General features: G+C 42.2%; 50 protein-coding genes (2 of these 50 only partly in view). 37 read left to right on the forward strand and 13 right to left on the reverse strand.

Going from position 1 to position 57671, the window contains the following annotated elements:
- From CXF81_RS13930 to prsR, 10 genes are all read left to right on the forward strand, one after another.
- Positions 1-164 carry the 3' portion of an ABC transporter permease subunit gene (locus tag CXF81_RS13930; protein ID WP_101181946.1) on the forward strand. The gene continues 2077 nt to the left of window position 1, outside the view, so the window shows 164 of its 2241 coding nt (coding positions 2078-2241); the start codon falls outside the window, past its left edge; its stop codon occupies positions 162-164.
- A complete protein-coding gene (pstA, locus tag CXF81_RS13935; protein WP_101181947.1) occupies positions 157-1692 on the forward strand; it encodes a phosphate ABC transporter permease PstA in 1536 nt (511 codons plus the stop codon). Before CXF81_RS13930 ends, pstA begins: the two co-directional genes overlap by 8 nt.
- A 65-nt stretch (positions 1693-1757) precedes the next feature.
- Complete coding sequence (pstB, locus tag CXF81_RS13940) at positions 1758-2564, forward strand: phosphate ABC transporter ATP-binding protein PstB (protein ID WP_101181948.1); 807 nt, start codon at positions 1758-1760, stop codon at positions 2562-2564.
- Positions 2565-2584: 20 nt separating this feature from the next.
- Positions 2585-3298 (forward strand): phosphate signaling complex protein PhoU, encoded by a 714-nt coding sequence (gene phoU / locus CXF81_RS13945; protein ID WP_101181949.1) that lies wholly within the window; start codon positions 2585-2587, stop codon positions 3296-3298.
- Positions 3299-3506: 208 nt separating this feature from the next.
- A complete protein-coding gene (locus CXF81_RS13950) occupies positions 3507-4775 on the forward strand; it encodes an inorganic phosphate transporter (RefSeq protein WP_101181950.1) in 1269 nt (422 codons plus the stop codon).
- A 25-nt stretch (positions 4776-4800) separates the two neighbouring features.
- Positions 4801-5712, forward strand: coding sequence for a hydrogen peroxide-inducible genes activator (locus tag CXF81_RS13955; protein ID WP_101181951.1), 912 nt, complete (start codon positions 4801-4803; stop codon positions 5710-5712).
- 233 nt (positions 5713-5945) lie between these two features.
- Positions 5946-7763, forward strand: a complete 1818-nt coding sequence (locus CXF81_RS13960; protein WP_101181952.1) for a choice-of-anchor I family protein — start codon at positions 5946-5948, stop codon at positions 7761-7763.
- A 482-nt stretch (positions 7764-8245) separates the two neighbouring features.
- The gene (locus CXF81_RS13970) at positions 8246-9370 is read left to right on the forward strand and encodes a beta-ketoacyl-ACP synthase III (RefSeq protein ID WP_101181954.1); all 1125 of its coding nucleotides are present in this window, start codon (positions 8246-8248) and stop codon (positions 9368-9370) included.
- Complete coding sequence (prsK, locus tag CXF81_RS13975) at positions 9370-11406, forward strand: XrtA/PEP-CTERM system histidine kinase PrsK (protein ID WP_101181955.1); 2037 nt, start codon at positions 9370-9372, stop codon at positions 11404-11406. Before CXF81_RS13970 ends, prsK begins: the two co-directional genes overlap by 1 nt.
- Before the next feature lie 11 nt (positions 11407-11417).
- Positions 11418-12782, forward strand: coding sequence for a PEP-CTERM-box response regulator transcription factor (prsR, locus tag CXF81_RS13980; RefSeq protein ID WP_198556406.1), 1365 nt, complete (start codon positions 11418-11420; stop codon positions 12780-12782).
- A 31-nt stretch (positions 12783-12813) separates the two neighbouring features.
- Here prsR and CXF81_RS13985 read toward each other — a convergent pair whose 3' ends face one another.
- Positions 12814-13494, reverse strand: a complete 681-nt coding sequence (locus CXF81_RS13985; RefSeq protein WP_101181957.1) for an AAA family ATPase — start codon at positions 13492-13494, stop codon at positions 12814-12816.
- A 173-nt stretch (positions 13495-13667) separates the two neighbouring features.
- Between CXF81_RS13985 and CXF81_RS13990 the strand changes: the two genes are divergently transcribed.
- The 4 genes from CXF81_RS13990 to CXF81_RS14005 all read left to right on the forward strand — a co-directional run bounded on the left by CXF81_RS13990 (position 13668) and on the right by CXF81_RS14005 (position 17674).
- Positions 13668-14417, forward strand: a complete 750-nt coding sequence (locus CXF81_RS13990; RefSeq protein WP_101181958.1) for a glutathione peroxidase — start codon at positions 13668-13670, stop codon at positions 14415-14417.
- Between the two features lie 169 nt (positions 14418-14586).
- A complete protein-coding gene (locus CXF81_RS13995) occupies positions 14587-15705 on the forward strand; it encodes a carboxylesterase (protein WP_101181959.1) in 1119 nt (372 codons plus the stop codon).
- Positions 15706-15707: 2 nt separating this feature from the next.
- Complete coding sequence (locus CXF81_RS14000; protein WP_101181960.1) at positions 15708-16559, forward strand: HEAT repeat domain-containing protein; 852 nt, start codon at positions 15708-15710, stop codon at positions 16557-16559.
- 26 nt (positions 16560-16585) lie between these two features.
- Positions 16586-17674, forward strand: coding sequence for a TonB family protein (locus CXF81_RS14005; RefSeq protein WP_101181961.1), 1089 nt, complete (start codon positions 16586-16588; stop codon positions 17672-17674).
- A 37-nt stretch (positions 17675-17711) separates the two neighbouring features.
- Here the strand turns inward: CXF81_RS14005 and CXF81_RS14010 are convergent, their stop codons facing one another.
- Positions 17712-17987, reverse strand: coding sequence for an RNA-binding protein (locus CXF81_RS14010; RefSeq protein WP_101181962.1), 276 nt, complete (start codon positions 17985-17987; stop codon positions 17712-17714).
- 85 nt (positions 17988-18072) lie between these two features.
- Complete coding sequence (locus CXF81_RS14015) at positions 18073-19287, reverse strand: dipeptidase (protein ID WP_101181963.1); 1215 nt, start codon at positions 19285-19287, stop codon at positions 18073-18075.
- A gap of 388 nt (positions 19288-19675) precedes the next feature.
- Between CXF81_RS14015 and CXF81_RS14020 the strand changes: the two genes are divergently transcribed.
- The 20 genes from CXF81_RS14020 (at position 19676) to mutT (ending at position 43561) form a co-directional block, all read left to right on the forward strand.
- A complete protein-coding gene (locus tag CXF81_RS14020) occupies positions 19676-20440 on the forward strand; it encodes a SapC family protein (RefSeq protein WP_101181964.1) in 765 nt (254 codons plus the stop codon).
- A 275-nt stretch (positions 20441-20715) separates the two neighbouring features.
- Entirely contained in the window at positions 20716-21174 is a 459-nt protein-coding gene (mraZ, locus tag CXF81_RS14025) for a division/cell wall cluster transcriptional repressor MraZ (RefSeq protein ID WP_101181965.1), read from the forward strand.
- Entirely contained in the window at positions 21171-22109 is a 939-nt protein-coding gene (gene rsmH / locus CXF81_RS14030) for a 16S rRNA (cytosine(1402)-N(4))-methyltransferase RsmH (RefSeq protein ID WP_101181966.1), read from the forward strand. Before mraZ ends, rsmH begins: the two co-directional genes overlap by 4 nt.
- A complete protein-coding gene (ftsL, locus tag CXF81_RS14035) occupies positions 22106-22438 on the forward strand; it encodes a cell division protein FtsL (protein WP_006015595.1) in 333 nt (110 codons plus the stop codon). The genes rsmH and ftsL overlap by 4 nt, the downstream gene beginning before the upstream one ends.
- Positions 22428-24233 (forward strand): penicillin-binding protein 2, encoded by a 1806-nt coding sequence (locus CXF81_RS14040; protein ID WP_101181967.1) that lies wholly within the window; start codon positions 22428-22430, stop codon positions 24231-24233. The genes ftsL and CXF81_RS14040 overlap by 11 nt, the downstream gene beginning before the upstream one ends.
- On the forward strand, positions 24220-25785 hold the full coding sequence (locus tag CXF81_RS14045) for a UDP-N-acetylmuramoyl-L-alanyl-D-glutamate--2,6-diaminopimelate ligase (RefSeq protein ID WP_101181968.1): 1566 nt from the start codon (positions 24220-24222) through the stop codon (positions 25783-25785). The genes CXF81_RS14040 and CXF81_RS14045 overlap by 14 nt, the downstream gene beginning before the upstream one ends.
- On the forward strand, positions 25782-27191 hold the full coding sequence (gene murF, locus CXF81_RS14050; protein ID WP_101181969.1) for a UDP-N-acetylmuramoyl-tripeptide--D-alanyl-D-alanine ligase: 1410 nt from the start codon (positions 25782-25784) through the stop codon (positions 27189-27191). The genes CXF81_RS14045 and murF overlap by 4 nt, the downstream gene beginning before the upstream one ends.
- Positions 27185-28273, forward strand: a complete 1089-nt coding sequence (gene mraY / locus CXF81_RS14055; RefSeq protein WP_101181970.1) for a phospho-N-acetylmuramoyl-pentapeptide-transferase — start codon at positions 27185-27187, stop codon at positions 28271-28273. Before murF ends, mraY begins: the two co-directional genes overlap by 7 nt.
- A gap of 12 nt (positions 28274-28285) precedes the next feature.
- Positions 28286-29743 (forward strand): UDP-N-acetylmuramoyl-L-alanine--D-glutamate ligase, encoded by a 1458-nt coding sequence (murD, locus tag CXF81_RS14060; protein WP_232771934.1) that lies wholly within the window; start codon positions 28286-28288, stop codon positions 29741-29743.
- Complete coding sequence (gene ftsW / locus CXF81_RS14065) at positions 29743-31041, forward strand: cell division protein FtsW (protein ID WP_101181972.1); 1299 nt, start codon at positions 29743-29745, stop codon at positions 31039-31041. The genes murD and ftsW overlap by 1 nt, the downstream gene beginning before the upstream one ends.
- Entirely contained in the window at positions 31034-32236 is a 1203-nt protein-coding gene (murG, locus tag CXF81_RS14070) for an undecaprenyldiphospho-muramoylpentapeptide beta-N-acetylglucosaminyltransferase (RefSeq protein WP_101181973.1), read from the forward strand. The genes ftsW and murG overlap by 8 nt, the downstream gene beginning before the upstream one ends.
- Positions 32237-32298: 62 nt before the next feature.
- Entirely contained in the window at positions 32299-33729 is a 1431-nt protein-coding gene (gene murC, locus CXF81_RS14075) for a UDP-N-acetylmuramate--L-alanine ligase (RefSeq protein ID WP_101182046.1), read from the forward strand.
- Complete coding sequence (locus CXF81_RS14080) at positions 33726-34685, forward strand: D-alanine--D-alanine ligase (RefSeq protein WP_101181974.1); 960 nt, start codon at positions 33726-33728, stop codon at positions 34683-34685. The genes murC and CXF81_RS14080 overlap by 4 nt, the downstream gene beginning before the upstream one ends.
- A gap of 4 nt (positions 34686-34689) precedes the next feature.
- Entirely contained in the window at positions 34690-35586 is an 897-nt protein-coding gene (locus tag CXF81_RS14085; protein ID WP_101181975.1) for a cell division protein FtsQ/DivIB, read from the forward strand.
- 17 nt (positions 35587-35603) lie between these two features.
- Positions 35604-36833, forward strand: a complete 1230-nt coding sequence (gene ftsA, locus CXF81_RS14090) for a cell division protein FtsA (protein WP_101181976.1) — start codon at positions 35604-35606, stop codon at positions 36831-36833.
- A 75-nt stretch (positions 36834-36908) separates the two neighbouring features.
- Positions 36909-38066, forward strand: coding sequence for a cell division protein FtsZ (gene ftsZ, locus CXF81_RS14095; protein WP_101181977.1), 1158 nt, complete (start codon positions 36909-36911; stop codon positions 38064-38066).
- Between the two features lie 151 nt (positions 38067-38217).
- Positions 38218-39132: a UDP-3-O-acyl-N-acetylglucosamine deacetylase gene (gene lpxC / locus CXF81_RS14100; protein WP_101181978.1), complete on the forward strand. Its 915-nt coding sequence runs from the start codon at positions 38218-38220 to the stop codon at positions 39130-39132.
- A gap of 193 nt (positions 39133-39325) precedes the next feature.
- Positions 39326-40198, forward strand: a complete 873-nt coding sequence (locus tag CXF81_RS14105) for a M23 family metallopeptidase (RefSeq protein ID WP_101181979.1) — start codon at positions 39326-39328, stop codon at positions 40196-40198.
- 159 nt (positions 40199-40357) lie between these two features.
- The gene (gene secA / locus CXF81_RS14110; protein ID WP_101181980.1) at positions 40358-43054 is read left to right on the forward strand and encodes a preprotein translocase subunit SecA; all 2697 of its coding nucleotides are present in this window, start codon (positions 40358-40360) and stop codon (positions 43052-43054) included.
- Between the two features lie 117 nt (positions 43055-43171).
- Positions 43172-43561 carry an 8-oxo-dGTP diphosphatase MutT gene (gene mutT, locus CXF81_RS14115; protein WP_101181981.1) on the forward strand — a complete coding sequence of 130 codons (390 nt, stop codon included), beginning with the start codon at positions 43172-43174 and terminating at the stop codon, positions 43559-43561.
- On the opposite strand, the gene CXF81_RS14120 is transcribed toward mutT, so the two are convergent.
- Both CXF81_RS14120 and CXF81_RS14125 read right to left on the reverse strand, forming a co-directional pair.
- Positions 43542-46631 carry an efflux RND transporter permease subunit gene (locus CXF81_RS14120; RefSeq protein WP_232771935.1) on the reverse strand — a complete coding sequence of 1030 codons (3090 nt, stop codon included), beginning with the start codon at positions 46629-46631 and terminating at the stop codon, positions 43542-43544. The two genes, mutT and CXF81_RS14120, sit on opposite strands and share 20 nt — an antisense overlap.
- An 11-nt stretch (positions 46632-46642) precedes the next feature.
- Positions 46643-47917 carry an efflux RND transporter periplasmic adaptor subunit gene (locus CXF81_RS14125; protein ID WP_101181983.1) on the reverse strand — a complete coding sequence of 425 codons (1275 nt, stop codon included), beginning with the start codon at positions 47915-47917 and terminating at the stop codon, positions 46643-46645.
- A 326-nt stretch (positions 47918-48243) separates the two neighbouring features.
- Here CXF81_RS14125 and CXF81_RS14130 point away from each other — a divergent pair, with 326 nt between their 5' ends.
- Positions 48244-48858 carry a TetR/AcrR family transcriptional regulator gene (locus tag CXF81_RS14130; protein WP_101181984.1) on the forward strand — a complete coding sequence of 205 codons (615 nt, stop codon included), beginning with the start codon at positions 48244-48246 and terminating at the stop codon, positions 48856-48858.
- Positions 48859-48868: 10 nt separating this feature from the next.
- Here CXF81_RS14130 and CXF81_RS14135 read toward each other — a convergent pair whose 3' ends face one another.
- The 8 genes from CXF81_RS14135 to nadC form a co-directional block, all read right to left on the reverse strand.
- Positions 48869-49768: an aspartoacylase gene (locus CXF81_RS14135; RefSeq protein ID WP_101181985.1), complete on the reverse strand. Its 900-nt coding sequence runs from the start codon at positions 49766-49768 to the stop codon at positions 48869-48871.
- Positions 49769-49863: 95 nt separating this feature from the next.
- Entirely contained in the window at positions 49864-50103 is a 240-nt protein-coding gene (gene yacG, locus CXF81_RS14140; RefSeq protein WP_006015650.1) for a DNA gyrase inhibitor YacG, read from the reverse strand.
- Between the two features lie 39 nt (positions 50104-50142).
- Complete coding sequence (gene zapD, locus CXF81_RS14145; RefSeq protein WP_101181986.1) at positions 50143-50895, reverse strand: cell division protein ZapD; 753 nt, start codon at positions 50893-50895, stop codon at positions 50143-50145.
- A 40-nt stretch (positions 50896-50935) separates the two neighbouring features.
- Positions 50936-51544, reverse strand: coding sequence for a dephospho-CoA kinase (coaE, locus tag CXF81_RS14150; protein WP_101181987.1), 609 nt, complete (start codon positions 51542-51544; stop codon positions 50936-50938).
- Between the two features lie 203 nt (positions 51545-51747).
- Positions 51748-52623, reverse strand: coding sequence for an A24 family peptidase (locus tag CXF81_RS14155; protein ID WP_101181988.1), 876 nt, complete (start codon positions 52621-52623; stop codon positions 51748-51750).
- 288 nt (positions 52624-52911) lie between these two features.
- Positions 52912-54120 carry a type II secretion system F family protein gene (locus CXF81_RS14160; RefSeq protein WP_101181989.1) on the reverse strand — a complete coding sequence of 403 codons (1209 nt, stop codon included), beginning with the start codon at positions 54118-54120 and terminating at the stop codon, positions 52912-52914.
- An 83-nt stretch (positions 54121-54203) separates the two neighbouring features.
- A complete protein-coding gene (locus CXF81_RS14165; protein WP_101181990.1) occupies positions 54204-54653 on the reverse strand; it encodes a prepilin-type N-terminal cleavage/methylation domain-containing protein in 450 nt (149 codons plus the stop codon).
- A 212-nt stretch (positions 54654-54865) separates the two neighbouring features.
- Positions 54866-55723 carry a carboxylating nicotinate-nucleotide diphosphorylase gene (gene nadC / locus CXF81_RS14170; RefSeq protein WP_101181991.1) on the reverse strand — a complete coding sequence of 286 codons (858 nt, stop codon included), beginning with the start codon at positions 55721-55723 and terminating at the stop codon, positions 54866-54868.
- A gap of 192 nt (positions 55724-55915) precedes the next feature.
- On the opposite strand from nadC, the gene ampE reads away from it, so the two are divergent.
- Positions 55916-56797 carry a beta-lactamase regulator AmpE gene (gene ampE / locus CXF81_RS14175; protein WP_101181992.1) on the forward strand — a complete coding sequence of 294 codons (882 nt, stop codon included), beginning with the start codon at positions 55916-55918 and terminating at the stop codon, positions 56795-56797.
- Between the two features lie 378 nt (positions 56798-57175).
- Positions 57176-57671, forward strand: partial view of a GntR family transcriptional regulator gene (locus tag CXF81_RS14180; RefSeq protein WP_232771942.1) — the 5' portion only. Its footprint extends 281 nt past the window's final position; the window shows 496 of its 777 coding nt (coding positions 1-496); the start codon lies at positions 57176-57178; its stop codon lies beyond the right edge, outside the window.

Raw genomic sequence — 57671 nt, forward strand, 5'->3', positions numbered from 1 at the left:
TGACAGCTAACTTAGCAATAGAACTGCAAGAATCAAATGTCAACAGCAGCCATTTTAATACCTTATTTTTAACCGCAAGTATTTTGTTTATCTTTACTTTTATTGTTAATACCGCGGCTGAAATTTTGCGCAACCGTTTGCGCAAGGTATATACAGATGCGTAAATTTAGCGGCGCTGAAAAACAAACGATTTCTAGCTTTGCGAGCGGCCTAAGTGCGGCAATTTTGCTAATTGTGTTAATTAGCTTAGTGTTATTTATTATGCTAAAAGGCTCAGTTTATTTTTGGCCATCACAGGTTTTTAAAGTCATTACCTATGATACACCAAATAGCGAAGTTAGCGCGTTTGTGCCCAGTTCCGTTAATATTGACGAGTTTAATCAGGCATTAAGCAATAAACTCAATGCGCAGTTTTCTAATTCAACCTTACCTATGCCGCTCATGGTTGTTGAACAAGTCGATGCTGTTTATCAGATAAGTTTGTATTCGGGCGCTATTCAGTACGGCACGTTTCAACAGATTAATACGCCTAATAGCGAACGTTATCAACTTGCAGAGTTGAGTGATGTAGTCGCTGATGTGGCCATTTTTCAAAATCAATTGCACGATATTCAAACTAATTATTTGACAGTACTGCATCGTAAAATCGCACTATTGAATCAATCCGGAGTCGGTGAGGAAGCACCAGCGCGGTTGAAAGAATTAGAGCAGTTTACTTACTGGCAGCAAAAAGCCGAAGCCTTACGTCAAAAATTAACTTCTTATCACCTTATTTTTATTGACGCGTCAGGCCAACCTTTTGATGTTCTGGTGAAAGATATTCACCATCTTTTCCAACCGAATGTGATGAGTCTGTTTGATAAGTTTTCATATAGTGGTAATAAAATAATAGAATTTGTTTCAGAATCTCCCAAACAAGCATCCACCAGTGGTGGTGTTTTTCCAGCGTTGTTTGGTACTGTGCTAATGGTTTTATTAATGGCTGTTATTGTCGCGCCGTTTGGCGCCATGGCAGCTATTTATTTGCACGAATATGCGCCCAATAATATGACAACATCGGTGATCCGGATTTGCGTCAGTAATATGGCCGGTGTACCGAGCGTTGTGTATGGCGTATTTGGCCTCGGTTTTTTCGTGTATACCTTAGGCGGCTCTATCGACTCACTGTTATTTAGTGATGCCTTGCCATCGCCTACATTTGGCACTCCTGGTTTGTTTTGGGCTGCATTGACCATGGCATTATTAACCCTGCCGGTGGTCATTGTTTCTACCGAGGAGGGCCTGCGACGGGTCCCAGAAGGGTTGCGAGCAGGTAGTTATGCGTTGGGCGCAACAAAAGCCGAAACTATTTGGAAAACAGTACTCCCGGTTGCTAGCCCCGGTATAATGACCGGTGTTATTTTAGCTATAGCTCGCGCGGCTGGTGAGGTTGCTCCCTTAATACTTGTGGGTGCGGTAAAGTTTGCGCCTAGTCTGCCAGTGGATGGTGAATTTCCGTTTTTACATTTAGAGCGTCAGTTTATGCATTTAGGCGTGTTCATTTATGACGGCGCATTTCATAATCAAACAAACACGCAAGGCTCTTCAATGATGTTTGCGAGTTGCATGCTGTTACTGATAATCGTTTTCATCTTAAATTTATTTGCTATTATCGTGCGCAACAAATTGCGCGACCGATATGTACGCATTTAGTCCTCAAGTTATTGCTAAAGCAGTGCTTGCAGTATAAATAGTTATAGGAATAGTAAACAACGCTTATGTTAAAGCTTTTTGAAACTGAAACTCTTTCGTTAGACAAACTCACCGATGAGCAGACGGCCATCAAGGTGAACGACTTCAGTGTGTGGTTGAATAACAGTCTTGTATTGAACAATATAAATATGCGCATTCCAAAAAATAAAATAACCGCAATGATTGGTCAAAGTGGTTGTGGGAAATCGACCTTGTTAAGCAGCTTCAACAGAATGAATGAACTTAACCAAAAGTATGCATTTAGTGGCGAAGTAGAGCTGGATGGTCGCGATATCTACAATAAGAAAGAAAACGTTGCCAAATTACGCACCAAAGTAGGTATGGTTTTCCAGCGCCCCAATCCATTCCCGATGAGTATTTATGAAAACGTGTGTTTTGGATTGCGTATTCAAGGTAAAACAGAGCGCAGAATGCTGGATGATATTGTTGAAACGTCATTGCGCAATGCGGCACTGTGGGACGAAGTTAAAGGCCGATTATTTGATTCAGCATTATTATTATCGGGTGGTCAGCAACAGCGCTTAGTTATCGCGCGAGCGCTCGCATTAAAACCTGAAATATTGTTACTCGATGAGCCAACGTCTGCGCTTGACCCATTAACAACCTTGCATATAGAAGAGCTTATTAATCAGCTCAAGAAGACCACTACAGTGGTTATCGTGACGCATAATATGCAACAGGCGGCTAGGGTATCGGATTATTCTGTTTTTCTGCATCAGGGCGAACTTATTGAATATTCAGACAGTGACTCGCTTTTTACTATGCCAGCTAAAAAGCAAACCGAAGACTATATAACCGGTCGTTATGGCTAGTTAAAGGAACGTAACAGTAGATGAAAAGACATTTAGAGTTAAATACGCACATATCAGGCAAGTTCAATCAAGAACTGGAGAACCTGACCAACTCTGTTTTAACCATGGGTGGCGAAGTCGAGCAACAGTTAATAAATACGATTACTGCTATTCGTGAAAACAATGCCAGTCTAGCTGAGCGAGTGTTACTAAACGACTTAAAGATTAATTCGATGGAAGTGCAGATAGATGATGAGTGCATGCGAATTATTGCTAAACGAAACCCAACAGCGAGTGATCTTAGATTAATAATGACGGTGTCTCGAGCAACTACTGACATCGAGCGTATTGGTGATGAGATATGCCGTATTGCCAAATTAGTGACCAAAGACAAATTACCTCCTTCTGACATTGTGTTAGGTGGTATGTTGATGATTGCTGAAAAGGTTGTGTTTATGATGCGTGGCACGTTCGATGCATTTGCGCGCCAGGATGAGAAGTCGGCAGTTGCGGTTTATGAGCAAGACGATGCAATTGATAAAAAACACAAAGAGTTGCTCAAACAAACCGCAAATGAGATGCAAAATGATCATACAGAAATGCAAAAATGGTTTGACGTGCTATGGGCAATACGTTCATTAGAGCGAATTGGTGATCGTTGTAAAAACTTGTGTGAATACATACTCTTCCTTACCTATGGAAAAGACGTTCGACATTCTTCAATGAAAAAAGTGGTTAAAAAATTAATGAAATAAGTTACCTCATCAATTTTTATACTTTTGAATGCTTGCGATCATTCTATCATGTTTGTACCATTGCGCCGTCTCATTAATGGATCGCAGCTATGATGTCAATGTGTCTCAACAGTTTTATCCAAGGACAAATTGCCCACAGGTCAGCCAGTACAGGGTTGATCACTACAAATTCAGCGGAAAAATACCCACCTCTAGGCTTTATTAATTTATGGATATAATCACGAGTTACGGTTTTCTGTTAGTCGTTATGGCTGCAGTCGTAGGTTTTTTCATGGCTTGGGGCATAGGTGCAAATGACGTTGCAAATGCAATGGGCACCTCAGTAGGTTCAAAAGCAATCACCCTCAAACAAGCTATTGTCATTGCAATGATTTTCGAATTTGCAGGAGCTTATCTAGCTGGCGGCGAAGTTACATCGACTATTCGCAAGGGTATTATAGATGTCTCATATTTTACTAATATTCCAGAATACTTAGTTCTGGGAATGATCGCCTCGTTGCTATCGGCTGGTATTTGGTTAGCGGTTGCGTCTTATTTTGGATGGCCGGTGTCGACTACGCATTCGATTATTGGTGCCATTATTGGCTTTACTGCCGTAGGTGTTAGTCCTGATGCTGTAGAATGGGCCAAAGTGGGTGGCATTGTTGCTAGCTGGGTCGTTACTCCTGCGATATCTGGTCTCATTGCGATACTTATTTACATGAGTGCTAAGAAACTTATTTTTGAGCGTTCGACACCCCTTATCTACGCAGTGAAATATGTTCCGATTTACATGGGTCTTGCCGGGTTCATTATGTCGCTAGTGACAATTAAGAAAGGTCTCAAGCACGTTGGCTTAGGCCTACCTGCCGAACAAGGCTATATGTTGGCAATTGCCATTGGCGTTGTTGTTGGTTTAATCGGTATGGTATTAATCCGCCGTCTACACGTTGAAAAAGCATTAACCACAGAAGAACAGACAGCCAGTGTTGAAAAGATATTTGCGATTTTAATGGTACTAACTGCCTGTTGTATGGCGTTCGCACATGGTTCGAACGATGTGGCAAACGCCATTGGGCCTTTGGCAGCGGTTGTTAGTGTGGTTAGTAATGACGGTGCTATATTAGATAACGCGGACCTCGCATGGTGGATACTTCCTCTAGGTGGCTTAGGTATCGTGGCAGGTTTAGCCTTATTCGGCCATCGCGTAATGAAAACGATCGGTCAAGGTATTACGCATTTAACCCCAAGCAAAGGTTTTGCAGCTGAACTAGCGGCTGCTACAACGGTCCTTATCGCATCTGGAACCGGCCTGCCTATTTCTACAACACAAACCTTAGTCGGTGCGGTTTTAGGTGTGGGTATTGTGCAGGGTGTAGCAGCACTTAATGGCAAGGTGATCCGTAGCATCATTATTTCCTGGATAGTAACGCTTCCTGCTGGTGCATCATTATCTATCATTTTCTTCTTTATTTTAACATTCGCATTTGGTGTATAGTTTTTAGTTGGTATAGACTACTCAAATGAAACTACCCAATTTAAAACACCTATATTATCTAACGGTGCTGCACAAAGAGCAGCACTTTCATCGTGCTGCTGAGAAATGTAACGTTAGTCAGTCAACCTTAAGCGCTGCGGTACAAAATCTTGAAGACGGCATTGGTCAGCAATTGCTAGAGCGAGAACACAAAAACTTCATTTTTACCGATTTTGGTGAAGCGCTGGTCGAAAAAAGTAAACTCTTACTCAGCCAAACGCATGAATGGATCGAATTTGCAGAGTCCGCGGGTGATTGGAAGTCAGGCACGCTCAGATTAGGTGTCATCCCCACCATCGCACCCTTTCTATTTGAAGGCCTTATTCGAACAATTCATGCTAATTTACCTGATATCACACTGCAATTGCATGAAGATACTACGGATAACTTACTCGGCAGTCTGAATGATGGCGAACTCGATTTACTGATCCTTGCGCTACCAATGCAAACACCTGGTTGTCGTCAACTCATTTTAGGGCACGACCCATTTCATTTAATAGCGCACAAAAATAGCGCTAAAGACCTCAAAGTAGCGCCGCCGGTTGATTCGTTGCCCAAAGACAGTATCTTCCTATTACAAAAAGAACATTGTTTAACAGAGCATGCGGTGAGTGCTTGCGGTTTGAAACACAAAGAACAAGTCAGTTCATTGACTGCGAATAGTTTACATACCCTCGTAGCACTGGTTAATAGCGAAATGGGTTATACGTTTTTGCCTGAAATGGCATTGCAACAAAATATATTAAATGCCACAAATGTAGTTAGTTTGCCAGCAGAGGACAATGCCTTCCGAGACATTGGCCTAACTTGGCGCAATGGAACCACTCGTATTCAGCTCTTTCGGCATATTGGCAAAATTGTAGCGCCGCTACTTCCTCAACCTGTTGATATTTTTTAAACCAATAAAGCACATTATCGTCATGAAAGTGTCATGATGATTTGTCATGATGACTCGGGAATACAAGTGACAAACATGACTTATTAAGACAATTTGCGAAAAGCGTCTATTAAGCTCGTTTATCAGGCTCAGAGACCAAGATCACGAATGCAATCATGCTACGTTGTGATTGAACAGACAATCTGTTTAGTGGTATCGTCTTTTAATATAATAAAAATTTGAGGGAACAACAGATGTTACAATCAAAATTTAAGATTAGCCTATTAGCTATTGCTATGGGTTTTGTGCTGACCGGATGCGGATTAGACGGTGACGATGGAGACATCGGTGACATCGGTACTCAAGGTCCACAAGGCGATCCTGGTATTGATGGCGGCGATGGTAGCGGCGGTCAAGATGGCCAAGATGGCCAAGATGCGTCAGTCGGCGTTTCCTTGTCTTTGGTTGCTAGAGCATCCCTTGGCGCAGAAGGTGCAGCTGAAATTGTTCAATATCACAAAGCAACTCAAACTATTTATGCGACCAATTCAGCAACTAATAGCATTGCTATAATCTCTGCGGCATCAATAACATCCACAGAACTAAGCAATCCTATTAATTCAATTAATTTGACGACGTCATCTATTAACCTGCCCGCGACTGCAGGAACAGTGCCTTTAGGTGGTGTCACCAGCATTGCGATCTCGGGTAATTTATTGGCAGTAGCAATGTCTGCGGCAACGAAAACAGATAATGGCTTTATTCTTTTTTATAACGGCTTGGATAATAGTGCACCTGCGTTTTTGGACAGTATTGAAGTAGGCGCATTGCCGGACTCTATTGCATTCACACCAGACGGTGGAAAGCTAGTTGTGGCGAATGAAGGCGAACCTAATGGCGACTATTCGATTGACCCTGAAGGTACACTATCAGTTATTGATATTCTTGCGAACGGCGAGCCAGAAGAAACAGCTCAAACAGTCACTTTTACAAGTCTTAATGGGACTCAAGCTGATTTAGAAGCGCAAGGTATGCACTTTCCTAATCCAAATGGCTCAACCATCAATGGTAACGCGATTACCATCACCGTAGCGCAAGACCTTGAGCCAGAATATGTTTCAACAACAAACAGTAAAGCCTACATCACTTTGCAAGAAAACAATGGTTTAGCAATATTAGATCTCGAAGACCTATCTGTACAGGTCATCGGTTTGGGTAGTAAGAACTGGTCTGGCTTAAACTTTGACGGCCAAGAAAACGGTGCGGTTAGTTTTGCGAAATACGAAGGCTTGAATGGCGTTTACATGCCAGACACCATCTCTAATTACGAGTGGAAAGGAGCTACCTTCTTAGTAACTGCGAACGAAGGCGATGCAAGAGAATATTTCTTTGATGTTGCTGACGAAGCTGCATGCACGGCAGCTATGGGACAGTCATACGACGCTGACGATGGTTGTTTGTCTTACTCAGATGAAGTTAAGTTAAAAGACCTAACGGCACAAGCAGGTTCTGCTTTAGAAACCTTGCAAATGGACGGCCGTTTGGACGATTTGCGCGTAACTAGCGTGTTAGGTGATACCGACGGTAATGGTGAATATGAATCAGCTTATACGTATGGTGCGCGCTCATTTACTATTTGGGATCAGAACGGTCTCGTTGTGTTTGATTCTGGTGATGACTTAGAACGTATTTCAGCGTCCATACACGGTGCCAAATTTAATAATGACAATGATGAGAACGCAGGCGACTCTCGTTCCGAAAATAAAGGTCCTGAGCCTGAAGCCTTAACGGTTGGAAAAGTAGGCGAACGTACCTACGCGTTTATCGGTACTGAAAGAATGAGTGGCATATTCGTTTATGATGTAACTAATCCGTTCGATGCGTTTTTTGCTGATTACGTGATCAACCGTGATTTAACAGAAGGCAGCACTGTCGATGACGTGATTGGTGATCTAGCGCCTGAAAGTATCTTATTTGTCGCGGGTGAAGACAGCGCAACAGGTGAAGCTTTGATTATCGTGGGTAATGAAGTTAGCGGCACGGTGAGTGTTTATCAAGTTACACCAAACTAGATAAGACACGCTACAAAAGCAAAAAGAGCTAAAAAGAAGCGCAACCTGTTAACAAGGGTTTGCGCTTTTTTGTCTTTGTAGGGTAAGCATTCCTCCCAAGCGTTCCTCCCAAGTTTTTCTCCCGAGCTTTCTTCCCAAGTTCTTCTCCCGAGCTTTCTTCCCAAGCTTTCCTCCCGGGCATTCCTCCTAAGCATTCCTCCTAAGCATTCCTCCCAAGCTTTCCTCCCGAGCTTTCTGCTAGAAAGTGTCAATCGGCAGGACGCCGATTGCCAAGCGCCACATGGATGTGCTTGAGCGACTTTCTAGTGGAAAGCTCGGGAGGAAAGATTGGGAGGGATCTTCGGGAGAAGAGCTTGCTTTTGTTGATGCCTAAATAGAATGCTGGCGTTGTATTCAATTTAGTTTATGCAATAATGACAAAAATGTAATAAAGCGCTAAGATTACGCAAAAAATAAAAGCGCAAAAATAAAAGGCAGAACACATGACACAGCAAGTCGTTATGAGTGGTACCGGACTGTGGACACCGAAACACAGCATTACCAATGAAGAGCTTATTAATAGTTATAATGATTATTCAGATAAGTTTAATGCGCAAAACGCTGCTAAAATAGCAACGGGTGAGATTGAGGCAAAGCCTCATTCAAGTGCTGAATTTGTTGAAAAAGCGTCGGGTATTAAAAGCCGTTATATTTATGAAAAAGAAGGGGTTCTTGATATCAATCGGATGCGCCCTATTATCGCAGAGCGTAATGACGATCAAATTTCAAATCAAGCTGAAATTGCTGTTGCTGCGGCTAGAAAGGCAATGAAAGCGGCTAACAAGACGGCGGATGATATTGATGCCGTTATTGTGTCTTGTGCATACGTGCAGCGCTCATATCCTGCAATTGCTATTGAAGTGCAAGCGGAGTTGGGAATTAAGGGCTTTGGTTTTGATATGCTAGTAGCTTGTTCTGCGGCAACCTTTGGCATGCACCGCGCTTATGAAATGATAAAAGCGCAGACGGCTAAAACAGTGTTAGTGATTAATCCTGAATTAGTTTCACCTCAAGTCAACTATACCGATCGCGACAGCCATTTTATTTTTGGTGATGTTGCTACAGCCATCGTTATTGAAGGCGAAGATACAGTGACCTGTGATAACGCATTCAATGTACTATCAACCAAGGCTTTTACCCAGTTTTCTAGCAACATCCGCTCCAACCATGGTTATTTAAACCGGGCCAACGACACTGACCCTTATGGTGCAGATAAGTTGTTTCGTCAAGAGGGCCGTAAAGTATTTAAAGATGTCTGTCCATTAGCTGCCGAGCATATTAGAGCGCATCTAGCTAAACACGATTTAGTGCCTAAAGATCTAAAGCGCTGGTGGTTACATCAAGCTAACATCAATATGAATACGCTGATAAGTAAGCGGTTGTTGGGCAGGGTAGCAACGCTTGAAGAAGCACCCATTGTGCTCGACCGTTATGCCAATACTGCTTCTGCGGGCTCAGTTATTGCGTTTAATCTTTACAATAAAGACTTAGTCAAAGGCGACTTCGGTATCCTTTGTTCTTTTGGCGCCGGCTATTCAATTGGTAGCTTGTTGGTACAAAAACGCTAATGTTCTCCGACTTAGGATATGCAATTGCGGCGCTAGGCTACTTTGCACTGTTATTATTACTTTTTACAGGACGTAAATCAGGTATTGCTAAATACCTCTTGGTAGCGGCAGCGTTGACCACTTGTTTGTGGGCTGTGAGTAATATCAGCTTGCTGGGTTGGCAAAGCCACATTAGTGACTTTTTTATTGCTGATGCTATTCGTCAGTGGGTGTGGGTGTTATTTCTCGCCTCTTGTTTACGCTCTGATTTCAGCTCATTTAAAGAAATTATTGTTCGCCCCATTACCCTATCATTATTAGTGTTGCCGTCGGTAGCCATTATTACTGGCGCAACGTCAACAGTGCCCTACCTTTGGCAATATTCACTGCATACCTTAATTGCATTGCAAATGCTCATCGTGTTGGAGTTAGTATATCGACAGGCTGGTGAACAAAAATGGGCTTACAAACCATTAGTGCTGTACTTAGGTGCCTTGAGTTTATTTGATTTTGTGACATATGCAAACGCCACTATGATTAACCAAATTGGCGAAAGTTATGTGTATGTCAGAGGTTATATATACGTAGCACTCCTGCCATTTTTGATCCTTGCTATTCGTCGTATCAGTTATTGGGGTGTTGCGATTTTTGTAAGTCGAGATGTCGTGCTGAATAGCACCTTGCTGTTGGTTGCAGGGGGCTATTTGTTTTTGATGGCTTTGGTTGGTTATTTGGTCAAGTTTTTGGGTGGCTCTTGGAGTTATCCTGTGCAGTTTATACTTGTTGGTGTATCGCTAATTTTGTTAGTCAGCTTATTTTTATCACATAATTTTCGTACTAAAATTAAGGTCTTTATCACTAAGCATTTCTACGCCAATCAGTTTGACTACAGGGTTGAATGGGTGAAGCTAACTGAGGTTTTAAGTGAACAACAAGAGAGCCTGCACAACGTTTATCAAACCTCTCTCAACGGCATGCTGCAAGCGGTTGAATACGAAAGTGGCGTGTTACTTAAATTGAATAAAAATGGTTGGCAACAAGTCGCAAAGATCAACGTCGGAACGGAGCGTGAATATGAGTTAGTGAAAATGGCGCCACTGCAGTCCTTTTTTGATCAAAAAGCGTGGATAATTGATATTGGAGAGTTGCGAGTCAAACCTCACCAATACGAAGAACTTAGCGATAAAAGCTATTTCATGGACACATTTGATTACCAGCTTATTGTTCCCATTTTTAGGCAGGAAAAATTATGGGGAATGGCGCTACTGGATGCAGAAAGGGAACATGTAAAGTCACTGAACTGGGAACTAAGGGATTATATTAATGCAGTAACGGCTCAGGTCTCTAACTATATTTTTCAGTTTGAAGGAGCCCAAGCATTGGCTGAAAATGCACAATTTGCAGCTTTTAGCCGCATGTCAGCTTTCGTATTACATGATCTAAAAAATGTAATGGCGCAAATTGACCTGATCCTCGCCAATGCTAAGCAACATAAATCTAATCCTGAATTTATTGATGATACGTTTGAGACACTTGAGCACACTAAGAGCCGAATGGACAATATGCTTAAGCAATTAACCGAAAAGAAAACCACACAGGGTCAGCGTCATCTGCAAACCGACATTGCTGGCATTTTACACAGTGTGGTTGATCAACGTTGTCAAAGCTTTTTGCCTTTGCCGATAGTAGATAGCGAGTCTTCACTACTAGTGCAAATAGATGCCGAAAAATTTGCTAATGTCATGTATCATCTTATCAGTAATGCGCAGCAGGCAACGAAAGATGATGGTAGTGTTGTTATTAATGCCTCAAAGACGAATATGAACGGTCACCACTATATTGTGGTTAAGATTATTGATACAGGCGAGGGGATGTCTGCGGAGTTTATTGAAACCCGGCTATTTAAACCTTTTGATACCACAAAAGGGAATGCAGGAATGGGCATCGGCGCATATGATGCTAAGAATTATATCGAAGAAATGGACGGTATCATTACTGTTGAAAGTGAAATTGACCAAGGAACGGTATTTACATTAAGTATACCCGTGACGGACTAATACAAGGGGCGATGATGGACAAAGTACTAGTAGTAGATGATGACCTAGGCATTCAAAAACAACTCAAATGGGCATTATCTGAATTTGATACGGTTTTTGCGGCAGACCGCAGCTCAGCAATCGCTCAGCTTAGACGATTTGAACCTGCCGTTGTTACACTTGACTTAGGCTTACCCCCAGATCCCGCTAATGCCTCTGAAGGCTTAAAAACCTTACAGGAAATTATGATATTATCACCACGCACAAAAGTGATTGTGGTGACGGGCAATAATGAAAAAGAAAATGCGCTCAAAGCGATCAGTATGGGTGCCTACGATTTTTATCAAAAACCCATTGATTCCGACACTATCAACATCCTTATTAAGCGTGCGTTAAACTTAGCTGAACTAGAGAATGAAAACCGGCTGTTATCGCTGTCTACCCCTTCTATGGGAAGAATTATGGGCAATAGTGAGGCGATTCAAGCTATTAGCCGCAAAGCTGAGAAAATAGCGCTGACGGATATTACTGCCCTATTATTAGGTGAAAGTGGCACCGGTAAGGAAGTATTTGCAAGAAGTATCCATGAGCATAGCACTCGCAAAACACAACCTTTTGTTGCGATTAACTGTGCCTCAATTCCTGAGAACTTACTTGAAAGTGAGTTGTTTGGATACGAAAAAGGTGCATTTACCGGCGCGAATAAGACAACTCTAGGGAAGATTGAAACAGCGCAAGGAGGCACTTTATTTTTAGATGAAATTGGTGATATGCCTTTAGGCTTGCAAGCCAAAATGCTGCGTTTCTTGCAAGAGCGAGTAATAGAGCGAGTAGGCGGAAGAAATGAGATACCAGTGGATATTCGAGTTGTCTGCGCAACGCATCGTGATCTACAAAATATGGTTAAAGAAGAAACCTTCCGTGAAGATCTGTTTTATCGGGTAGGAGAAATTATTATTTCAATCCCACCGCTGCGTGACCGTGATGACGATGTGGTGTTATTGGCAAAAATCTTCTTGAATCAATATAAAGAAGAATATGGTGCCAAAACCAATGGCTTTAGTAGTGAGGCCATTGAGGCGATGTTAAGGTATTCTTGGCCTGGCAACATTCGTGAGTTACAAAATAAATTAAAATCAGCAGTTGTGTTGGCAGAGGGCACTGTGATTAACGCTGATGATCTGGGTCTGATTGCAAAGGTAAAAGAATCAGAACCCATGGTGCTGAACTTGCGTGAAGTGCGCGAGCAAGCTGAAAGTAAAGCCATCAGACGAGCCTATCATCAGTCAGAACAGAACATTTCTAAAACAGCTGAGTTGCTTGGAGTGACAAGACCGACGCTTTATTCATTGATTGATAAATATCACTTAGAGGACTTAAAAACTAATACGCAGTGAGTGCATAAACACACACTGTGCTTACAAGGCCCTATGCATAGTGCACGCTGAACTCCGGTGATTGTGCACTATGCTGCTGAATAACAGCAGAAAACAGCTTGCGTAGCTCGTTTGCCGCCTTACCCTTCGGCTCACTCTCTATGACAGATAATCCCGATTCCTCGCTATCATCGTAAATATGACGTTCATGCAAAATATCGGCTGCAATAGGAATGTCATATAAACTTGCGGTTTGCTTTGCAACGGCAATACGCGATTGTTGCGCAGGTTGCGATGGACATTGGGTAAATACAATATGGACCTGTAATTGTTGATTCACCATTTTGCAAGTGTTGACCATTTCATCTAAATGAACAAGCGTTTTTAAGTCTCGACGCTTTGGGCGCATGGGTAACAGCGCAACGTCAGCTGTCGAGAGGCTTGAACGCAAAGCCAATAAATCTTGTGCACCACAATCAACAATCACAAACTGATATTGGCTGTTGTAACCCAACAAATGATTCCGAATCTTGCCATTAAGTTGCACGCAATCAATTGGTAGCGCATTCAGATTGTTGTTTCTCAACTTGATCCAATCAGCGGTTGTTCCTTGTTTATCACAGTCAACCAGCAGCACAGTTGCCACTTTGTCTATTGCCAGATAAGTAGCAAGGTTCTGCGCTATGCAGCTTTTACCACTGCCACCCTTCTCACCACCGACTAAAATTATCATAGTTCACCCTTTTAAATTGGTATAAAGATTAATAAGTTACCAACTAGCCTAATTCTACTATGCGAAATTGTATGTGCGATATCACTTAATAAAAGTTACTCTTATACTGACATTATTGCGAATATCTATTAATATTTACGCATGTAACTCAATACCCTAAATAGAGGATTAAAATGGCTCAACCAACAAGTTTACCAAATCATGAAGGCAAGCAAGTCCCCGACGTAACTTGGCCAATGAGGAGTGGAGATGACTGGAGTAAAATGTCGTCAAAAAAACTCTTTGCAGGTAAAAAGGTCGTGTTATTTTCGCTGCCGGGTGCGTTTACCCCGACATGTTCATCTACTCATCTGCCACGTTACAATCAATTGGCTAGCACCTTCAAGAAGTTAGGTGTGGATGAAGTTTGTTGTATGGCAGTTAATGATACATTCGTTATGAATGCATGGTTGGCAGATCAAGAAGCTGAAAATATTACGGTTATTCCTGATGGCAATGGTGAATTTACTGCCGGTATGGAAATGCTGGTGGATAAAAGTGAAATTGGTTTTGGCAAAAGAAGCTGGCGTTATTCGATGTTAGTAAATGATGGCATAGTAGAAAAGATGTTCATCGAACCTAATGTACCAGGCGACCCGTTTGAAGTGTCTGATGCCGATACGATGCTTGCTTACTTAGCGCCGGGAACCAAAGCGCCGCAGGACGTATCATTGTTTACCAAGCCGAACTGTCCGTTCTGTGAAAAAGCGAAAACCTTGCTCAAAGATGCAGGCTACGAATATGAAGAAATTATATTAGGCACACAAGCCACTTTAGCTTCATTAAAGGCTGTTTCTGGTTACGATACCGTTCCACAAGTATTTATTGGCGGTAAACGAATTGGCGGAAGTGACGAACTGGAAGCTTATCTTCAAGGTGTATAACTAAATCAAATCATAAGAAATACATAGAGTACAAAGGCACATGTTGAAAAACAGTGCCTTTTTTGTTTTTGCAAAGCATAAAATGCCGTAGACTCCGTATCGCACTAAATAAAAAACATTAAATAAAAACCCTTGGTAAACGGCGCTTCAGTTAAAGGAACGAAAATTGATGGACGGTGGAATCGCTAAAATTGCTGTATTTAAACGTTTTAAAACCAGAGCCCTAGTCTCCTTTATGCTGCTTTGCGTATGGTCAGTTCAAGGTCAACAACTTGAATCAAATCGACTGGCTTTACCCCTGCAACTTTTTGAGGACTTTTCTACACTATATGAAGCTGAATTAGGCAGTGTTAGATCTTGTGAAGACAATATCGGATTGTATGAATACAAAGTGTGTTCCAAAGCACTTAGAAATGAGGGCAATTCACCTTTCATTTTATATTCTAAGGGGCGCTCTGGCGCAAAAGGTAAAAGACAAATAGCACCTATTGTTGTGTTATTCCATGGCTTATCAGACTCGCCTTTTTTTATTCGATCTGTAGCAGAACACCTCAACAACGAAGGGTTCACTGTAGTTGCACCGCTGCTGCCAGGGAATGGAAAACGCAATGCGGCGAGTGATATGCGCGATCCTAATTTGCAGCAACGTTGGTATTCGCATGTTGACAGTATCATGAGCCTTGTGCGTCCGTATTCAGAAAAAACCTACATTGGAGGCTTTTCAACGGGCGCTACGTTTGCTACTAGGTATCTATTGCTGCACCCAGAGGAAATTGATGGTTTGTTGTTGTTCTCTGCGGCCCTAGCCTTGTCCGATAGTGCAGAAAATTTAGCTAAAATCTGGGGTATGAAGTGGATTGCAAAAATAGTTGATGGTGATTTTGTTAGTACGGGAGCAAACCCTTATCGTTACCCAGAGGTTGCCGGTTATGCCGCGTTGACAATTGCCGATGTTATTTTTGAGGTCCGCGATTTAGTATTACAAACAACAGTTTCAAAGCCTATTTTTGTCGCGCATTCACTGGCCGACATTACCGCTCCCTACTATGGTGTTGAGGACTTACTTGCAAGGATCGAAGGTAACCATCAAGTGCTAACCATTGCTGAGTCATACGACACCTGCCACCAAGACTTGGTGATGAGCAGCATTATGATGGTGGGTCTCAAAATAGATAAAACGCAACTTAACATCAGCGAGCGTTGTGCGGTCCCCAAACCTAACCCTTTATTTAAGAATATGATGGCAATGTTAGATTACTTTTTTGCTCAGCAGTTGCAAGGTAGTTAATCTTGGTAAAAACTCGTTTTGATTTAAAGTATGAAAATAAAAGTGAAAGCAGTATTTCAGTCGTTGAAAGATACAGACGTGGAATTGAGCAAAAGGACTGGGACACAAACCTCGGACTTGTTCATTATCGCGGCGGTGAAGAGGAATTCCAGTTAGGCAAAACGTATCTTAACAGCGATGACCCGCTAGACCGAAGCGTAGGCGCAGATATTTTAGGTCAATTAGGTTGGCGTGATAAAACTTTTTTAGATCTCAGCGTTAGTTTATTAATATCGGCACTGCAAGATAAGGTCGATAATGTTGTTTATTGTGCTTGTATTGCACTGGGTCATCGTTGTGATGAAAAAGCGATTGCTCACGTTATTAAGCTTGCGCAAAGCCCCAGTACAGAAATTCGCAATGGCGTTGTCTTCGCCTTATTGGGTCAGGAATTAACAGAGGCTGTTGATATTATGGTGTTGTTATCTCGCGATGAAGATGTCGACACAAGGAATTGGGCAATGTTTGGGCTGGGTACACAAATTGCGTCTGATTCCCCTGAAATTCGACAGGCGTTACTCAAAGGCACATCTGACGAAGATAGTGAGATCAGAGGAGAAGCGCTAGTAGGCCTTGCAAATAGAAAGGATAGTGGCATAATAGAATTGCTATTAAATGAGTGGAAAACAGTCGAAGAAGTGAGTATCTTGAGTGTAGAAGCGGCGGAAATAATAGCTAGCCCACGGCTGTATTCAACATTAATAGAGTTAGAGAAAACATTGGATCTGGAAGAAGATGTTTTTTTTGAGTTTCAACTGCAACACGCACTCGATGCTTGTAGACCTAAAATACTGAAGGTAGTTTCGGCCTTTTAAAAGCATCGTGAAATATAAAGGAATATATGAAAACACTTCTTGCTCGTCTCCTACTGATCACAGTTATTAGTCAATCTGCAATTGTGTTCGCCAACACAGCACCAGAAAATATCATCGACTTACAAAGAGATGCTGTTATTTATAAGCCTAGCAAGGTTATTAAATCATTTGAAATGTCTTATCCCGCTTCAGCCAGACGTAACAAGGTTGAGGGTTACGTTGAAGTCAGTTATGACGTTAATGAGCAGGGAAGTCCGGTCAATTTACGTTATAATCGGATCAGTGGTCTTGATATTTTTGAAACGCTAATAGAGAAAAACTTTGATGATTGGGAGTTTGAACCTGCAAATATAGACGGTGTTGCGATTACTCAGAAAAATCTGCAACGCACATTTACTTTCACACTAACAAAGCTCACCAACAAATTCCCCGAACCACTGATGCGCCGGCGTTTTGCTAAGTTGTATCTTCAGATGCGCAAATTATTGAAAGACGGGAACTACGAAGAACTGGCTAACATGCTGACAATAATGGATTCGGCTAACATTATTCGATTTTCTGAAAATCGTCAATTATCCTTGGTCAAGTTTACTTATTTGGAAAAGACCAAAGGAAGTGATCAAGATAAAATCATAGCACTTGAAAATGCGCTTAAAGATAATCCAAGAGCGGAAAAAACCCAAAAGCTAAACAGTAAAATCAAAGCAAGCTTGTTCAAATTATATGCTGAAAATAATCAATATCGTCAAGCGTTAATTCAACACAGTGACTTAAGTAGAAGTGAGTTTAGTCAGGACTTATTGCCCGATTTAGCCGCCACAGTAGAACAAGTAGTGGCGAAGTTAAACTCAGGCGAGCCGATTGCTACGACGGTTAAAATTGACGGCACGGACCTTTTCACGCATTACCTGTCACGCCGAGTATTCAAAATAGAGATAGATAACCCGGTGAGTTTTACTGAATTGCGTTGTGGTAAATTCAATGTACAAATGCAGTATGCCAAAAATACTTTGTACCAAATGCCATTTGATTGGGACGATTGTAAATTGGTTTTGCAAGCGCCGCGAGGGAGTTTAGTTAGCGTTTCTGAAGCGGCAATTTACGACCCATTGTAAAGGTCGATTTATACAAAACGCACTAGCGCAAATAAACTTAGCTGCTTTTGTCTTTTTTACTCGGTTCAGTTGACGTCTGCTCTGCCTTTTTAACACGTATTTTACTACCATCAAGCTCAATATTATTAAGTTTGCCAATCGCAATTTTGGCTTCGCCATTTTTGGGCATTTCAACGAATGCGAAACCTTTGGACTTGCCAGAGATTTTGTCAATAACTAGAGTGCAAGATTGAACTAAGCCAATTTCAGTAAACAGAGCGCTCAGTGACTCTTGCGTGGTGGTTCTTGCTAAGTTTCTTATTATCAGTTTCATTGAGGTACGTGGTCAAAGTAATTTGCCCAATGATACCTCAACAAAGCTCGTATGTTTTAACTAAAATTGACGCTGTGCTTTAATTTCACCCCGCTTTTGCAACAACTTCAACTTCGCGCCACACGCGCAGTACATTTTGATTCAGAATTTGTTTGATGTCGCCCTCTGAATATCCACGTTCTAGCAGACCTTCAACAAGGTTCGGGAAGGCCGACACATCTTTCAAGTTAATGGGCAGAGAATCACCTACACCATCGTAGTCTGACCCGATTCCGACATAATCAATACCAACTAATTCCACCACATGGTCGATGTGATCAAGCACGGTTTCCAATGTAGCAAATGGATAGGGACTTTGTGTATTGTATTTTTCAACAAAGTCTTTTACTTCTTGGCTATCTTCGCCAAAGACTGTCGCCAGATCTTGTGCTTTCTTGGTCCTGTTATCACGCCAACTGCGCGCAACTGGGCTGACAAAGCCGGAACCAAAGTTAATCATAATAACGCCGTTATTTTTAGCCAAGGCTATTAGCATATCGTCGTTCATATTTCGCTCAAACCCTGGGGTGAATGCGCGCAACGAGGAGTGTGACGCAATGACGGGGGCTTTGCTTATTTCGATTGCTTGATAGAAAGCGGCATCGGAAACATGCGAAATATCCACGATAATGCCAAGTTTATTCATTTCCACTACCATCTCCATACCAAAAGGACTCAGGCCTTTCCATTGTCTGCGTAAATCGTAAGACGAGTCACTGATGTGATTACTCTGGCTATGCGCTAGCGTAATGTAGCGTATTCCACGTTCATAGAAGACGCGCAAGGTGTCCAGAGAACCTTGTACTGGAGAACCATTTTCCATTCCCATTGGCAGCGAAATCTTATTATCTTTGAAGTTTTGTTCCACATCGGCAACTGAGTAGGCCAGCGCAAATTTGTCCGGCGCGCGCCCCACAATGGCCTCAACAGAGTCAATTAATTTGTGTGCCAAGGCCGTAGATTGATCCGAGTTATCCAAACTGGCGGGTACATAAATCGACATAAACGGCGCATTTAATCCCCCTTCTACCGCACGTGGATAATCAAAATCGCCATTTTCTGTGCTTTTTGTTACGTCTACCCATTGATTTTGTACTCGGTAGGGCACGTCTATATGACCATCAACAATGATATTTTGTTGAGTAATTCGTTTTGCTGCTTGAGCGTTGGTTTCATTGATTGGTGCTGAGCTTGTCGTATTGCAAGCAGCTAGCACCAACGAAGAAAGTATCGTGAGAATAGCGCAGATTTTTTTTCGCATTGGCAGTCCTTTTGGAATAGTTAATTATTAATTATTATTTTTGTTCGATGATACAGGCGTGTTTTGCTTGTCACTTACGTTAAAAATGCTAAAAACACAAATAGAATAAAAATTGTACGTTTCAAGGTCGCGATGACCGTTGTGCCTGAAGTATTGTGCAACTTAATAGAAAAAAAGCCTAATTTTAGTTGTTAATATTAGGTTACGCAGTGACTTCCAACGTTGTTTAAGCCATAATAACAGCGTGTACCCTTTGGGTAAAAAATCAAATTTCATCGTCATGAAACTGGTTATTCGTGAACCGTTCATGGCAGTTTCATGACTGAACGATGCAGTGCTAACGATTAGAAATAGCCGCATCAAACTTAAGTAAGAGAATTATAACAACATGGCTATTAATTATATCCCGCTGGACAAAAATAAGCATAAAGATCTAAAAATAATTCCTCAGTTAGATCTTAGTTTTGCAAAAGAGACTCACCTTGCAGCTGCCACCATTCGTGAATTCGCGCATTTGGCATCAACAATGCCAGTGGTTTTTATTGAAGATCCAACCAACAAAAATATTCACACGGTAGCAATGCTAGGTGTTGACCAAAACGTTAACTTATTTTGGGCAGAAGATAAATGGCAGGGTCCGCATGTGCCATTGAATATCCAACGTTACCCCTTTGATATTCGCCCTGATGGCGATAAGTTAGGTGTATTCTTTGATGAAAACAGCCATTTAGTTGCCGACGAAGGTGAAGCACTATTCGCTGAAGACGGTGAGCCGACTGATTTCCTAAAGAATCGTCAGCAATTTTTAGCTGAGCTTGCAAACAGTGAAATGCTTAACCAACGTTTTGTAAAACGTGTTGTTGAACTTGATCTGTTAGATAATATACAAATTGGTATTCAGTACCAAGATGGTACTGCTCGCAATGTTACGGGCATCATGAGCATCGATGAGAAGAAGCTTAATGCACTAGATGATGCGGTTATTCTTGAATTACACAAAGCCGGTTTCTTAGGCGCGATGTACGCAATTATGATGTCGCTAGCACAATTGAATCGTTTGGTAGAATTGTCTAATAAAGGTGATAAGCCAATTAAAACTGTGCAGATTCGACCTGTGCCTAAAGAAGGCGAGGGTGAACAACCTACTGCTTAAAATACAAGCAGTTAAAAACTAACGTAAAAACCACCTTAAGGTGGTTTTTTTATGTCTTAAATTTCTGTAAAGCCTGTGTTTATATACAGTCCAGGGTTTCGAACTATTTACCCGCTTTGACACAAATGTGCTTGACAGTGGGGTATGATGGTACATAAACTGTAAAAAGTGGGTAAAAGTGGCGAAAAATGGTTTTTTCGTTAGAGTGCAACTAGCTTAATAATAATAAAAACAATAATACTATAAGCTACTAATAATAAGAAAAGGCTAGGGGAATGTTCCGCGGCGCTAACGCAATTAATCTGGACAGCAAAGGTCGACTAACGATACCCACAAGGTACCGTCAGTCGCTGTTGGATGATTGCCAGGGACAGCTGGTATGCACTATCGATACTTCTCAAAACTGTTTGCTACTTTACCCTCTCCCCGAATGGGAGGAAATTGAGCTTAAACTCAGTAAGCTTTCTAGTACTAATCCACAAGAACGTCGTCTTCAACGTCTTTTGCTAGGGTATGCAATGGAGGGAGAAATGGACAAAAGTGGTCGCATACTAATTGCGCCGACACTTCGTCAACACGCTGTTTTGGATAAACAAATTATGCTTGTTGGTCAACTCAATAAATTTGAGATTTGGGACACAGACGTTTGGAATAAACAAATCTCTGAAGACATTGAAACGGAGAAGCAAGGGCAATTTGAGCTTACGGAACGTCTTCAGGATTTCTCACTATGACCTCCGAAAAATTTGCTCATCGTCCAGTACTGCTCCAAGAATCTTTATCCGGCTTAAATATAAAGCCAGATGGGATTTACATTGACGCGACTTTTGGACGCGGCGGCCATAGCGCCGAAATTCTGAAACAACTTTCAAGTAAAGGTAGGCTCATTGCATTGGATCGTGATGATACGGCAATTGAGTCGGCCCAACGTTTTATCGACGACCCTAGATTCAGCATACATCATGTCGCATTTTCAAACATTGAAGACGTGGTCAACGAACTTGAGCTGATGTGCAACATCGATGGTGTGCTAATGGATATAGGGGTGTCGTCCCCACAACTAGATGACGCTTCTCGGGGCTTCAGCTTTCAAAAAGACGGTCCCTTGGATATGCGTATGGACCGTTCTTCAGGCATAAGTGCCGCAGATTGGTTAAATAAAGCCGATCTTGAAGAAATCACGATGGTGTTAAAAACCTTTGGTGAAGAAAAGTTTGGTAAGCGAATTGCCCATGCTGTTCTAGAACAAAGGGTAATAAAGCCTTTAGAAACCACGGCTGAATTTGCCCAACTAATTGATAAAGCAGTACCTGTAAAAGATAAGTTTAAGCATCCGGCAACACGAAGTTTTCAGGGTGTTAGGATATTCATCAATGGTGAACTTGATCAATTAAATCAAGGCCTAGAAGGCGCAGTCAATGTGCTCAAAAGTGGTGGCAGATTGGCGGTCATTAGTTTTCACTCGCTTGAGGATAGAGTCGCCAAACGCTTTATTAGAAAATTAAGCAAGGGCAAGGAGATCCCGCGCGGATTACCTATTACCCAACAAGAGATAGATGCAGATAAAATGGTGAAAGCCATGGGTCGAGCCATCAAGCCTAGTGCTGAAGAAATCGCACTCAACGTGCGGTGTCGCAGTTCCGTGCTTAGAGTGGCAGAAAAACTATGAACATGGCCAGTACCAATTTTAACTTATTGTTACTTATTACCTCTGATCTAGGCCGTAATTTATTTAAAGTTGTATTATTTATTGCTGTGGTTGCGACCGCGATAGGTGTGGTCTTAGGCGTGCATCACAATCGCCAATTGTCGATGCAACATGAATCGTTAATTCAAGAAAAAGACGAGTTAGACGTTGAATGGCGTCACCTGATCATTGAGCAAAGCTCCTTAACTGAGCATAACCGCATTGAACAGATCGTTCGAGAGAACTTAAATATGCGTCGTCCTGGTCCCGAAGATGAAGTATTGGTACGAGGGAAACCGAATGGCGGATAACGCAAATAGGCGTGCATCTGCTAAAACAGGAACCAGCAAAGACCGCCAAGCCAAACAAAAGACATCCCCCATGCTTATGCAGTGGCGCTTTCTCACCGTCCTTTACAGCGTGGTGTTGGTGTTTGTATGTTTAGCTGCCAGAGCCGCCTACATTCAGGTAATAGAACCTGATCTGTTGATTCAACAAGGCGATAATCGGACTATTCGCATACGCGACAATCCCAGCTATCGTGGTTTGATTACCGATAGGCATGGCGAACAACTTGCCGTGAGCGTACCTTCAAAGGCTATTTGGGCCGATCCAAAAGTGGTTAACGCCTTCGACAGCGATACCGGTGAGAAGAAAGCTCTGGATAAGCGCCGTTTTCAAGCGCTTGCTGAAGTATTAGGCCGAGATGTACAAAGCTTATATGACAAGGTGGATAACCCAAAACGTCGTTTTGTATATATTGAACGTCAAGTCACACCTGCAATGGCTAATTTTGTTGAAGAACTGGCTATTCCTGGTATTTACTTACGCAATGAATCTAAACGTTACTATCCAACTGGGGAAGTTTCTGCCCATGTCATCGGCTTTACGAATGTCGATGACAAAGGCATTGAAGGCATTGAAAAGTTATACAACGATTGGTTAACGGGCACGCCAGATAAACGCAAAATCCGTCGCGATGCCAAGGGTCGTCAAGTTGAAATTATTGAACAACATGCGGGGGAGAAAGCGGGCGATCTAATGCTCACTATCGACCAGCGTATTCAAGCACTGGCTTATCGCGAACTTAAAGAAGCGACCTTGTATTTTAAAGCAGCATCTGCATCTGTGGTTATAGTTGATGTGCACACGGGTGAAATTCTGGCACTCGCTAACACGCCGTCATACAACCCGAACAACCGCAAAACTGTGTCCAACCATCGCCTGCGTAATAGAGCGATAACCGACGCTTTTGAGCCTGGCTCTTCATTAAAACCGATTGCGATATTAGCTGCATTAGAATATGGCACTGTGGAAAAAGATTCTATTATTGATACCTCTCCCGGTTGGATGCGCTTAGGTGGCAGTCGAGTAGAGGATCCGCGCAACTATGGCAAAATTAGCGTTACCGAAATCATTCAAAAATCGAGCAATATGGGCACCTCTAAGTTGGCGTTGTCCGTCGACAAAAACTTCCTCATGGATACCTATTACAATATGGGCTTGATGAGCACCACTGGCAGCAATATGGTCGGAGAATCTAACGGTATTTTTCATGAACGTAATCGTTGGTCTGAACACGAGGTTGCATCTTTATCATTCGGTTACAACATTTCAGTCACGACAGCTCAGCTTGCTAGAATGTATGCAACGATCGGAAACGGTGGTGTAAAAATACCGTTGTCGATTATTAAGTCGAATGAGCCTGCTTTTGAATTGCCAGAGCGCGTTGTCAGTCATGAAAATGCAATGGCGGTGTTAGAAATGATGGAAACCGTCACCCAAGCGGGTGGCTCTGGTGTAAAAGCAAGCGTGCCTGGCTATCGTATTGCGGGTAAAACAGGCACAAGTCGAAAGGCTGTCGCAGGTGGTTATGGTGAGGAATATGTCAATATTTTTGCCGGTATTGCGCCTGTTTCAGATCCTAAAATAGCCGTAGTCGTGTTAATCAATGAGCCCAGCGGCGATTTATACTATGCCGGTGATACTGCAGCGCCAACATTTTCTGCGATAGTTTCGGGTACATTGCAAATGCTGAATGTGCCACCAGACGACGATAGTAAAACAGCGAGAATCTACAGTGGGGGTCAAGATGCCGTCCAATGAAGATAAACTGGAAACTCGTTCAATCGCCTCGATACTGGCGATTTTTGACATTCTGATTACTGCTACTGAGATCGACAATATTGTATTGGATAGCCGAAACGCAAACCACAACTCATTGTTTATTGCGCATCAAAGTACAGGTAACAATGGCGCTAAATATGTGCAAGATGCGATCAATAATGGCGCTAAATTAGTCCTTGTTAACACAAACAACACTGAACAACATGGCGAAGTAGATAGCATTGATAAAGCCTTGATTATTAGTTTTTTTGAATTAGAAAAGCAAATTGGCTTTATTTGCAGCGCGTTTCACCAACATGTTTCAAATAAGCTTCAGTGCGTCGCTATTACGGGTACAAACGGTAAAACATCGGTTGCTCATATTTGTGCTCAATTGTCGGCATCGTGCGGAGAAAATGCAGGCACTATAGGTACCATGGGGGTTGGTTTTTATTCAAAAAAGCAAAGCTCAATTAAAATTTCAGAGACAATAAATACAACACCAGACATCGCGTGCTTGCATCAATTTGCGCATTTAGTGAAGCATCTTGGCGGCAGACGCCTGTGTATTGAGGCCTCTTCACATGGCTTACATCAAAAAAGATTGAGCGGCTTCAAAGTGGACGTCGCTGCATTCACAAATTTGACTCAAGATCACTTAGATTACCATCCGAGTTTAAACGAGTACGCCAAGGCCAAACGTCTGCTACTTAAACAAGATGGGATACGTTACTTGGTATTAAATGCAGATGATAAAGAAAGTCATCATTGGGTAGAGCAAGCGCCAGAGCATACGGTTATTTGTCTTTGTTCGGTTAACCAGCGTTCATCCGCATCTTTGCTCCAAACCTATGAAAAACACAATCAGCATTATAAATACTGTATTGCTTTAAATCCGTGTTTTACAGCAAATGGCAGTACTTTTAAAATTGAATCAAGTTGGGGGGTGGCAACAGTATCTTTGCCCTTAATCGGCAAATTCAATATCGCAAACGTACTTACCGCATTCAGTTCATTGCTTTTACAAGGCGTCAGTTTTGAACGCTTGGTTGAGGCTGTTCCTTTGTTAAGAGGTGTGCCAGGTCGAATGGAAGTTTTCGAATCAATAAAGTATGGCAATATTATTGTCGATTATGCGCACACTCCTGATGCGCTTGAGCAGGCTCTGTTAGCAGCACGTCAGCATGTGACGGGTAAGCTAACTGTCATTTTCGGTTGTGGTGGCAATCGCGATAATTCCAAACGTAGCCAAATGGGTAAAATCGCTGAACGATGTGCAGATGAAGTCATATTGACTCAAGACAATAGCCGCAACGAATTACCTGAAGATATCATTGCTGATATCCAACAGGGTATACATCAAAAATCAAAATTAAAAATAGAATTAGACAGAACCTCTGCAATTAAACAGGCTTATCTGAACAGTCATACCGATGATTTGATTGTTGTTGCAGGAAAAGGCCATGAAGAGTACCTCGAGTTGAAATCCGTGCGCGAGTATTACAACGAGAGGGAATACGTTAAACAGTTAACCATGGAGGTAAGAGCATGATTCCCGTTTCACTATCTTGGATTGCTGAAAAAGTAGAAGGCACATTAAACACAAAAAGTGTCGAAGAGTTACAAATTAAAGGCGTCAGTACAGACACTCGAACATTGCAACCAGGCGACTTGTTTATCGCGTTAGTGGGTCCTGATCATAATGCCCATGACCATCTTTTCAGGGCGCTTGAAAAAGGAGCTGCAGCGATCATCGTCAGTCGCCCTGTGGACTGTCCACTGCCATTGATATTAGTTGACGATACGAAAGCCGCGTTAGGTAAATTAGGTGCGGCAGTCAAGCAACAAGTTAATCCGAAAACGGTCGGGATTACTGGCAGTAGCGGTAAAACTACGGTCAAAGAAATGGTCGCATCTATTCTCTCCGTCAGGGGCAAAGTGCTGTGTACCAAAGGCAATTACAACAACGATATTGGCGTGCCATTGACTTTGTTAAGACTGGAGAAACAGCACGAATATGCGGTTATTGAACTCGGTGCAAATCACTTAGGTGAAATTGCCTACACCACAAATTTAGTTAAGCCCGATGTGGCAACGATTGTCAACGCAGCAGCGTCACATCTGGAGGGTTTTGGCAGCCTATTTGGTGTTGCTAGAGCCAAAAGTGAAATATTTAAAGGCCTGAGTACAAACGGCACCGCAATCCTCAATAGTGACAGTCAATTTTATTCATTTTGGGAGGGGAAAACATCTCATTTGAATTGTTTAACGTTCTCTCCAGAGTCCGGACACGGTGACTATCACGCAGAGGATATCGCCATGGGAATGGACGGATGTGCTGAATTCGAATTGGTATGCCCAACTGGCAGAGCTGCTATTCGCCTGAGTATACCCGGTACGCATAATGTCGGAAATGCGTTACTTGCGGCTGCTTTGTCGATGACTGTAGGCGCAAATTTAGAACAAGTTCAGCTTGGGCTATTCAATATGCGCGAAGTGAGCGGGCGTTTAAATGTTAAACAATTGAGCAATCAAATTCGTCTATTGGATGACACTTATAACGCAAACGTAGCGTCGGTCAATGCGGCAATCGATTTGTTGGCAACCTTTTCTGGTAACCGTATTTTCGTGTTTGGCGATATGGCAGAACTGGGAGAAAAAGCGCGATATTATCATGAGCAAGTGGGTGAATACGCCAAATCAAAAGGCATCACATCAGTCTATTCACTGGGTGTGTTGAGTCAATTTGCAAGTGACGTGTTCAAACAGAATGGTTTTCATTTCGACAACAAAGAAGCACTGGTTGCAATGCTTAATAAGAATGTTGCTTACGAACAACAAGACATCAGTATTTTAGTCAAAGGGTCGAGAAGTTCAAAAATGGAATTAGTTGTAAAAGCAATAGAGGAAAGCCCCGTGGGAAAGTTCGAAAGGCGTAGAGAAGGTATTGCATGTTAATTTGGCTAGCCGACTGGCTGACACAGTTTGATGCCAGTTTTAACGTTGTACAGTATTTGACTCTGCGTGCAATCTTAAGCACGTTAACCGCCTTACTTATCGCTATTCTTATTGGTCCAAAAATGATCCGCTGGTTACAAACCATGCAGATTGGACAGACAATTCGTGATGACGGACCACAAAGTCATTTGTCAAAAGCAGGCACTCCCACAATGGGTGGCTTGTTGATATTAGCCGCCATATTAATTAGCGTATTGTTATGGGCAGACCTGACTAATAAATATGTTTTGGTTACTCTTCTTGTGATCGTAGCTTACGGCTTGGTTGGCTTTGTTGATGACTATCGTAAGGTCATCCGTAAAGACGCTAAAGGCTTAATTGCACGCTGGAAGTATTTTTGGCAATCGGCTATTGCCGTTGTCGTTTCGGCGTTCCTATATTACACAGCAAACCCAGCAATTGCCGCTGAAACGGCGTTACTTGTACCGTTTTTTAAAGAAGTAATGCCACAGCTCGGTGTTTTTTACATGGTCATTGCTTATTTTGCATTAGTGGGTACAAGCAATGCAGTGAACTTAACTGACGGCTTGGACGGTTTAGCCATTGTCCCTATCATTCTGGTTGCCGGCGCATTTGCGGTATTCGCTTATGTCACTGGCAATATTAACTTTTCTGCTTATCTCAATATCCCATTTATTCCAATGACCAGTGAATTGGTGATTGTGTGCACAGCAATCGTAGGCGCTGGACTGGGATTCTTGTGGTTCAATACCTATCCAGCCCAAGTTTTTATGGGCGATGTTGGTTCACTTTCATTAGGTGCAACACTCGGATTATTGGCTATTTTAGTTCGTCAAGAAATCGTTTTTATTGTGATGGGCGGTGTGTTCGTGGTTGAAGCGCTGTCGGTTATACTGCAAGTGGGATCATTTAAAATGCGCGGAAAACGTATTTTTAGAATGGCACCAATACATCATCATTATGAATTAAAAGGGTGGCCAGAGCCTCGCGTTATTGTCAGGTTTTGGATTATTTCATTAATCCTGGTCCTCATTGGACTGGCAACATTGAAGTTGAGATAGATGAATAGGGACTTGGCACATCAGTCAATTGCCGTCATAGGCTATGGTATTACCGGGCGCGCATGTGTCCGATTTTTGCTTTCTCAACAGGCAACAGTTTGCGTATTTGACCGTGATGTGAATATTCAAGAAACGGTGATGAGTGACACCAATGTCAAAGTCGCAGTTTTCGAGCCGGATATGTCTTTGTCCTCTTTTTCAATCGTGATTGTTAGCCCCGGTGTTAACCCGCACTTACCATGTTTTGCAACTTACCGTGAACAAGGCGGCGTATTAATTGGCGATATTGAATTGTTCGCTTGGTTTAATAAAACGCCATTGATTGGGATTACTGGTTCAAACGGCAAAACTACGGTCACAGACATGTTAGGTAAAGTGCTCAAGAGCGCGGGTTTACATGTTCAGTTGGCGGGAAATTACGGAAAGTGCGCCGTTGATTTATTGCTAGAACAAGCACACAAAACAACACCACTAGACATAGTGGTGTTGGAGTTGTCCAGCTATCAATTAGAGATGACCGAATCACTGCAACTTGAGTTTGCCAGCATACTTAATATTACCGAGGATCACCTAGACCGTCATGGTAATTTTGAGGCTTATAAAATAGCCAAACAACGTATTTTTACTATGGCTAAAAATATCGTTGTTTGCCGAGATGAAGTCTTTAGTTATCCCCCAACCATCGAACTGAATGAAGTAGGTATTAGCAACGAAAACACGCGGATTTGCGCTGAAGTGGGCCTATTGAATAGTCTGACTGGTTATTCTGTTGGCGAAATACTTGTATCTGACTGTTTATCAAATTCAAATATGGATAATTGCTCGAGCGATTTGGCCCAAGCCATAGCAGAGCCTTGCATTCAATTTAATGGTACGGCACTGTTTGCGCTTTCTGATTTACATCTTAAAGGGTCGCATAACTACATTAATATCATGATTGTGTTAGCTATTTGTGATCAATTATCACTGGATAGAGAACTGACTATAAAAGCCATTTGTGATTACAAAGGATTACCTCATCGTTTTGAAACGATTCGAGTGTCTACACTCAAGGCTGCTGATAAAACTTCAACCATTACGTGGATTAATGATTCAAAGGCGACCAATGTTGGGGCCTGTCAAGCTGCTTTAGCTTGTTTTACAAAATCCGACGATTATCTGGTCTTAATTGCAGGTGGTGACGCCAAAGGTGTGGACTTATCGCCTTTGAAAGAAGTAATAGACAGTCAAGTAAATCAACTAATTGTGTTAGGCAAAGATGCACACAAATTTATCCAATTAATACCCAATGCAATTCACGTTCGAAATTTACAGGAGGCGGTTGCAACGTCATTGTCGCTAATACAAAAAGCCGATTGTGCAAATGCAGTCGTCTTGCTTTCGCCGGCTTGCGCAAGTCTTGATATGTTTGTTAACTATCAAGATAGAGGCGAAATATTCGCCAGCGCCGTTACTGAGCAAATGGCATAATGACGAATTCTAACTTGCAAGCAAGCAATAAATTATCTGCCATATTTGCTGCTAGGCATGACATATTTGCGGGTCAGGATGGGGCGCAACAGCGTCCTTACGATCTTGTTTTAGTCTTAATTACATTGACTCTGTTTGCGATTGGTTTTGTGATTGTGACGTCAGCCTCAATGCCAATTGCCGAAAGGATGTATGGCAACCCATTTCACTTTGCTATTCGTCATGCTATTTACATTGGTATCGCTATTATTGCGGCCATGATAGTGCTTAATTTACCGATGAATTTTTGGCGTGTCGCCAACCCTTATTTACTATTGCTGGCTATCGTGTTGTTGGTCGCAGTGCTAATTATAGGGCGCTCGGTCAACGGCAGTACAAGATGGATTGTTATTGGCCCAGTGACTATTCAAGCGGCGGAACCTGCCAAGCTGTTTTTCTTCTGCTATCTCGCCGGTTATTTGGTTAGAAGATACGAAGAAATTAATGAAAACTTTAAAGGCTTCGTTAAGCCTTTAGCGGTGTTTTTCCTACTCGCACTGTTATTACTCAATCAACCTGACTTAGGCACGGTTATTGTCATGTTTGCTACCACAATAGGTTTGTTGTTTTTAGCCGGCGCGAAATTATGGCAATTCTTTGGTTTAGTATTCACCGGGGTGTTAGCGGTTGTTGCATTAATTCTTTTTGAACCTTACCGCGTTAAGCGCGTGACTGCCTTCCTTGACCCTTGGGCCGATCCTTTCGGGTCCGGTTATCAATTAACGCAATCGCTCATGGCATATGGTCGCGGATCTTGGTTCGGACAAGGTTTAGGCAATAGCTTACAAAAATTAGAATTTTTACCTGAAGCGCATACCGATTTTATTATGGCAATTTTAGCTGAAGAATTAGGCTATATCGGCGTCTTAGTGGTTTTATTATTAATCCTTTCAGTAGTCGTCAAAGCGCTTCGAATTGGCAACAGAGCGATGACTCAAGAACGCCCTTTCGACGCGTTTTTAGCTTATGGTATTGGTATTTGGTTTAGCTTTCAAACAGTCGTCAATGTGGGGGCAAGTACGGGTATATTGCCAACCAAAGGATTAACTCTGCCTTTCGTGAGTTATGGTGGTTCGTCACTTATCGTTATGTCAGTTGCCATTGCTATTTTATTGCGTATCGATTTTGAACTTAGAGTTGATGGCGTGCAAGCACTCAAGCGCGGAGGAAGTAGCAAGAGAACCAATAAAAAAGGCAGTAGTAGAAAAACCGACCAGACAAAAGCCAAAGTCACATCAGAGGTAACAGATAATGCGTAATGTTACCGATGCTAGTAACATCTTATCAGCAAACCAACCCTTGTTAGTTATTATGGCTGGTGGAACGGGAGGCCATGTATTCCCTGGCTTAGCTGTTGCAAATGAGATAACGCAACAGGGTTGGCGCGTTGAGTGGTTTGGTAGTGCCGATAAAATGGAAGCAGAGCTTGTTCCCAAAAATGGTTTTTTGATCCATTTCCTTGATGTAAAGGGAGTTCGAGGCAAAGGCATTATTGCTAAACTATACGCTCCTAGTATGCTGATATCGGCTGTTTGGCAAGCTAGAAAAGTACTCAAAACTCTACATCCTAATGTGGTGTTGGGTATGGGTGGTTTTGCTAGCGGTCCAGGCGGTATTGCGGCTTGGACATTAGGTATTCCTATTGTTATACACGAACAAAATGCAGTGTTTGGTTTGACCAATAAGTGGTTGGCTAGAGTCGCAAAGCGTGTGCTCTGTGGTTTCGACTTAACGGCATCTGCAATGGCAAGTCAATCACCTGGAAACGTTGAGTTTGTTGGCAACCCTGTGCGTGCTGAATTTTTTAGCACAATAAAAACTCAACGTCATAATAATACTTTTCGATTTTTAATCTTGGGCGGCAGTTTGGGTGCGTTAGCGCTAAACCAAATAATCCCTGGGGTTATTAATCAACTTCGTAAAAAATACGCTATTAGCGTTGTGCACCAAGCGGGTAAGGGCAAAGCGCAACCTGTGCAACTGCAATATGCACAAATGAACCACAAGCTCCAAGAAAGTAAGTTTGTAGAGGGCAGTCAAGCAGAGCAGAAAATAAGTAAGCCGTTAGCAACGCAATCAGACAATACGGTGCTTGAATTTATTGATGATATTCCGGCTCAATTTGCGCAAGCTGATATTGTAATATGCCGAGCTGGGGCACTCACTGTGGCCGAAGTTGCCGCCACAGAAAGCTGTGCTATTTTTGTGCCTTTACCAATTGCAGTTGACGATCATCAAACTTACAATGCAAAAGCATTGAGTGACAACGATGCAGCAATACTTATTGGACAAGACAAACTCGCTGATAACTTGTATTCACATCTAGATATGCTGCTGTCAAATCCGCAAAAAATAACAGAGATGGGGCGTAAAGCGAGAGCACTTTGTATTCAAGACGCCACACTCAAAGTAATTGCTGCCATAGTGCAGGAAGGGTTGAGGGAGAAATTGTGAATACTAAAAATAAATTATCGGCATATTCGACTGCCGAGCAGAATGACAACATTGGCGCATTAATGCCGCATAAAATGCGTCGCGTTCAAAAATTACATTTTATTGGTATCGGTGGTGCAGGCATGGGCGGCATTGCTGAAGTTGTGCTAAACCTAGGCTATCAAGTTTCTGGCTCAGATATGAGGCGTAGCAGCATGACTGCTCGCTTGACTAAGCTAGGAGCCGATATTTTCATAGGTCATTCAGCTGACAACATAAAACAAGTAGATGCGGTAGTCGTGTCTAGCGCAATTGATAAAAATAATCCTGAAATTCAAATTGCTACACAGCAGCGTATCCCAATTATTCGTCGTGCAGAAATGTTGGCAGAGTTAATGCGTTTTCGCTACGGCATCGCTGTCGCCGGAACACATGGCAAAACCACGACAACGAGTTTGATTGCGACAATATTCTCACAAGCGAAATTGGATCCTACCTACGTGATAGGCGGACTGCTAAATAGCGCTGGTACAAATGCAAAATTAGGTGCAAGTAAGTATCTTATTGCTGAAGCGGACGAAAGTGACGCGTCATTTTTGCATTTGCAGCCAACACTATCAGTGATCACAAATATTGAAGCGGATCACCTTGAAGCTTACCAAGGTGACTTTTCAAAAATGAAAAATGCGTATGTTGAATTTTTACATAACCTACCTTTCTATGGTTTAGCCGTTGTGTGTGGTGACGACAACGTGGTGCAAGAAATATTGCCAAAAGTAGGTCGTAAATACCTGACTTACGGTCAATTGGATGGTAGTGATTATCAAGCAATTGATGTTTTTTATGAGCTTAACTTCAGCCACTTTACGGTCAAGCGTAAAGACAAAACTGCATTAAAAGTTACACTCAGTTTGCCTGGTATTCACAATGTGTTGAATGCGACAGCGGCCATTGCGGTGGCAACAGACGAGGGCATTAGCGATGAAGATATTTTAGTCGCTTTGAAAAGCTTTCAAGGTATCGGTCGACGCTTTCAAGTGCTCGGGGAATTTAGTCAAGACTACGGCAGCACAATTCTGGTCGATGATTACGGTCACCACCCAACTGAAGTGAAAATGACAATTGCCGCAGCGCGCAATAATTGGCCACAAAAGCGGGTAGTCATGATTTACCAACCGCATAGATATTCTCGTACACGCGATTTGTACGAGGACTTTGTTGAAGTATTGTCAGAAGTTGATGTGTTATTACTGCTAGATATTTATGCCGCTAGCGAAGAACCAATTGAAGGTATTGACAGTAAATCGTTGTGCCGGTCGATACGTCAGCGTGGAAAGTTAGAGCCAATTTATGTGAGTTCAGCGCAAAATCTGTATAAAATACTCGTCGATGTAATGATTGATGGTGACGTTCTGTTTGCACAGGGAGCTGGTAATATTGGTGATATAGCGCAATTAATCGCTAGCACTGAATTGAATAAGACAGCATTGTTGAAAAAGGCAGGCGATGCATGAATACACAAGCGGTTAATGCACAAGATATAAGAGCGTTTGGCAAGGTGGCAGTTTTGTTTGGTGGAAATTCTGCCGAGCGTAAAGTGAGTTTGGCGTCTGGTAAAGCGGTACTTAATGCCTTGCAAACTGCAGGCATAGACGCACATAAATTCGACCCTGCAGAAAATCCAATCGGGGATTTGGTGTTATCAGGTTTTGATCGCGCATTTATTATTTTACATGGCCGCGGCGGAGAAGACGGCAGTATGCAAGGGGCGCTGCAATTGCTGGGTATTCCTTACACAGGAACGGGTGTATTAGGTTCAGCCGTAGCGATGGATAAGGTCTTTTCAAAACAAATTTGGTCTGCGTTAGGACTGCCGACTGCACGGTATAAAGTGGTAACAAAAGCACGAGTTAATTCAGCTGTAAAACCTGATTATGCTGATATTTTAGCGCAGTTGTCTGGTGTTGCTATGGTGAAGCCTGTTCGTGAAGGCTCGAGTATTGGTATGGCCAAGGTGAGCGATGCTCAAGAGCTTGAAAATGCGGTGCAACGAGCGCTTGAATATGACGATGATGTTTTAGTTGAAGAATACATTAATGGTCCTGAGTATACAGTTACGATTTTAAATGGTGTTGCGCTACCTTCAATTCGCATGGCAACACCGCATGTTTTTTATGATTATGATGCCAAGTACAACGATAAAACAACCGAATATTATTGTCCTAGTGGCTTGGATGATGCTACCGAAAAGCATATCGGCGAGCTTTCTTTAAATGCATTTCATGGTCTTTCTGGCAGGGGCTGGGGAAGAGTTGATTTAATGCAGAATGAGCTTGGCGACTTTATGCTGTTGGAATCAAATACAGTACCAGGCATGACTGAAACAAGTTTAGTGCCGAAGGCGGCCAAACAAGCTGGTCTGAGCTTTGAGCAACTTGCATTGCAAGTACTATCGTCAAGTCTGGAGTAAGTTAGTGACAAAGGGCGATTTAACAGCACAAGGACACAACGTTCGCAAACACGCTGCGCGCATTGGTGAACTTGTTCACAGCCCGAGCACAGTGACTTCTAAAAAGGCAGACGATTCATTTGATGATGACACAGATCCATTTGATAATGACGATAGGACGGGTGAAACCCAAGAGCCAAATAGACTTGTTGGCTTTGTCTTTTTTTTGTTCGTCATGGCGGGTTTTATTTACGCCGGAATAGAACTCGTTCGATGGCTGGAAGACGAACAGCAATTACCAGTTCAAAAAGTCATTTTTAGTGGTCAAAGAAGCGTTTTAGTAGACTCACAAATGGAGACGCTTATTCGGAACAAGCAAAACGGCAGTTTTTTCGCATTGGACGTCAATAAAGTGCATCAACTTTTAGAGGATATGCCCTGGGTGTACAGGGCATCAGTGCGAAAACGCTGGCCGAGTAGCTTGCATATTTATTTAGTCGAACAGGCGCCTGTTGCGATTTGGAATGATGATTTTTTATTGAATACGAAAGGCGATATTTTTGATGGCGGTGATCCTAACAAAAAATTACCGCAATTGTTTGGGCCGGGTGGCAGCGAAAAAACAGCATTAGCCGGATTTAACGCGATGCAGTCATTATTAAGCTCAACTGGACTAACAATTAACGAGTTGTTTTTGAGTGAAAGGTTCGCTTGGAGAGTCGAATTAAGTAACGGAATACGGCTAAATATAGGGCGTCAGCAGTTTATCGATAGATTACAAAATTTTATTGATGTTTTTCCGCTGTTACAGGCGCAAAATAAGGCGATTAATTACATAGATTTGCGGTATGATATTGGGCTTGCAGTGGGCTGGCAAAAAAATAGTAAAAAAGAACAAGAAATTAGATCAAATAATGACTAAAATGAGTGATAAGAAACATGTCTAAAGCTACGGAAAGAGACCTCATTGTCGGTTTAGACATCGGAACCAGCGTAATCAAAGCTATTGTCGGCGAATTACTTGACGACGACAGTATCAGTATTATTGGCGTTGGCACGCACAAATCTCGCGGTATGGACAAGGGTGGTGTGAATGACTTGAACCTCGTTGTTCAGTCAGTAAGACAAGCGGTTAATGAGATGGAATTGATGGCCGACTGCAGTGTCTCTTCAGTATTTATGTCAATTTCAGGGCGTCACGTTCAGTGTCAAAACGAGAGCGGAATGGTGCCTATCAATAACCAAGAAGTAACCCAAGACGACGTGGATAATGTTATCCATGCTGCGCGCTCAGTGCCGATGGCTGCTGAACGTAAATTACTTCATGTGTTACCACAAGAATTTGTTATCGATGTGCAAGAAGGGATTAAAAATCCAATAGGTATGTCGGGTGTCAGAATGGAGGCGGCGGCTCACATTATTACCTGCGCCGAAGATATGGCTAAGAACTTGGTCAAATGTGTAGAAAGTTGTGGTTTGAGCGTCGACCAAACCATCTTTTCAGCGTTGGCTTCTAGCTATGCGGTTTTGACCGATGATGAACGTGAATTGGGTGTCTGTGTGGTCGATATCGGTGGCGGTACGATGGACATCGTTATTTATACTGACGGTGCTATTCGCCATACCGCAGTTATTCCGTTGGCAGGTAATCAAATAACTAGCGATATTGCAAAAATCTTCCGCACGCCGATGAGCAATGCGGAAGACATTAAAACCAAATATGCATGTGCACTGAAAGACATGGTAAGCATGGAAGAAAGTATCGAAGTACCTAGTGTTGGCGGTCGACCTGCAAGAGTCATGTCGCGTCATACCTTGGCTGAGGTGATTGAACCAAGATACCAAGAGCTATTTGAATTAGCTTATGAGCAAATCAAAGCCAGTGGTTTAGAAGAACAAATTGCCGCAGGCCTTGTCATTACTGGCGGAACAGCCAAAATGGAAGGTGCAGTAGAGTTTGCAGAGGAAATATTCCAAATGCCAGTAAGGGTTGGAAAGCCTCATTCAGTCAAGGGTTTGGCTGAATATGTTGACGATGCTTGTTTTGCTACAGCAGTGGGTCTGTTACAGTATGGTAAGCAAAATCTAAACAATAAAAGAACGTCTTCAAAGAAAGGCGAAGAAAGCGTGTTAAAACGCATCCAAAGCTGGTTTAAGGGCGAATTTTAGGGGGCCTTTAAGCGCTAAAACAATATGAAACCGAAATAAAAAAACAAATAGGTTTCAGTATACCGGAGAAGCAGAATGTTCGAATTAATGGACAGTCAAAGCGACGAAGCCGTCATTAAAGTAGTTGGCGTCGGAGGAGGCGGTGGTAACGCCGTCGAATATATGGTTAAGCAAGTGATCGAAGGCGTAGAGTTTATCGCCATGAATACCGATGCGCAGGTATTGAAAACGTCAAGTGCTCACATTAAATTACAAATTGGCAGCGAGGTTACTAAAGGACTAGGCGCTGGCGCAGATCCAAACGTGGGCCGTGAGGCTGCGCAAGAAGATCGTGAAAAAATCCGTCAAACGCTGGAAGGCGCTGATATGGTATTTATCACGGCCGGCATGGGTGGCGGCACAGGCACAGGCGCAGCACCAGAAGTTGCCAGGATCGCCAAGGAAATGGGGATATTAACCGTTGCGGTTGTCACCAAGCCTTTCCCATTTGAAGGCAAAAAACGGTCTGATTTTGCTAACCAAGGTATTGCCGAGCTATCCAAGCACGTTGATTCATTGATTACGATCCCGAATGAAAAGCTACTGAAAGTGATGGGTAAAGGCACGCCTTTGCTACAAGCGTTCATTGCAGCCAATGATGTATTGCGCGGCGCTGTTCAAGGTATCGCCGAGCTTATTACACGCCCAGGTTTGATTAACGTCGATTTCGCTGATGTGAAAACGGTTATGTCAGAGATGGGTACGGCAATGATGGGAAGCGGTGTTGGTCGGGGTGAAGATAGAGCAGAAGAAGCTGCAGAAGCTGCAATTGCTTGTCCTCTACTAGAAGATATCGACTTGTCAGGTGCACGTGGCATACTAGTTAACATTACTGCAGGGTTAGACTTTGCAATCGATGAGTACGAAATCATAGGTAATGCTGTAAAAGCATTTGCTTCTGAAAATGCGACTGTTGTTGTTGGTACCGTTATCGATCCAGAACTGACTGATGAAGTTCGTGTCACTGTGGTTGCAACTGGTATCGGCGCAGAACGCAAGCCTGATATTAGTTTAGTCAATGACAACGCGCGAGTGAGTGCAGTTGGCAGAGACTATGGTAGCAGCTCCAGAGATCATAGATCCACTGGCGGTACTGAAGGTAACCAAGCGCTTAAGTTAGATGACGAAGCTCAACCAAGCAATGAATTAGAGTATCTCGATATTCCAGCATTCTTGAGAAAACAGGCAGATTAGCACGATTAACTATAATGAAATTAACGTTTAGTTGTAGTGGTCTGAACAGTCTTTTTTTTGAAAAAAAAGCTTGAAATATCATAACTCTTTGACAATGAACCGGTTAAGTAATACACTATTTGCCGATTTTTGGTTTGGTAAATAAAACAAAATGATAAAACAACGTACTATAAAAGAGTCTGTTAAAGAAACCGGTATCGGTTTGCACAAGGGACGCAAAGTCACAATGACTCTTCGTCCTGCACCTGCAAACACGGGTATCGTTTTCCGTCGCGTTGATTTAACGCCGCACGCAGACATTCAAGCCAAGGCCAATGCTGTTGGAGATACGATGTTGTGTACATGTATCACAAACGCCGATGGTCACTCAATTCATACCGTAGAGCATTTAGCCTCTGCGTTGTCTGGTCTTGGTATTGATAATATTATTGTTGAAGTGGATAGTCACGAGCTGCCGATCATGGATGGCAGTGCCTCTCCTTTTATCTTTCTGCTGCAAACCGCCGGTATACAGGAACTAGACGCGCCAAAAAAATTCATTAAAGTAATCAAAACCGTGCGTGTTGAAGATGGCGATAAGTGGGCTGAATTTAGGCCACATGACGGATTCAAAGTTAATTTTGAAATTGATTTTGAACATCCTGCGATCGCAGCTAGTAGACAAAAAATAGAATTAGACTTTTCAGTTGACTCTTACGTTGATGAAGTCAGTCGAGCCAGAACTTTTGGCTTTATGAAAGACTTAGAGTTTATGAACTCTATGAACCTGGCCTTGGGCGGAAGCATGGATAATGCAGTTGCGCTTGACGAATATCGAGTGATAAACCCAGAAGGACTGCGTTGCAGTGATGAGTTCTTAAAGCATAAAATACTGGATGCGGTTGGTGACCTCTACTTAGGTGGGCACAGTCTTATTGGTGAATTTGTTGCGTATAAAACAGGACATGGTTTAAATAATAAGTTATTAAATGCCATACTTGATGATGTCACTGCATGGCGGTATGTGGAGTTCGAAAATGAGGACAGTTTGCCTATACGGTACATTGAACCTTCTTTGGCATTTTAGTTGTTCCACTATATCCTCTGGTGTGGAGAGGTGACTACTCTAGCGTTGCTTTGGGTATTTAAATGGATAAGTATGTGTGCTTACAAAATGTATCCTTGTGCCGATAACAGGGTTAGACTACTGAAATCAAAATTAGATTACCGTCAGTTTTACGGCGTTAATTTAATAGACGCACAACCAAAATAGGGTAATGATGAGTTTTACGATACTTTACAAAGGCAAAAATCACAGGTTTGTCAAGCGGATATCCGCTCGTAAGTTGTTAAGCGTAACTGTAATAGCATCAATTGTCTTCCTCATTTCTAGCCGCTCTACCGAATCTGTCTACGAAAATCATGTTCGTGTTAACGTTATAAAAACAGGATTAGAGCAACAAGCCAAATTAGTTGACCAACTGAAAACAGATACCCTGGAGCAAGTGGGTGGTATTGTGAATCAGGTGGCTATCATGCAAAATCGAATTAATAAGATGGAGTTGCTGACAGCAACCATGGCTGAAAATGCCGGTCTTAATAAAGAAGATTTTACCTTAAACGAGGAAATGCAAACGTTTGATGCCTCCGAATCTTCTTTAACAAATCAAATAAATAAAATGGCTGAGACCTTAGATTTTAAAATTCAGCAACTCACAGCCCTTGAATCTCTGATGATGGGCCTCAACATAGAGAGACAGAGTGAGTTAGCAGGACGTCCAGTCGGTAAAGGTTGGTTGTCATCTTATTACGGTGTTCGCAAAGACCCATTCACAGGCCGCCCAGCTATGCATAAAGGCATTGACTTCGCGGGCAAAGAAGGTGAAGACGTCATTGCAACAGGTGCTGGTGTGGTGACTTGGTCGGGCAGCAGATATGGATATGGAAACTTAGTTGAAATTGATCATGGAAACGGTTTAAGAACAAGATATGGTCACAACGCTGAGTTAACTGTCGAGGTTGGTGACGTTGTCACTAAAGGTCAAGGTATCGCGTTAGTCGGTAACACTGGGCGTTCAACAGGGGCTCACGTGCACTATGAAGTTCTAAAAAACGGTCAACAGGTTGATCCACTGCCATTCATCTATCGCTAAAAAACTGATTGTCAGTTTTCTCCGGTCCAATAAAACCTCTGATTCATTAATAATAGCTCAGTAATGTGCTAAGATCATTTAGCACGTATAGTTTATTCGCCACATAATTGTTATTATGTTATGCGTTTTATTTTAGTCATTTTTGGAAAATCAAATAGCATGTTTGCAGGCACCTTAAAAAAAGTATTTGGCAGTCGTAACGACCGTTTACTAAAAAAATTAAAAAAGACAGTTGTTGTTGTTAACGGATACGAAAAAGCATTCGAAGCGCTATCCGACAATGAATTGAAAGGTAAAACAGCGATATTTAAGGAGCGTCTAGAAAAAGGCGAAACAACGGATGCCGTTGCTGCTGAAGCTTTTGCTGTAGTCAGAGAAGCAAGTAAACGTATATTCGGTATGCGCCACTTCGATGCACAAATGAAAGGCGGCTTGGTTTTACATCAAGGTAAAATTGCCGAAATGCGCACCGGTGAAGGTAAAACGCTCACATCAACACTCCCCTCTTATTTAAACGCAATTTCAGGTAAAGGTGTACATGTTATCACCGTCAATGATTACCTTGCCAAACGCGATGCTGACTGGAGCCGACCCCTTTTTGAATTCTTAGGGTTAACTGTCGGTTGTAATATTCCTGGTTTAAGTCCTGCTGAAAAAAATGCGGCTTATGTGGCTGATATTACCTACGGTACCAATAACGAATTTGGCTTTGATTATCTTCGCGATAACATGGCATTTAGCCCGCAAGATCGTGTTCAACGTGGTTTGCATTTCGCCGTTATCGATGAAGTCGATTCAATCCTTATTGATGAAGCTAGAACGCCACTTATCATTTCAGGTGCTGCCGAAGACAGTTCCGAGGCATACAGAAAAATTAATCTTATTATTCCTGAGTTACAAGAACAGGAAAAAGAGGATGAAGAAGATAACATTGGTGACGGTCACTACACCATTGACGAAAAAGGGAAGCAAATTCATCTGACTGAAACAGGTCAAATTTTTGTTGAAGAATTATTACAAAAATACGAAATATTGGGCAAAGAAGAATCCCTGTTTGCAGCGGCGAATATTTCATTGTTGCACCACGTTAACGCTGCATTACGTGCTCACAAATTATTTTCAAAAGACGTTGATTATATCGTTAAAGGCGATGACATCATCATTGTTGACGAGCATACAGGTCGGACAATGGAAGGACGTCGTTGGTCTGAAGGTTTACACCAAGCTATTGAAGCTAAAGAAGGTGTTAACATTCAAAATGAAAACCAAACATTGGCTTCAATCACGTTTCAAAACTATTTCCGTATTTATGATAAGTTATCTGGTATGACGGGTACTGCTGATACCGAAGCCTTTGAGTTTCAATCGATTTATGGCTTAGAAACAGTCGTTATCCCTACCAATCAGCCAATGATACGTGATGATAGAGCGGACAAAATTTATCTCACGACTGAAGAAAAGTACGACGCTATCGTGCAGGACATTCAGGGCTGTGTTGAGCGCGGTCAGCCGACTTTGGTTGGTACCGTATCAATTGAAAATTCTGAATTGCTCTCAAACATACTGAAAAAATCAAAAATAGCTCATAAAGTACTGAACGCTAAATTTCATGAACATGAAGCCGATATTGTAGCCAACGCTGGCATGCCAGGGCAGGTGACCATTGCCACCAACATGGCAGGACGTGGAACAGATATTGTGTTGGGTGGTAATCTACAGGCTGAACTCGATAAGCTTAAAAACCCATCTGAGAAGCAACTCGAACATCTCAAAGCGGAGTGGCAAAAGCGCCATGATGCTGTGTTAGCATCGGGTGGTTTACATATCGTTGGTACTGAACGCCATGAGTCGCGTCGTATTGATAATCAACTACGCGGTCGTTCTGGACGTCAAGGTGATGCTGGTTCCTCACGTTTCTATTTGTCACTTGATGATGCCTTGATGCGCATATTTGCCTCTGAAAAGATGGGCAATATGATGAAGCGCTTAGGCATGGAGAAGGGCGAGTCAATCGAACATCCTTGGGTATCACGTGCGATTGAAAATGCACAGCGTAAAGTGGAAGGCCGCAACTTCGATATTCGTAAATCATTGCTTGAATACGACGACGTAGCGAATGACCAACGCGGTGTTATTTATGAACAGCGAAATGAATTATTAGATGACGGTAATATAGGTTCAATGATTGCTAACATCAGAAAAGACGTTGTATCACAAGTGATTAACCAATATATAGCACCACAATCGTTAGATGAAATGTGGGATATTAAGAGTTTAGAAGAGCGTCTTAAAAGCGACTTTGCAGTCGATTTACCGGTGCAAAAGTGGCTTGATGATGACGATAAGTTATTTGAAGAAACCATTAGAGAGCGTATTTACGACGAAATCGTAAAAGCCTATGAGTTAAAAGAAAAAACGGTAGGTGCAGACGTCATCCGTAATTTCGAGAAAGCCGTGATGCTGCAAAGTGTGGATAGCTTATGGAAAGAACATTTAGCGGCAATGGACCATTTACGCCAAGGCATTCATTTGCGTGGCTACGCTCAGAAAAACCCTAAGCAAGAATATAAACGTGAATCTTTCGAATTATTCTCGCAAATGCTGGACACGCTAAAAGTCGATGTGATCACCATTCTAAGTCGTGTGCAAGTGCAACAACAGGCAGATGTAGAAGCGGTTGACGAACAACGACGCGCAGCCGAAGTTGAGAAGAAGTTTGAACATAAATCGGTCACCCAGTCTGATGCGCAAAAGCCAGCTTCTGTGCAGCGTTCAGGTCCTAAAGTAGGGCGAAATGATGCGTGTCCTTGTGGCTCTGGTAAAAAATATAAACAATGTCATGGTAAAATTTCTTAACAAATTTTCTTAGCAAAATCTTACTGACATTGGATTAATATCAAAACAGCCTTTCAATATGCTCATTGAAGGCTGTTTTTTTTGGCAAAAATAGGCGATAAAAAATAGGCGATAGCGATGAAACAAGTTCACGTGGCTGTAGGTGTTGTGCGCAGGGGGAGTACTTTTTTTATATGTAAACGTGCTGACCATCAGCATCAAGGCGGCAAGTGGGAGTTTCCAGGTGGCAAAGTAGAGACAGGAGAAAGTGTTGAACAGGCACTTAACAGAGAGCTTCAAGAAGAAATAGGCATCAGCATTACAGCGTCCTCTCCTCTCATCGAAATAGCGCATGAATACACCGAAAAACGGGTTTTACTGTCTGTTTTGCTGATACATAAATTCAGCGGTGAACCCTTCGGTAAAGAAGGTCAAATTCATCGCTGGGCGGGTATAGGCGAACTAAATGATATTGATTTTCCTGATGCTAACGTTGCTATCGTTGAAGCTATTCTGAATACTCTTTAGCAATAAGCTCTTTTTTAATATTAAAAAACAGACTGTATAATACAGGCACAACACCGAGTGTTAACAACGTGCCAATCGCCAAACCAAACGCCAGTGCACTTGCCATGCCGAAAAACAAGGCGTCCTTACTGATAATTAATGGCAGTAAGCCAAGTATTGTAGTGACGGTAGACATCACTATAGGGCGCAATCTGCGCAGGCAGGCTTGAACTATTGCTTCATACTGATCCACGTTTTCCTTACGCTCTATATCGATTCTATCGATCAAGACAATGGCGTTATTGACAATAATCCCAGCTAACGCATATAGACCTAAAATAACCATAAATCCAAAGTTTGCCTGCACGGCGAGTAGGCCAATGACAGCACCTATTAAAATAAGTGGGACGGTCAGAATAACAATACTGGCACGGCGCAACGAATTAAACTGCGCTATTAGTACTAGCATTACAACGGCTAAACACAGTGGTAAATTGGCGTTAAGAGATGCTTGAGATTCCTTTGAATCTTTCACCACTCCGTCAAATTCAATACGATGAGCAGGCGGCAGTTTCGCTCTGAGTTTATCAAGTTCTGGCTCTAAGATGGGCACCATATCTTCAGCCGTCATGTTTAAATTTTTAGCTTCAATCGTAACCGTTCTGAATAAGTTTTCGCGGGCAATTCTTGCGTATTGGGGGCTAAGGTTAACATCAGCAACTTGCTCTAATGGCACATTCACGTTTCTTGCTGTAGAAAAAACATTAATACCGTATATGCGGCTAATATCATATCTATCCTGGGCTTGGCCTCGAATAATGATGGGTATTAAATCATCGCCGTCTCGAAACTCAGACACGACGGTGCCCGAGAAAAAGGTTTCTAAAGAGTTAGCCACATCTGCTGAGGTAACGCCTGCGCGTTTTGCTCTGGCCTGATCGACTTGCACATTAACCTGAGTTATTTTATTTTCCCAGTCATTTTTAATGTCAACCGTACCTTCCAAATTGCGGAAAATTGCTTCAACTTCTATGGCCACATTGTAAATATAACCTTTGTCAGGCCCTATCACCTGCACATCAATTTTATTCGAATCAGAGGGACCTAAAAACATTTTAGTGACACGCGCATTAATCATTGGGAAGCCACTAGCAAAATCTTCACGAAGCTTCCTCATGGTTTCATCTTGGAATTGTCGGTCTGTTAAGTTAAGCATCACAAAAGCTTTACTAGATTCAGGTGTGATTGGCGTGAGTGATAATACAAATCTCGGACCACCAAAACCGCCATATGCTGCGTAGTTATTGACATGGGGGTAGCGCTCTTTATTGTCCAGAAGGTCAAATACCATTTCCAATACGTCCTCTGTCTCATGCATTGAAGAACCTGCAGGTAAATCAATATAGGCTAATACTTGAGCACGATCTGAATCCGGAAAGAACTTCACTGGAACCGTCGTCATTACAAGTCCTGCGCCGATAAAAAGCAGGATGGTCCCGGCCATGGTAAACGCTCTATATCTCAACACAAAGTGCAAAAGCGCTTTATACACAGGGTTTATAAGATTGAATAAATTGGCGACTTTGGCTTGAATACCCGTCTTCCTTACCTTTACATCTGTAATAAACCAGTAGCATAAATAAGGTGTCACCATGAGGGATAATAACCATGAAGTGAAAAGTGAATAAATGATCACGATTGACACTGAACGAGTGTATTCGCCAGAGTCACTCTCAGCTAACATTAATGGCAAGAACACCAGCATAGTTGTAACAGAGGAGGTCAGTAAAGGGATTGCTAATGAACGTCCTATTTCAGACACAATTTGACGACGTTTCTCACCATTTTCTAATCGCTTTTTGAAGTCTTCAGCAACTACAATACCATTATCGACCAGCAAGCCAAGCGAGATTATAAGGGTTGCTAAGCTCATGCGTTCAAGTGCCATACCACTGAAATTAAGCACAGCGAGCACAATTAAGACAACCGCAGGTACTATCGCACCAACAATCAACCCAATGCGAAAACCAAGGAATAAGATAACAACGCCAAGTACAATAGCTAATGTTTGGACCACGTTTATAGATACACCGTCAACCGCAGCATTGACTTGGTCTGCTTGTCGAGTAATCACTTTAAGGCTAATGCCGGCAGGCATTTGTTGTTCTAAGGTACGCAACATATCTTCTAAGCGAGGTGTATATTCAGTCACACTGAAGCGATCGTTTTTAGATATAGCCAATACAATTGCGCGCTCACCATTGAAATAGGCAGTTTGAGATGCAGGTGTTTGAACACTTCGGTATACCGTTGCGATATCCTCTAAGCGTATTGAGTTATTCGTATTGGGCAGGGTAAAAATAACCTCTTTGATTGATTCAATGCTCGTGAAGTCGCCGCTAGGAACAATATTAAAGCTCTTGCCGTTTAAATTAATTGTACCCCCAGACCGGATCACGTTTTGTTGCTGCAATATCTCAATTAACTGTGATGGGGACACACCGAGTTGCGCGGTTTTAACGTCAGAAACCTCAATTACAATATTTTCTTGCTGTGCTCCTAAAATGCTAACTGATTGTGTGCCTTCAACCGTGTACATCATGTCCCGAGCGTGTTGCGCCATGTCGTACATATCGCCCATTAAAATACCTTCATCGGCCTGCAGAGCAACCGTCAATATCGCAACATCACCAAAGTTATCATTGATAAAATGGGGGAGTGTTCCTTCAGGGAATTGGCTTTTTACTTTCTCTAATTCATTTCGGACTTTATCCCAAATTTGGTCAAGGTCGTAATAGCGATCGTATAAGTCAACATAAACAACAGATGTGCCGTGCATGGAAATTGAACGAATTTCTTCAACCTCATCGACATTGCGAACCCCTTCTTCAACTGTTTTAGTGATCAGGAGTTCTATTTTTTCAGCCGGCATACCGGGAAAATGGGTGGTGATAACCGCTTCGCGAACTTTAATTGAAGGGTCTTCTTGCGCCGGCAATGAAAAGTAGCTAAAACCACCAAACAACATCAATGACAATACCGCAGTCATCACTAAACGGTTATAGGTTAAACCAATATCAGATAAATTCATTTTCATTACTTCTATTGGTTATATATTTGGGTTGAGGTCTCAACTGCCGAAATAGCTTGTTCGGGTCGTAAAAAGTCGAGGCCAGTTTTCACTATTCGCAATTCAGTAAGAAGGGCTATATCGGGTTGCTGCTTGAATTTAATAATCGCGGTTTGGGGTTTCAATTCAACAATTTCAATATAGTACTTCTTTGCTATCGCATTCAGCTCGTTGTTCACACTTTTGGTGTAGACAGGTGTGTCCTTGTTAGTTTCCTTGTTAGTTATCGCATTCAGCTCGTTGTTCACGCTTTTGGTGTAGACAGGTGTGTCGGTGTTAGTTAATTTTGTTGTTTGGATTGCGACGAAGTATAGATAGGGGCCGGACTTGTCGGTGGTGAATGCGCTGAAAGGGACTTCATAATATTCGTCAGTTGTGAACAAACTGCTGACCGACAAGATAATTTCAGCCGACATACCTGGATAGAAACCAGTGTGGTTGTCATTTAATGTAATGGTAATCGGAAACGCATTTGCAATAGACGCTTGCGCGCCAATTTCGGTGAGCGTTGCAGGGTAAGTTGTCGATGCACTAAGGGATGGCACAATCACACTTACTTGGTCAAAAAGTGAAACCTTACTGATCCAGCCTTCAGGTATTGCTGCGTTGACCTCCAAGTTTGCATTGCCTTGAATGCTAATTACCGGAGCGCCAAGACTCACTTGCTGCGAAGGTTCTACAAAACGGGCTGATACGCGTCCTGAGTAAGGTGCCACGAGGATTGTGTCTGACAAGTTCTCAGTTGCTATGGCCAACGAACTTTTCGCCACCTCGGTGCGCTGCTTGGCAATATCAAAGTTAGCGAGAGCATTGTCGAATGCGGCTTGTGATACCAGGCCTTGTCGCCTGAGTGTTTTGTTTCTTTCAAATGTTTGCTTGGCATCAACTAATGCTGCGGTGGCTTCACCTAAAGCGCTCTTGTTTTGCTGAACTGCCAGCACATACACTGCTTTATCTAATTCAGCGAGCACGTCACCTTTGTTGAAAGATTGGCCCAGATCGACATACATTGCAGAAATAACACCGGTTACTTCAAATGAAATCGATACAGCGTCTGCAGCTTGAAGGGTACCAGTTAGGTGTCTTTTTACGACATCTGATGCGGTTAATAGCTTAGTCGTCCAGACTTTTTTAGGCAGCTCACTTTTAGTCGTGCTGCTTTGCTGCATATTCTTTTCAGATCCTGAGCAAGCACTCAATATAAAAATTGCAGTGACTACTAGTGTGGCGATTTGTGTAAAACGCATTATCTTTCCTTTAACTAAAGCGGCTGTTTTATCTTTTAATATCAATTAACTGCTAATCATATATCGGGTTTATTACGTACTCTATTTCATTGTTGAGTCTGCTCTAAACCTAGCATGTACAAGCAATTTAAATAAATTGTTGATATTGATTATTAGTACTGTACAGTACAGTACCATAAGGTTTTGCATTTGTCAGTATACAAAAGTAACATGACGGAAATTTAATAATCCGCAGCTGAAGCGCTTACGCGGCACTAATAAAGGTAGGAACGTGTACTTGAAAATCTGTAATATAATGAAGAGAGTTTTAAATATGAGCCATAAATATGAGTCGTAAAGACGCTGAATGCCGAATTTTAGCGGCTGCGAGAAGCCTATTCTTTGAATTTGGAGTGCCAGCGGTAACCACTGATATGTTAGCTAAAGCAGCAAAAACCTCAAAAATGACCTTATATAAGTATTTCGAGAATAAAGAAGTGTTGTTAGAAGCGGTCGTAACACAAGAGGTTGCTAGGATTTACGAGCCTTCAAAAGTGGAAGTACACAGCCAAGTAGATTATCAAAACATGCTGCAATCATTTTGCGTGAACGTCGTTAATATTATTTTTGACCCGCAAATTGTGCGCTTTGATCAGTTGATGATTAGTCAGGCATTGTCGAATAAAGAAATGTCGCAAGAGCATTACAAGCGATGTTATTTACCCGCTATACAAGAACTCGTGCGCCTGATAAAGAATGGGCAAAAGCAGCAGTATTTGAAAACGGCGCAACCACCTGAGGATATTGCTGATATGGTTTTATCCTCTATTTCCGGGTTAACTTACACTAAAGCACTGTTTGGTTTTCCAATTACCAAAGATAATATTGAAGCCAAGGTAGTCAATGTATTGAATATTCTATTTAGTGCTAATGACACACCACTACCCAAAATCACGGAATAGTTCCTCAAGCTCAAATAAGCGTTTTTGTTGATAGTGCGAAGGCAATATTGAGGTGATAATAGGCTGATTCACCAATAAAGTGAGGATAGACCTTGTCCTCGCCTTCCCAGCCTAGCGTCCTCCCTGCAAACGTTAAAAAGGTAGGTTCGCCACTATTTAAGACCGTAAAATCATTGTTTTGCAGACTGGGGTGTATCATTGCCAACTTTTTTCCTGCCGAACATAGTGGAAAATAAACTTCTTCAGTTAAGCGAAAAGCCTCGACAACGTCTAATTCACCGAGTGTCTGCTTGTTCCAAAGGTCACAAAAAGTGATCACCAGTTTTGTCATTTCCTCAGTTTGCAAATAGGCTGCAGGCCTAAGCACATTCTGCGGTTGTGGGCCAACTTCAATCATAATACCGGCTTTGCCAATGGTGCATAAATAGGGGTGCTGTTTATAGGGAATATGGTCTTCAATAAGAATAATTGCGTCTGGCATATTGGCTTTCACATATCGAGCCATTTGCTGATGAAACTCATCAGATTGTAAAATGATTAAGGTTGGCCCCATATTGCTGGTGGTATTGTGAATATCAATAACAAGGTCTCTGGTCGGTTCATACTTTGGGCCAAAGGTGAGGTTAAACTCAATGGCCAGTTGATGCTCCAAATTGTCACCAGTCAATACGCTCAGCTTTTCTCGGCTAAATTGTCGATTCAGATCTTCCTCAACAAAACGGGCTCGTTTTGCAACAGCAAGTGTGTTTACGATTGCCAACTCGATATCAATATCAGTAGTTTGCGCCACTAACTGAGCGTGTATTTGCGCATTACTTTGTAGGTTTCTTAGGTATTCGATACCCGACATTTCATTACCATGTGTACCCGCGGTAATTAAGATTTTTTTTATTACAGCATGTTCTGACATTGACTGATTTACCTTGATAAATGATTAGACTAAAGAAGCCGTTTTGTTGGGTAAGAACACGAGTTGGAACAAACGTAACAAACAAAATTAACGCGTCAGTTATTAAAAAAGTCTTGTTCTTGTTGCGCAAGCATTTCCTCTATATCTTCTATATCGATATTCATATCGGGTACAGAGGTTTCAGCATCTTTATTTGCACCTGAAGGGATGGCGTTTTCTTCGTTAGCCCATTGGCCTAAATCGATTAATTGACAACGCTTGGTACAAAACGGTCGAAACTCGTTTTGAGTTGACCATTGAACTTCTTTTTTACAGGTAGGACAGTTTACTTTCATATTATTATCTAACTATTTGGTTGAAATGTTGAGGATATGCTAACAACACGCAATTTCAAATTTAATATCGCTTTTCACGCCGCCGGCTGACCCTTGGTCAGGAACCAGTTGCATGAATCGAATACCATATCGATATTTATTGCCACTTAATACCGGGAAGTAGCCCTGACTGTTAGAGCAACGCACACGAATAAGATCAACTTTATCAGTGACTATACCTTGATAAAACCCATTGGTAGCGGCAACTTCTGCATAGCGCCCGCGTTCGCGCAGGTACTGCATAAGCAGTGTAATATTCTCACGCACTATTATTAAATGTTTTTCCCACGCGGCAATGTCCGCGTTACGCACGTCTTTACTTTGTTTAAGCCAACAAAATAAATGCGGTAAATCAAAGCTGGTTGCACCGCCAGGGATCGAAAAACGCTGTCGAATACTGCTGAGGAAACGGTCATCTTTTAAATTTGAACCCAGTTTATTGGTGCGCTTGAGCTCTGATAATAAACTATGTAGCTTTTTAAGAGCGACCTCAAGGGCCCCAGTATCGATGTTTGGATGACTTGACCAATGTACTAGATTCTTTTCATGTACATCGATATCACGAATAAAGTCAGTACGCACATCCAAACGCTCAAGTAGGTCTAACAGAGTGAAAAAAACATCGAAAAAATGCAAGCTTTCAAACTCATTATCGAAAGTTGCAGCGTGATCCAGTTGTTTGAAAAGCTGTTCTAATCGCAAATAGTTTCGCACTTTTTCGCAAAGTGGAAATTCGTAGACTGCGACGGGCATTTAGCTCTCCTAGTTGTTGGCATTCTGGGTTTGACACAGCTTACAGGGTTTTGTTCAAAATGTTTAGGTAGATTTGATGTAAATCCTTTACTTGTGTATTCAGCCAATCGAGGTCTCTGTGGTTCAATATAACGTCATCGGCTGCCGCTAACCTGTCTGTGCGAGACGCTTGCGATGCTATTATACTCTCAATTATGACTTGCTCACTCTTATCTCTAGCGATTGCCCGTTTAAGTTGAGTTGCCTCATCAATATCAACTACGAGTGTGCGGTCAACCATATTGTTGAGTTTGTTCTCTACCAGCAAAGGAACACTTAAAATACAATAAGGCGATTTGGCGTTGTTGGTTTGTAACGCCATTTGTTGGCGAATAAGAGGATGTAACAGGGCGTTTAGCCATTCTTTTTTTGCGCTGTCTGAGAACACAATACGGCGAAGTTTCTGTCTGTCGAGGTCTAAATTGGATGTTAGGATGTCTTCGCCGAACTGCTTGACAATCGCCATAAATCCGGGCGTATCTTTGGCAACAACATCTCGAGCAATGACATCGGCATCAATAATGTCGATACCGAAACTAGCAAACTGATCGCTGACCGTGGTTTTACCTGACGCAATGCCACCAGTGAGTCCTATTACCAATTCGCTCATTTATCATTCTCGCTATAGATGTAATAGTAGGTTAACCAATCCACGCTCTTTATGCACGTTCTTAACTAATGCTCTTGTTTCAAGCTCTCTATTCATTCTCTCTTCATTCTCTATCCATTCTCTATCCATTCTTTTTACTTGGTAAGATTGAAGACAAGATGAATAATAACTGCTCAAGAGTAGGTGTGTCGGTACAGTGTGTTTTATAAGGTGGATAAATACCAGTCAGCAATGAAGTCGCCATACAGCATAGTTAACCAGCCAGCGGCAGCTAAATAGGGACCAAATGGAATCGCCAAATTACTGTCTTTTTTATTGATAAACATCATTGTAATACCAACAATTGCGCCCACAACCGATGACAGTAATATGATAATAGGTAAGTGTTGCCAACCAACCCAAGCACCTAACGCGGCAAGTAGCTTAAAGTCGCCATAGCCCATACCTTCCTTACCAGTAAGCAATTTAAAAGCCCAATAGATAGACCACAAGCTTAAATAGCCGACCATAGCGCCAATAATAGAGTCGATAGGCGATATCGTATTTTCAAAGCAACTCAAGCCAAGTCCTGCCCATAACAATAAGAGGGTGAGTGAATCGGGCAGCAACATTTTATCAAGGTCAATAAACGTCATCGCTACAAGCAACCACGTCGCGAATATGAATGCAGCGCCGGTCATACCGAAACCTAACTGATAAGCAACAAACGCAGACATTATGGCGGTTAACAACTCGACTGCAGGGTAGCGTCCTGAAATTGGATTGGCACAGCCACTGCATTTACGCCCCAACATTAGCCAGCTTATAAGCGGAATATTTTCCCACGCTCGAATTTTATGTTTGCAATTAGGACAGGTAGAGTCTGGTTTCACTAAATTAAAAATAGGCGCTGGCGGCAGTTCTCTTTGCGGATGTTGAGATTGTTCAATATCCCGCTGCCAGTCTTTTTCCATCATTATGGGTAATCGATAAATAACCACATTTAAAAAGCTGCCAACCAATAAACTAATACAGAAGGTAGTAATAATGAATGCTAGCGGAGATGCAGCTAATAGTTCAAACAACGCAATATTTTCCATTGGATTGGCTTTTTACCTTTTTAAGTATGCTATTGATATTCGGTTTTATACTATTGATATTCACTTATATTATTATATCGGCTTGCTTAATAAAAGCGTTTACCTTTTATTTTCACTAGCGTTACACCCTAAAGACGAGACACATAAATCGTGGACCTAGTCTGTCACTGTTGTTGAATTTAAATCTCTATACCCTCACCAGAATGTCTTTTCGAAGACTCTTCAGGTGCGGAATGTCAAATAGTAAAAAGCCAGCATCACGCTGGCTTTCGCATAACAGTATCGTTGTTACACCACGTTACCCATTTCAAAAATAGGTAGGTACATGGCTACAATTAAGCCACCGATAACCACACCCAATACGGACATGATCATGGGCTCAAGTAAGCTGGTTAAGCCGTCAACCATATCGTCAACTTCAGCTTCGTAAATAGTGGCTACTTTTTCGAGCATGCTGTCAACAGAGCCTGATTCTTCACCAATCGCGATCATTTGTGTCACCATTGATGGGAAAATATTGGTAGCGCGCATGGCAACGTTCATTTGTAGACCGCCGGCCACCTCTTTTTTCACAAATAATATGGCGTTTCGAAATACGGCATTACCAGACGCGCCGGCTGCAGAATCAAGAGCGCTAATTAAAGGTACACCGGCTGCAAAGGTGGTGGACAGGGTTCGGGCAAAACGAGCGACAGCCGCTTTCTTTAATATATCGCCAATAATTGGTATTTTTAAAATTTTCTTGTCAACACTGTCTCGCAGTGCAATGGATTTTGTATGTACTTTCTTAAACACCACAGCAGCAATAAATAGTCCCACCGCAATAAAGGGGCCGTAGTTTCGCATTCCATTAGACAAGCCAATGACAAACTGGGTAAAAACAGGTAATTCGGCGCCAAAGCCAGCAAAGATCTCTTCAAACTGAGGTACCACAAATATTAAGAGGATGGTGGTAACAACAAAAGCAACGACTAGCACTGCGATTGGATAAAACATGGCTTTTTTGATTTTCGATTTTAACGCTTCGGCTTTTTCTTTATACAAAGCGATACGATCATAAATAGTTTCTAGTGCACCTGTTTGTTCACCTGTTGCAACAAGATCGCAGTAAAGATCATCAAATTTGTCGGGGTGTTTACGTAAGGCATAAGAAAGTGGATTACCTGATTTTACTTCACTGGTTATGTCACCTAACAACTCGCGCATCGACGATTTTGAATGCCCAGCGCCAATCATTTCTAAGCTTTGAATAAGGGTAACACCTGCACCCAGCATCGTTGCCAGTTGTCTAGACAGCACTGAAATATCTTGTGCATTGACTTTATCTTTGCGCCTAAAAAGCGGTTTTGCTAGTTTTTTTACTTTGGTTGCAGAGACACCTTGGCGTCGCAATAAGTTTTTTGCTTCTTGCAAGGAACCTGCTGTGATTTCGCCTTTACCAGATCTGCCAGTTTTTGACATGCCAGTCCACGCGTATGTTACTGCTGTTTTTGCCATGGTAATAACTCGCTTCTACTGTCAGAGAACAAAAAGCCCAGATAAATCCTGGGCTTTGCGTACGTTCAAATACTAACTTTCACTTAACAAACAGTTGTTGGATTACAAGCTGCAACCCATGTAATACCGCCGGTTGCAGTGTTAACTGTTGGCGTAAGTCTATAAGTCGCACCATTAACCCCCATCGATGCAGGCGCTGTTGCTGTAATTACGCCTAGAGCAGTTGTTAAACCAACTACTTTAGAAGCAGCACTGCCATCAGTACCGGTGCCAACATCAACTGTTGCCGGAATGCCATTTTCATTTTGGTTACAATCTTCCAATCTTGTGACCGAGGTGGCACCTGCTGATAACTGAGCACATACTTCAACAGCAGATTTTGCTGCAGCAGTAGAATTCGTCACTTCTGTAAATTTCGCTTTCTGAGTGTAGCCCTGATATGCAGGTAACGCGATTGCAGCAAGAATACCGATGATTGCTACAACGATCATTAGTTCGATTAATGTAAAGCCTTTTTGAGCTGAGTTCTTCATTTTGTCTCTCCGAGCGTGGTCAACGCGTTCATAATATTTGATTTAAAATAAGTTAAAAAGGTAAGTGCGGTAAAACAAACATTACCTCCTTAACCTCGAGACCGAGTATAAGAGGAGAGGGAAATATGTGAAGTATGTAGACGCATACTTAAGTCTTTGTTCCGACACATCCAGTCATACGCTAGGGTAGATTTTGGCTATGTCTATATTCGCTAACTAATCGTAATGAGGGATAAATCTATCGCTGTTACGTGTTTAGTCAATGCGCCTGAAGATATATAATCTACGCCTGTTGTGGCCAATTCTTGCAGTCTGTCAAAAGTAATGTTGCCAGACACTTCTAGCTTACATCGACCTGCATTAATAACGACTGCTTCTTCGATCAGTTTTGTATCGAAATTATCTAACATTATGGTATTGACACCGGAATTTATAGCCTCATCAAGCTCTTGTAAGTTCTCTACTTCAACTTCAATTGGCAAGTCTGGATACATGTGCTGTGCCTTGGATACCGCATTTTTAATGCTTCCGCATGCTTTAATGTGGTTTTCTTTTATTAAGAAAGCGTCATACAGGCCCATTCGGTGATTCATTCCCTGAGCGCATGCAACTGCATACTTTTGTGCTTGACGTAGGCCCGGTAAGGTTTTACGCGTATCAAGCAGCCTGGTGTTGGTGTTTGTAAGGAATTTCACGTAAGTGGCGGTGGTTGTTGCAGTGCCGCTGAGAGTTTGCAAAAAGTTCAAGGCCGTGCGCTCAGCTGTTAATATCGATCTTGCGTTGCCTTGTATGTATAAGATGGTGTCATTTGCCTTGAGTTCATCACCGTCTTTATATCGCCAATCAAGTTGACAGTCCTTATCAATTTGTGCAAAAACTTCATTTACCCAAGCCTCACCACATAAAACACAATTCTCTCGTGTAATAATTTTAGCTGACATTCTAACGTCGGCATTGATCAGCATTGCCGTAATATCGTTGTGCACAGATATGTGCCCGCCGAGGTCTTCCAATAATGCGTCTTCAACTTGTTTTGAAATATTTATTTGGTATTGATTTATGAGTGACATAGTAGTGAGAACTTATTTTGAAAATAGGCAAATGGTGCTGGTGGTGCAAGTTTACTGCTTTATGAGCATCATTGAAACTGAAATTCTACGGCGTTTAATTTTACCGCGTGAACTGTGTTTTCGGTGAAATAGCTTTGCAGTTTGCGTTGTGACTCATATACTTAGCCTAGTTTATTAGATAAAGGAAGACCCATGGCTCTAATCTCGCTGCTAATAGTAATGGCTTTGGAACGTGTTACATCAAAATCACCGAAGTGGCATATTCATGCATTAGTAGGTAAATACATTCAATTTTTACAAGCTCGCAATTGGTTCAGCGACACCGCGTCTATGCTTTCTATTCTCCTTATCATCATGCTGCCCGCGTCATTGCTATACGTGATTGAGCTTTTGCTTGATAATGGTTTAGTTACCTTTGCCCTGCAGCTCGCCGTGTTGTGGATTTGTCTGGGCTGCCCTATTACGCGTAAAAATTATAAAAATTATTTACAGGCAGCAGTTCGTACCGATTTTGAAGCTTGCTCGTTGCATAGTATTTCATTTGGTAATGAAGGCGGTGATTTAGACAAGGTGGGCCAACAATTAGTTTTTATTAATTATCGCCAATATGCAGCGGTTATTGTTGCTTTTGTTTTGCTCGGCGTGCCCGGCGTTATTATTTATTCAATCGCAAAAGAATTACAATTATACGCTCATAAAATGAATCTCTGCGAGAATAATCCAGAGGCGGTTGACGAAGAGGTGATGGCGGAATTCACAAATGAAAATGCAGCGCTTACTATTGACCAGATAATGCACGTGATTGATTGGCTACCAGTGCGCTTAACCGCGTTTGGTTTTATGGTCGTTGGTCATTTTTCAAGAGCCCTGACTTTTTGGTTGCCAGCCTTAGTAGATACCAAGTCGAGTACAAAAACAATATTAACTAATGTTGCAATTGCCGCTGAAGAAGTGGAGGCTGATCAGAAAAACTGTATTGACGAACCTTGTATTTTAGTTCGCTTAGTAAAACGAAATGTGCTGTTTATGTTGGTAATTGTGTCAATACTGACCATGGTCGGAGCAGTTGCTTAATTGTTTTTTCAAAACACTGTAAATTATTCTTTTCATTAGCGACACCCTCCGTTATTAGAGGGCTGTCTCGATCTTATTAGTCACGTTTGACTGTACAATCCTTAACACTAGTTAGCCAACGATGAGTCATTTAGGCTGGGCGGTGCCACCTTGATCTAAACAGGACTTGTCGAATGAATAAAAGTTGCTTACACTAGTTTGGTTAATTGGTATTACCATTTGTTTACTGCAGTGAACAAATAACAAAGTTTTGTTAACAAACTGAGCGCTAAACTCGGGGTAGCAACAAAGCTCACAAAGTAGAGACGGGGCATAAAAGTGCACGCAAATATAAAGCACCAAAAGTTGTCTGACGTGATCACAGAACGTCTGGAGTCCATGATTTTGGACGGTACGCTAGTTGCGGGCGAAAAGCTGTTACCTGAGCGCTTGTTAGCAGAAAAATTTCAAGTTTCACGTCCTTCATTGCGCGAAGCTATTCAAAACTTACAAGCGAAAGGCCTAGTCGAACGTAAACAGGGCGGCGGTACATTTATACGGCAAAACCTAAGTGCAAAAATGACAGACCCTTTGTCGGCGCTTGTCGCATCGCGTCCAGAAACACAATTTGATTTACTCGAATTCAGGCATGCGCTCGAAGGTATGGCCGCATACTATGCAGCATTACGCGGTCAGCCAGAAGATTATCGAGCGTTAAATAACGCGTTAAATAGTTTGCCTAGTCTGCATAAGTCAGAAGCACAGCCTAGGAACGCTGCAGCCAAACAAACGGTAAGTGCACAAAACCAAGTAAGAACTGATACTCAACAAGAAGCTGAAGCGCTAGTCGAGTTTTATCTGACCATGGCAAAAGCATCTCACAATATGGTGTTGC

Source organism: Glaciecola sp. 33A (genome assembly GCF_002836745.1).
Taxonomy (GTDB): Bacteria; Pseudomonadota; Gammaproteobacteria; order Enterobacterales; family Alteromonadaceae; genus Glaciecola.

Excerpts from the sequence above, each read along its gene's own strand:
- mutT (WP_101181981.1), top strand. The coding sequence starts at position 43,172 with ATGAAACAAGTTCACGTGGCTGTAGGTGTTGTGCGCAGGGGGAGTACT.
- ampE (WP_101181992.1), top strand. The coding sequence starts at position 55,916 with ATGGCTCTAATCTCGCTGCTAATAGTAATGGCTTTGGAACGTGTTACA.
- CXF81_RS13985 (WP_101181957.1), bottom strand. The coding sequence starts at position 13,494 with ATGATAATTTTAGTCGGTGGTGAGAAGGGTGGCAGTGGTAAAAGCTGC.
- ftsW (WP_101181972.1), top strand. The coding sequence starts at position 29,743 with ATGACGAATTCTAACTTGCAAGCAAGCAATAAATTATCTGCCATATTT.
- murG (WP_101181973.1), top strand. The coding sequence starts at position 31,034 with ATGCGTAATGTTACCGATGCTAGTAACATCTTATCAGCAAACCAACCC.
- CXF81_RS14010 (WP_101181962.1), bottom strand. The coding sequence starts at position 17,987 with ATGAAACTGATAATAAGAAACTTAGCAAGAACCACCACGCAAGAGTCA.
- ftsL (WP_006015595.1), top strand. The coding sequence starts at position 22,106 with ATGAACATGGCCAGTACCAATTTTAACTTATTGTTACTTATTACCTCT.
- CXF81_RS14105 (WP_101181979.1), top strand. The coding sequence starts at position 39,326 with ATGAGTTTTACGATACTTTACAAAGGCAAAAATCACAGGTTTGTCAAG.
- CXF81_RS14120 (WP_232771935.1), bottom strand. The coding sequence starts at position 46,631 with ATGAATTTATCTGATATTGGTTTAACCTATAACCGTTTAGTGATGACT.
- mraY (WP_101181970.1), top strand. The coding sequence starts at position 27,185 with ATGTTAATTTGGCTAGCCGACTGGCTGACACAGTTTGATGCCAGTTTT.
- CXF81_RS14160 (WP_101181989.1), bottom strand. The coding sequence starts at position 54,120 with ATGGCAAAAACAGCAGTAACATACGCGTGGACTGGCATGTCAAAAACT.
- CXF81_RS14155 (WP_101181988.1), bottom strand. The coding sequence starts at position 52,623 with ATGGAAAATATTGCGTTGTTTGAACTATTAGCTGCATCTCCGCTAGCA.
- CXF81_RS13960 (WP_101181952.1), top strand. The coding sequence starts at position 5,946 with ATGTTACAATCAAAATTTAAGATTAGCCTATTAGCTATTGCTATGGGT.
- CXF81_RS14005 (WP_101181961.1), top strand. The coding sequence starts at position 16,586 with ATGAAAACACTTCTTGCTCGTCTCCTACTGATCACAGTTATTAGTCAA.
- CXF81_RS14040 (WP_101181967.1), top strand. The coding sequence starts at position 22,428 with ATGGCGGATAACGCAAATAGGCGTGCATCTGCTAAAACAGGAACCAGC.
- CXF81_RS13990 (WP_101181958.1), top strand. The coding sequence starts at position 13,668 with ATGGCTCAACCAACAAGTTTACCAAATCATGAAGGCAAGCAAGTCCCC.
- CXF81_RS14130 (WP_101181984.1), top strand. The coding sequence starts at position 48,244 with ATGAGTCGTAAAGACGCTGAATGCCGAATTTTAGCGGCTGCGAGAAGC.
- zapD (WP_101181986.1), bottom strand. The coding sequence starts at position 50,895 with ATGCCCGTCGCAGTCTACGAATTTCCACTTTGCGAAAAAGTGCGAAAC.
- CXF81_RS13970 (WP_101181954.1), top strand. The coding sequence starts at position 8,246 with ATGACACAGCAAGTCGTTATGAGTGGTACCGGACTGTGGACACCGAAA.
- coaE (WP_101181987.1), bottom strand. The coding sequence starts at position 51,544 with ATGAGCGAATTGGTAATAGGACTCACTGGTGGCATTGCGTCAGGTAAA.
- CXF81_RS13950 (WP_101181950.1), top strand. The coding sequence starts at position 3,507 with ATGGATATAATCACGAGTTACGGTTTTCTGTTAGTCGTTATGGCTGCA.
- CXF81_RS14135 (WP_101181985.1), bottom strand. The coding sequence starts at position 49,768 with ATGTCAGAACATGCTGTAATAAAAAAAATCTTAATTACCGCGGGTACA.
- murC (WP_101182046.1), top strand. The coding sequence starts at position 32,299 with ATGCCGCATAAAATGCGTCGCGTTCAAAAATTACATTTTATTGGTATC.
- CXF81_RS14125 (WP_101181983.1), bottom strand. The coding sequence starts at position 47,917 with ATGCGTTTTACACAAATCGCCACACTAGTAGTCACTGCAATTTTTATA.
- phoU (WP_101181949.1), top strand. The coding sequence starts at position 2,585 with ATGAAAAGACATTTAGAGTTAAATACGCACATATCAGGCAAGTTCAAT.
- CXF81_RS14165 (WP_101181990.1), bottom strand. The coding sequence starts at position 54,653 with ATGAAGAACTCAGCTCAAAAAGGCTTTACATTAATCGAACTAATGATC.
- nadC (WP_101181991.1), bottom strand. The coding sequence starts at position 55,723 with ATGTCACTCATAAATCAATACCAAATAAATATTTCAAAACAAGTTGAA.
- mraZ (WP_101181965.1), top strand. The coding sequence starts at position 20,716 with ATGTTCCGCGGCGCTAACGCAATTAATCTGGACAGCAAAGGTCGACTA.
- CXF81_RS13995 (WP_101181959.1), top strand. The coding sequence starts at position 14,587 with ATGGACGGTGGAATCGCTAAAATTGCTGTATTTAAACGTTTTAAAACC.
- pstB (WP_101181948.1), top strand. The coding sequence starts at position 1,758 with ATGTTAAAGCTTTTTGAAACTGAAACTCTTTCGTTAGACAAACTCACC.
- CXF81_RS13955 (WP_101181951.1), top strand. The coding sequence starts at position 4,801 with ATGAAACTACCCAATTTAAAACACCTATATTATCTAACGGTGCTGCAC.
- pstA (WP_101181947.1), top strand. The coding sequence starts at position 157 with ATGCGTAAATTTAGCGGCGCTGAAAAACAAACGATTTCTAGCTTTGCG.
- rsmH (WP_101181966.1), top strand. The coding sequence starts at position 21,171 with ATGACCTCCGAAAAATTTGCTCATCGTCCAGTACTGCTCCAAGAATCT.
- CXF81_RS14080 (WP_101181974.1), top strand. The coding sequence starts at position 33,726 with ATGAATACACAAGCGGTTAATGCACAAGATATAAGAGCGTTTGGCAAG.
- murF (WP_101181969.1), top strand. The coding sequence starts at position 25,782 with ATGATTCCCGTTTCACTATCTTGGATTGCTGAAAAAGTAGAAGGCACA.
- lpxC (WP_101181978.1), top strand. The coding sequence starts at position 38,218 with ATGATAAAACAACGTACTATAAAAGAGTCTGTTAAAGAAACCGGTATC.
- prsK (WP_101181955.1), top strand. The coding sequence starts at position 9,370 with ATGTTCTCCGACTTAGGATATGCAATTGCGGCGCTAGGCTACTTTGCA.
- ftsA (WP_101181976.1), top strand. The coding sequence starts at position 35,604 with ATGTCTAAAGCTACGGAAAGAGACCTCATTGTCGGTTTAGACATCGGA.
- prsR (WP_198556406.1), top strand. The coding sequence starts at position 11,418 with ATGATGGACAAAGTACTAGTAGTAGATGATGACCTAGGCATTCAAAAA.
- yacG (WP_006015650.1), bottom strand. The coding sequence starts at position 50,103 with ATGAAAGTAAACTGTCCTACCTGTAAAAAAGAAGTTCAATGGTCAACT.
- CXF81_RS14020 (WP_101181964.1), top strand. The coding sequence starts at position 19,676 with ATGGCTATTAATTATATCCCGCTGGACAAAAATAAGCATAAAGATCTA.
- CXF81_RS14015 (WP_101181963.1), bottom strand. The coding sequence starts at position 19,287 with ATGCGAAAAAAAATCTGCGCTATTCTCACGATACTTTCTTCGTTGGTG.
- ftsZ (WP_101181977.1), top strand. The coding sequence starts at position 36,909 with ATGTTCGAATTAATGGACAGTCAAAGCGACGAAGCCGTCATTAAAGTA.
- secA (WP_101181980.1), top strand. The coding sequence starts at position 40,358 with ATGTTTGCAGGCACCTTAAAAAAAGTATTTGGCAGTCGTAACGACCGT.
- CXF81_RS14045 (WP_101181968.1), top strand. The coding sequence starts at position 24,220 with ATGCCGTCCAATGAAGATAAACTGGAAACTCGTTCAATCGCCTCGATA.